Origin of the sequence: Empedobacter sp. R750, assembly GCF_030324345.1 — a bacterium.
Classification (GTDB): Bacteria; Bacteroidota; Bacteroidia; order Flavobacteriales; family Weeksellaceae; genus Empedobacter; species Empedobacter falsenii_C.
Genome location: NZ_JACAGF010000015.1, coordinates 1 through 57,671, shown reverse-complemented (window position 1 = coordinate 57,671; position 57,671 = coordinate 1). Strand labels below are relative to the sequence as shown.

Annotated in this window: 41 protein-coding genes and 3 tRNA genes (1 of these 44 running past the window's edge); 12 read left to right on the top strand and 32 right to left on the bottom strand. The window is 30.7% G+C overall.

Translation table 11 applies throughout. From position 1 onward, the window contains the following. Positions 1 to 1,230: the 3' portion of an RtcB family protein gene (locus HXZ74_RS13920; protein ID WP_280062936.1), read on the top strand. Its footprint begins 216 nt before the window's first position; only the last 1,230 of its 1,446 coding nucleotides appear in the window; its start codon lies beyond the left edge, outside the window; the stop codon is at positions 1,228 to 1,230. A gap of 43 nt (positions 1,231 to 1,273) precedes the next feature. Here HXZ74_RS13920 and HXZ74_RS13915 read toward each other — a convergent pair whose 3' ends face one another. Both HXZ74_RS13915 and HXZ74_RS13910 read right to left on the bottom strand, forming a co-directional pair. After that, positions 1,274 to 2,071, bottom strand: a complete 798-nt coding sequence (locus HXZ74_RS13915) for a coproporphyrinogen III oxidase (protein ID WP_286475899.1) — start codon at positions 2,069 to 2,071, stop codon at positions 1,274 to 1,276. A 76-nt stretch (positions 2,072 to 2,147) separates the two neighbouring features. Further along, on the bottom strand, positions 2,148 to 2,579 hold the full coding sequence (locus tag HXZ74_RS13910; protein WP_038334655.1) for a hypothetical protein: 432 nt from the start codon (positions 2,577 to 2,579) through the stop codon (positions 2,148 to 2,150). Between the two features lie 290 nt (positions 2,580 to 2,869). Between HXZ74_RS13910 and HXZ74_RS13905 the strand changes: the two genes are divergently transcribed. Next, positions 2,870 to 3,823, top strand: coding sequence for an isopenicillin N synthase family dioxygenase (locus HXZ74_RS13905; RefSeq protein WP_280048979.1), 954 nt, complete (start codon positions 2,870 to 2,872; stop codon positions 3,821 to 3,823). Between the two features lie 61 nt (positions 3,824 to 3,884). Here the strand turns inward: HXZ74_RS13905 and HXZ74_RS13900 are convergent, their stop codons facing one another. The 3 genes from HXZ74_RS13900 to HXZ74_RS13890 all read right to left on the bottom strand — a co-directional run bounded on the left by HXZ74_RS13900 (position 3,885) and on the right by HXZ74_RS13890 (position 6,790). Beyond that, entirely contained in the window at positions 3,885 to 4,400 is a 516-nt protein-coding gene (locus tag HXZ74_RS13900; RefSeq protein ID WP_286475897.1) for a hypothetical protein, read from the bottom strand. Positions 4,401 to 4,448: 48 nt separating this feature from the next. Continuing rightward, positions 4,449 to 5,021 (bottom strand): hypothetical protein, encoded by a 573-nt coding sequence (locus HXZ74_RS13895; RefSeq protein ID WP_280062933.1) that lies wholly within the window; start codon positions 5,019 to 5,021, stop codon positions 4,449 to 4,451. Between the two features lie 464 nt (positions 5,022 to 5,485). After that, a complete protein-coding gene (locus HXZ74_RS13890; RefSeq protein WP_286475895.1) occupies positions 5,486 to 6,790 on the bottom strand; it encodes a M28 family metallopeptidase in 1,305 nt (434 codons plus the stop codon). A 192-nt stretch (positions 6,791 to 6,982) separates the two neighbouring features. On the opposite strand from HXZ74_RS13890, the gene HXZ74_RS13885 reads away from it, so the two are divergent. From HXZ74_RS13885 to HXZ74_RS13870, 4 genes are all read left to right on the top strand, one after another. Beyond that, positions 6,983 to 8,161, top strand: a complete 1,179-nt coding sequence (locus tag HXZ74_RS13885) for a thiolase family protein (protein ID WP_115001279.1) — start codon at positions 6,983 to 6,985, stop codon at positions 8,159 to 8,161. A gap of 157 nt (positions 8,162 to 8,318) precedes the next feature. Then, the gene (locus HXZ74_RS13880) at positions 8,319 to 9,272 is read left to right on the top strand and encodes an acetyl-CoA carboxylase carboxyltransferase subunit alpha (RefSeq protein ID WP_038334644.1); all 954 of its coding nucleotides are present in this window, start codon (positions 8,319 to 8,321) and stop codon (positions 9,270 to 9,272) included. A gap of 99 nt (positions 9,273 to 9,371) precedes the next feature. Further along, positions 9,372 to 10,961: a replicative DNA helicase gene (gene dnaB, locus HXZ74_RS13875; RefSeq protein ID WP_286475893.1), complete on the top strand. Its 1,590-nt coding sequence runs from the start codon at positions 9,372 to 9,374 to the stop codon at positions 10,959 to 10,961. 414 nt (positions 10,962 to 11,375) lie between these two features. After that, on the top strand, positions 11,376 to 12,749 hold the full coding sequence (locus HXZ74_RS13870) for an NAD-dependent succinate-semialdehyde dehydrogenase (protein ID WP_280062925.1): 1,374 nt from the start codon (positions 11,376 to 11,378) through the stop codon (positions 12,747 to 12,749). A 58-nt stretch (positions 12,750 to 12,807) separates the two neighbouring features. Here HXZ74_RS13870 and HXZ74_RS13865 read toward each other — a convergent pair whose 3' ends face one another. Beyond that, complete coding sequence (locus HXZ74_RS13865) at positions 12,808 to 13,206, bottom strand: group III truncated hemoglobin (protein WP_286475891.1); 399 nt, start codon at positions 13,204 to 13,206, stop codon at positions 12,808 to 12,810. 94 nt (positions 13,207 to 13,300) lie between these two features. Here HXZ74_RS13865 and rbfA point away from each other — a divergent pair, with 94 nt between their 5' ends. Beyond that, complete coding sequence (gene rbfA / locus HXZ74_RS13860; RefSeq protein ID WP_038334637.1) at positions 13,301 to 13,660, top strand: 30S ribosome-binding factor RbfA; 360 nt, start codon at positions 13,301 to 13,303, stop codon at positions 13,658 to 13,660. Beyond that, the gene (locus HXZ74_RS13855) at positions 13,660 to 14,844 is read left to right on the top strand and encodes an ABC transporter permease (protein WP_125349036.1); all 1,185 of its coding nucleotides are present in this window, start codon (positions 13,660 to 13,662) and stop codon (positions 14,842 to 14,844) included. Before rbfA ends, HXZ74_RS13855 begins: the two co-directional genes overlap by 1 nt. A 54-nt stretch (positions 14,845 to 14,898) precedes the next feature. Here HXZ74_RS13855 and HXZ74_RS13850 read toward each other — a convergent pair whose 3' ends face one another. The 9 genes from HXZ74_RS13850 to guaA form a co-directional block, all read right to left on the bottom strand. Then, complete coding sequence (locus HXZ74_RS13850) at positions 14,899 to 16,725, bottom strand: BamA/TamA family outer membrane protein (protein ID WP_280062923.1); 1,827 nt, start codon at positions 16,723 to 16,725, stop codon at positions 14,899 to 14,901. An 8-nt stretch (positions 16,726 to 16,733) separates the two neighbouring features. Next, on the bottom strand, positions 16,734 to 17,291 hold the full coding sequence (locus tag HXZ74_RS13845) for a C40 family peptidase (protein ID WP_280062921.1): 558 nt from the start codon (positions 17,289 to 17,291) through the stop codon (positions 16,734 to 16,736). A gap of 44 nt (positions 17,292 to 17,335) precedes the next feature. Then, on the bottom strand, positions 17,336 to 17,878 hold the full coding sequence (locus HXZ74_RS13840) for an RNA polymerase sigma factor (RefSeq protein ID WP_286475889.1): 543 nt from the start codon (positions 17,876 to 17,878) through the stop codon (positions 17,336 to 17,338). Positions 17,879 to 17,959: 81 nt separating this feature from the next. Beyond that, positions 17,960 to 18,030, bottom strand: a tRNA-Gln gene (locus HXZ74_RS13835). A 40-nt stretch (positions 18,031 to 18,070) separates the two neighbouring features. Then, positions 18,071 to 18,141, bottom strand: a tRNA-Gln gene (locus tag HXZ74_RS13830). Between the two features lie 92 nt (positions 18,142 to 18,233). Further along, a tRNA-Gln gene (locus HXZ74_RS13825) sits at positions 18,234 to 18,304 on the bottom strand. Between the two features lie 145 nt (positions 18,305 to 18,449). Further along, the gene (locus HXZ74_RS13820; RefSeq protein WP_280062918.1) at positions 18,450 to 19,622 is read right to left on the bottom strand and encodes a hypothetical protein; all 1,173 of its coding nucleotides are present in this window, start codon (positions 19,620 to 19,622) and stop codon (positions 18,450 to 18,452) included. A 74-nt stretch (positions 19,623 to 19,696) separates the two neighbouring features. Then, positions 19,697 to 20,266 carry a xanthine phosphoribosyltransferase gene (gene xpt / locus HXZ74_RS13815; protein WP_286475886.1) on the bottom strand — a complete coding sequence of 190 codons (570 nt, stop codon included), beginning with the start codon at positions 20,264 to 20,266 and terminating at the stop codon, positions 19,697 to 19,699. Between the two features lie 73 nt (positions 20,267 to 20,339). Further along, entirely contained in the window at positions 20,340 to 21,872 is a 1,533-nt protein-coding gene (gene guaA / locus HXZ74_RS13810) for a glutamine-hydrolyzing GMP synthase (protein ID WP_286475884.1), read from the bottom strand. 169 nt (positions 21,873 to 22,041) lie between these two features. On the opposite strand from guaA, the gene HXZ74_RS13805 reads away from it, so the two are divergent. Beyond that, the gene (locus tag HXZ74_RS13805) at positions 22,042 to 22,797 is read left to right on the top strand and encodes a glycerophosphodiester phosphodiesterase (RefSeq protein ID WP_286475882.1); all 756 of its coding nucleotides are present in this window, start codon (positions 22,042 to 22,044) and stop codon (positions 22,795 to 22,797) included. 33 nt (positions 22,798 to 22,830) lie between these two features. After that, positions 22,831 to 23,313, top strand: coding sequence for an N-acetyltransferase (locus HXZ74_RS13800; protein WP_286475880.1), 483 nt, complete (start codon positions 22,831 to 22,833; stop codon positions 23,311 to 23,313). A gap of 44 nt (positions 23,314 to 23,357) precedes the next feature. On the opposite strand, the gene mtgA is transcribed toward HXZ74_RS13800, so the two are convergent. Both mtgA and HXZ74_RS13790 read right to left on the bottom strand, forming a co-directional pair. Beyond that, the gene (mtgA, locus tag HXZ74_RS13795) at positions 23,358 to 24,029 is read right to left on the bottom strand and encodes a monofunctional biosynthetic peptidoglycan transglycosylase (protein ID WP_115001288.1); all 672 of its coding nucleotides are present in this window, start codon (positions 24,027 to 24,029) and stop codon (positions 23,358 to 23,360) included. A 62-nt stretch (positions 24,030 to 24,091) separates the two neighbouring features. Then, positions 24,092 to 26,404: an outer membrane beta-barrel family protein gene (locus tag HXZ74_RS13790; RefSeq protein ID WP_286475878.1), complete on the bottom strand. Its 2,313-nt coding sequence runs from the start codon at positions 26,402 to 26,404 to the stop codon at positions 24,092 to 24,094. Between the two features lie 229 nt (positions 26,405 to 26,633). Between HXZ74_RS13790 and HXZ74_RS13785 the strand changes: the two genes are divergently transcribed. Further along, on the top strand, positions 26,634 to 28,097 hold the full coding sequence (locus tag HXZ74_RS13785) for a helix-turn-helix domain-containing protein (RefSeq protein WP_286475877.1): 1,464 nt from the start codon (positions 26,634 to 26,636) through the stop codon (positions 28,095 to 28,097). 670 nt (positions 28,098 to 28,767) lie between these two features. Here HXZ74_RS13785 and HXZ74_RS13780 read toward each other — a convergent pair. From HXZ74_RS13780 to HXZ74_RS13735, 10 genes are all read right to left on the bottom strand, one after another. Next, positions 28,768 to 29,706: a hypothetical protein gene (locus HXZ74_RS13780; RefSeq protein WP_115001292.1), complete on the bottom strand. Its 939-nt coding sequence runs from the start codon at positions 29,704 to 29,706 to the stop codon at positions 28,768 to 28,770. Beyond that, positions 29,696 to 33,013 carry a hypothetical protein gene (locus HXZ74_RS13775; RefSeq protein ID WP_286475875.1) on the bottom strand — a complete coding sequence of 1,106 codons (3,318 nt, stop codon included), beginning with the start codon at positions 33,011 to 33,013 and terminating at the stop codon, positions 29,696 to 29,698. The genes HXZ74_RS13780 and HXZ74_RS13775 overlap by 11 nt, the downstream gene beginning before the upstream one ends. Continuing rightward, positions 33,010 to 33,645: a chromosome partition protein MukE gene (locus HXZ74_RS13770; RefSeq protein WP_286475873.1), complete on the bottom strand. Its 636-nt coding sequence runs from the start codon at positions 33,643 to 33,645 to the stop codon at positions 33,010 to 33,012. The genes HXZ74_RS13775 and HXZ74_RS13770 overlap by 4 nt, the downstream gene beginning before the upstream one ends. Positions 33,646 to 33,649: 4 nt before the next feature. Next, positions 33,650 to 34,987 (bottom strand): V-type ATP synthase subunit I domain-containing protein, encoded by a 1,338-nt coding sequence (locus tag HXZ74_RS13765; RefSeq protein WP_286475871.1) that lies wholly within the window; start codon positions 34,985 to 34,987, stop codon positions 33,650 to 33,652. A gap of 2 nt (positions 34,988 to 34,989) precedes the next feature. Continuing rightward, complete coding sequence (locus HXZ74_RS13760) at positions 34,990 to 36,015, bottom strand: hypothetical protein (protein WP_286475869.1); 1,026 nt, start codon at positions 36,013 to 36,015, stop codon at positions 34,990 to 34,992. Positions 36,016 to 36,017: 2 nt separating this feature from the next. Next, a complete protein-coding gene (locus HXZ74_RS13755) occupies positions 36,018 to 36,239 on the bottom strand; it encodes a KTSC domain-containing protein (RefSeq protein ID WP_286475867.1) in 222 nt (73 codons plus the stop codon). Continuing rightward, on the bottom strand, positions 36,236 to 38,017 hold the full coding sequence (locus HXZ74_RS13750) for an ATP-binding protein (protein WP_286475865.1): 1,782 nt from the start codon (positions 38,015 to 38,017) through the stop codon (positions 36,236 to 36,238). Before HXZ74_RS13750 ends, HXZ74_RS13755 begins: the two co-directional genes overlap by 4 nt. After that, positions 38,004 to 39,236 carry an SIR2 family protein gene (locus HXZ74_RS13745; protein ID WP_286475863.1) on the bottom strand — a complete coding sequence of 411 codons (1,233 nt, stop codon included), beginning with the start codon at positions 39,234 to 39,236 and terminating at the stop codon, positions 38,004 to 38,006. Before HXZ74_RS13745 ends, HXZ74_RS13750 begins: the two co-directional genes overlap by 14 nt. Positions 39,237 to 40,008: 772 nt before the next feature. After that, positions 40,009 to 42,888 (bottom strand): type I restriction endonuclease subunit R, encoded by a 2,880-nt coding sequence (locus HXZ74_RS13740; RefSeq protein WP_286475861.1) that lies wholly within the window; start codon positions 42,886 to 42,888, stop codon positions 40,009 to 40,011. Between the two features lie 84 nt (positions 42,889 to 42,972). After that, on the bottom strand, positions 42,973 to 43,896 hold the full coding sequence (locus HXZ74_RS13735; RefSeq protein WP_180906027.1) for a tyrosine-type recombinase/integrase: 924 nt from the start codon (positions 43,894 to 43,896) through the stop codon (positions 42,973 to 42,975). A gap of 85 nt (positions 43,897 to 43,981) precedes the next feature. Here HXZ74_RS13735 and HXZ74_RS13730 point away from each other — a divergent pair, with 85 nt between their 5' ends. Further along, on the top strand, positions 43,982 to 45,148 hold the full coding sequence (locus HXZ74_RS13730) for a restriction endonuclease subunit S (RefSeq protein ID WP_280046159.1): 1,167 nt from the start codon (positions 43,982 to 43,984) through the stop codon (positions 45,146 to 45,148). Positions 45,149 to 45,151: 3 nt separating this feature from the next. Here the strand turns inward: HXZ74_RS13730 and HXZ74_RS13725 are convergent, their stop codons facing one another. From HXZ74_RS13725 to HXZ74_RS13705, 5 genes are all read right to left on the bottom strand, one after another. Further along, positions 45,152 to 46,336 carry a restriction endonuclease subunit S gene (locus HXZ74_RS13725; RefSeq protein WP_280046160.1) on the bottom strand — a complete coding sequence of 395 codons (1,185 nt, stop codon included), beginning with the start codon at positions 46,334 to 46,336 and terminating at the stop codon, positions 45,152 to 45,154. 46 nt (positions 46,337 to 46,382) lie between these two features. After that, positions 46,383 to 47,942: a type I restriction-modification system subunit M gene (locus tag HXZ74_RS13720; protein WP_180906029.1), complete on the bottom strand. Its 1,560-nt coding sequence runs from the start codon at positions 47,940 to 47,942 to the stop codon at positions 46,383 to 46,385. Between the two features lie 343 nt (positions 47,943 to 48,285). Beyond that, a complete protein-coding gene (locus HXZ74_RS13715) occupies positions 48,286 to 48,978 on the bottom strand; it encodes an IS1 family transposase (protein ID WP_286475859.1) in 693 nt (230 codons plus the stop codon). 202 nt (positions 48,979 to 49,180) lie between these two features. Beyond that, on the bottom strand, positions 49,181 to 49,627 hold the full coding sequence (locus HXZ74_RS13710; protein WP_286475857.1) for a hypothetical protein: 447 nt from the start codon (positions 49,625 to 49,627) through the stop codon (positions 49,181 to 49,183). Beyond that, positions 49,614 to 57,446, bottom strand: a complete 7,833-nt coding sequence (locus tag HXZ74_RS13705) for a toxin TcdB middle/N-terminal domain-containing protein (RefSeq protein WP_286475855.1) — start codon at positions 57,444 to 57,446, stop codon at positions 49,614 to 49,616. The genes HXZ74_RS13710 and HXZ74_RS13705 overlap by 14 nt, the downstream gene beginning before the upstream one ends. Positions 57,447 to 57,671 lie beyond the last annotated feature (225 nt).

The following is a 57,671-nucleotide window of genomic DNA, read 5'->3' as shown; positions in this document are numbered from 1 at the left end:
ATCGATGGAATTCATTTACCAAATCAAGATGAAAACTTGATTGAATTGAATGAAAATCCAACCGATTTCAAAATTTATGGTGCGGAAAAAATTGAGGACGGCGCTTTAGAACAAATGAAAGTCGCCATGAAACTTCCTGTTACCGTTGCTGGCGCAATTATGCCTGATGCGCATCAAGGTTATGGATTACCAATTGGCGGAGTTTTAGCAACCAAAAATGCGATTATTCCTTATGGTGTCGGCGTTGATATTGGATGTAGAATGGCTTTATCGATTTATGATTTACCTGCTTCTCATTATTTTGAACATCACGATTCATTAAAAGAAACTTTGATCAAAAATACAAAATTTGGTGCAGGACATGGTTTTCATGGTCAATACAAAGCTGAACATCAGATTTTAGATGATGCAAAATTCGAGACGAATTCATTTATTCAAAATTTAAAAGATAAAGCGTGGTCGCAATTGGGTTCTTCTGGTGGAGGAAATCATTTTGTAGAATTTGGTTTGATTGATTTCAAGGAAGATGATGAAAAACTGAACATCAAAAAAGGTTCATATTTGGCTTTGCTAACGCACTCTGGATCGAGAGGTTTTGGCGCTACAATCGCTGGACATTATACAAAAATTGCAAAAGAAATTTGTAAACTTCCGTACAAAGCACAGAATTTGGCTTATTTAGATTTAGATTCAGCCGAAGGTCAAGAATATTGGATTGCGATGAATTTGGCGGGTGAATATGCTTCAGCTTGTCACGAAATTATTCATCAAAAAATTGCAAAATCAATTGGTGCTGAAGTTTTAGCGAAAGTAGAAAATCATCATAATTTTGCTTGGAAAGAAATTTACAATGGCGAAGAAGTCATTGTTCATCGAAAAGGTGCAACGCCAGCTTCTAAAGATATAATGGGAATTATTCCAGGTTCTATGACTGCGCCAGGATTTTTGGTTCGAGGAAAAGGTGAAGAAAATTCGATTCATTCTGCTTCGCATGGAGCTGGTCGACAAATGAGCCGAACACAAGCGATTAAATCATTATCTCAAAATAAGATAAACGATTATTTGAATGATTTTGGAATTACATTAATTGGTGGTGGAAAGGATGAAGCGCCAATGGCATATAAAGATATTCACGAAGTAATGGCTGCGCAACAAGATTTAGTAGATGTTGTGGCTACTTTTACGCCTAAAATGGTCAGAATGGCCGATGACGGATCGAGAGAAGATTAAAAAAATGCCTGAACAATTGTTCAGGCATTTTATATATTATAGATTAAATCCAATCTTTTGGATGTTTCAAAACATCGACTAATTTATATTCTTCCGAACCTTCTTCTGGCTGATGATTGTAGTGCCATTGCACATGTTTCGGCAAACTCATCAAAATAGATTCTATTCGTCCATTGGTTTTCAAACCAAACAAAGTTCCTCTATCATGAATTAAATTAAATTCCACATAACGACCTCTTCTAATTTCTTGCCATTCCTTTTGTTCAGCAGAAAATTCATCATTTTTGTGTTTTTCAACAATCGGAATGTAGGCTTCTAAAAATGAATTTCCTACTTCTGTTACAAAATCATACCATTGTTCAACTGTTTTTTCTGGAGTTGGTTTCAAATAATCAAAGAACAAACCTCCTATTCCACGAGCTTCTCCACGATGAGTATTCCAAAAATATTTATCACATTCTTCTTTATACTTCGGGTAAAAAGCCGCATCATGCGCGTCACAACTTTTTTTACAGATCATATGCCAATAATTCGCATGAGTCGTCGGAATATGTGGACTTGTTGGATGAATAACCAAACTCAATCCACAAGCAAAAAATTTACCCGATGAAACATTTAACGCTTTTTGCATTGTCTCAGGTAATTCACCATAAACTTTCGAAATATTAACACCAGCTTTCTCAAAAACAGCTCCGTCAGTTAAAACACAAGAAAGACCTCCGCCTCCTTCTTCGCGTTCCCAATTATCTCGTAAAAATTTTGCTTTACCATCAACTTCTTCAAGTTTGGCAATAATTTTATTTTGTAAGTCTTGTATATATTGAAAAAATTGATCTTTCATCATAAATATTTTTGCAAATATAGAATGAAATCTCCTTGTGGTAAAATTAGCCTTAAGATTAATAAAACTTCAAACCTTAATTTATAATTTTAAATGGTATATCAAAAATTAATCTTGCAGCTTCTCCTTTTTCAGTAACAGCAGGAATTATTTTTTTGTTGTCTTTTTTCAATTTTACAACATAATTCACAAAAGCCTCTTCAATAAGTAATTTCTCTGAATCATTTCCAATTACTTCTAAATCTTGAAACTCACCTTCTTTATTTATCTGAAATTTAACTTTTGCATTTACATTTATTTCATTAATTGTCAAACCATTATTTTTTAACACCTGTTCAACTTCAAGCAATAGCTGTTTATTAAAATCCTTACTAAAACAGTCTGCTAACTTCTTTACACCTTTCTTTTCAAATTTTTCACAACCAGGATAAATCATCATCCTAGCCTTCCCTTTTTCTTGAGCAAAGACAATTGAACTAAATAATAAAAAAGTAAATAGTAATTTCATTCATTTTAATTTTTTGTAATATAACAAAACCCATATCCATTATCAGAATTATAAGTAATATATATTAAAATACAATTTTAAATAGTAAATGCTTATATTTATCAAAATCAATAGAACCTTCAAAATAAACTTAATATCATTAAAAATAAATATTTTAGCCAATTAAAATCATTTAAACGATTTAATTTTAAATCAAACCAATAGCAATCCAAAAAAGTTATTAACAATATTATTCACAAAAGAAATCTTTCTATACCTTTGCAGAAGAAATTTTATAAAACAAAATATAAATGTCACAAAACGGAATTCCATCGGTTAATTTAGCAGACTTTTTATCTGATGATCCTGCAAGAAAACAAAAATTTGTCAACGAAATTGGTCAAGCATACGAAGAAATCGGATTCGTTGCTTTGAAAGGACATTTTTTATCTGACGAATTAGTTGAAAATTTATATAAAAGCGTTCGCGAATTCTACGCTTTACCTACAGAAACAAAACAAAGTTATGTAGTAGAAGGAATTGGTGGTCAACGCGGTTATACAGCTTTCGGAAACGAACATGCTAAAGGTAGAACTGTTGGTGACTTGAAAGAATTTTGGCATTTTGGACAGTATTTATCTGAAGAAGATAAAGCGAAATACAACTATCCAGAAAATGTTGATGTAAACGAAGTTCCAGGTTTTAACACTTATGGTGAAGAAACATACAAACAATTAGAAAAAACTGGAGTTTACGTTTTACGTGCTTTGGCTTTATTCTTAGGTTTAGACGAGTTTTACTTTGATGATAAAGTGAAAAACGGAAACTCTATTTTGAGAGCAATTCACTATCCTCCTATCACGGAAGAACCTAAAGATGCAGTTCGTGCAGGTGCTCACGGAGATATTAACTTGATTACATTGTTAATGGGAGCGCAAGGTCGTGGATTACAAGTGCAACGTCATGATGGAACTTGGGTTGATGCAATTGCTGCTGACGACGAATTGGTGATTAATGTTGGTGACATGTTATCTCGTCACACAAACAACAGATTAAAATCAACAATTCACCAAGTGGTTAATCCAGAGAAAGAATTATGGGGAACATCTCGTTTTTCTATTCCATTCTTTATGCATCCAATTTCTGAAATGGATTTATCTGTTTTAGAAGATTGTGTAACAGAAGAAAATCCAAAACAATTTGAAGATATTACAGCTGGAGATTTCTTGACTCAGCGTTTAAGAGAAATTGGTTTAATTAAATAAGCCATATTTAATCTATTATTTCATAAAAAAAGAGAGTTGATTTCGTCAACTCTCTTTTCGTTTACATGCCTCTTACGTACATGTTGTAGTTAAAAATATCCAAACACAACAAGGTGTATTTATAATCGTTTTTATTGATATCCACTTCCAAAACTGGATCCGAATTATAAAATCTAATCTTTAGATTATCATTCTTATCCAATAATAGATAAATGGAAGAAATCGTTGGACGAATATCATTCATCCAATTTTTCAAAGATTCTTTTGAATCTTTAATCAACTCAAATTTTTGAAAATATTCTTGAAAAAAATTCTCCAAACGTTGCACTTGTGTCAAACGATCCAATTCACGATATAAGTCAATAAAAACACATAATTTTTCGCGCTTTGGACAAACACACGGATACGGGTGTTCGCCATTATAAAACCATCTCTGCCACTTTTTACAAGACGTCTCTTCTATCGCTTTCTCAAATTCATCTTCATACTTTAAAAGCCACCAATTCATACGGCAAATTCGTAAATTACCTTTTGATAATTGCAAAAGCTCGTCTATATAAGCGCTAACGTTTAACATCAATTAAAAATTTGAGTCTTGCTAATTTACAATTTTTCTGATTGAATTTTAATGTTTTAAGAATAATTTTTCAAATTTTAGAATCTTAAATTGCTCATCAAATAAAATGTCATAAAAGAACATTTTTTCCTTCATCGTTTTATTTTTCATTTGCACATTTCGAACTGGAATTAAGACGTTAAATTGAAATTTTCTATCTTTTTCGAAGTGATTAACAGCCGCATAATAAATCAAATTGTACCACGAATCAATTGGTGCATAAATTCCATAAAAGTCAGGATATAGCGCATCTGCTTCATCTTTGTAAACATTGGTAATCGAATAATTATCAATCTCAAATTTCGAAACACATCTATAGGTTGTTAACTTAGAACAAATTGAAGTGTCTTGTACATATTTCGCCGAATCTAATTTCAGTCCAAATTCGTCCATTTTATAATCTTCAAACTTATTAATTGTAGGATCTACCACAATTTTTTTGTTCGGAAATTCTAAACTTTGTTTTTGGATATCTTGTAAAATAGTATCGTATATTTTAGTTCGAATTTGATTTGGGTTAACATTTTGCGCATCAACAAATAACACAATATGTAAGGAAAAAACCAATAAAAAAAGTCTCATTTTGGCGTTTTTGGTTTAAAATTTGTTTAAATTTATGAAGTCTTTACGATTCAAAATCAAATTTAGTTGAAAAGATTTCAAATCTTATGATTTCATCATCTTTTCGTAAATAAATAGTTAAAAAGGTGTTAAAGTACGTTTTCACGTAATTACATATTAACTATTATTGTTTATTTTTAATGAGTTAATATAAAGATTAATATCCGACAACAAACGCTTGTTATAAATGTTTTCTATACCTATTATAAATAAAATCTTTTACAATTTCTCCAAATAAGACATAAAAGTTAGACATTTGCAGTGTCAAATAATTTATTCATAGATAGTAAGACAAAGAGTAACAACGAGTATAACGAAATTGATTTATGAAGTTTGGAATTACTCGCACTCTTTTTACTTTTTAGAGTTTTTTATAGTAGTTTAGGTTGGTTAGTAATCCGTTCACTTTGAACGGATTATTTTTTTTATAGCTTATTTATAAAATCTTTCAACAAATTATATACTTTTTCAGTGTAACTCAAATCCAAACTTTCAGCTGTATCATTGGGGTCATGATAAAAACCTTTTCCTCCTAATGTATAAATAAAAAACGATGGAACACCTTTCAAATAAAACGGACAATGATCGGAATTACACGATTCTCCTCGAGTTTTAACTTCTTTTAGATAATTATTTGTTTGATTTAATTCAACTAATTTTTCAAATTGATTTTTAAAAACTTTACCATTCACAACTTGAATTCCTTGATCGCCTGCTCCCATAATATCTAGATTTACAAGAAATTTGATTTGATTTAATGGAAAAAGAGGATGATTGACATAATAATCTGCACCTAAAATTCCCGCTTCTTCACCAGCAAAAGCCATAAAAACCGTTCTGTAATTAGGTTGATGTTTCGAATAATACTTCATCAGCGTCATCATCATCGCTGTTCCGCTCGCATTATCACTCGCTCCAGGAAAAATAGTTTGTCCAACTTTACCTAAATGATCATAATGAGCCGAAATCACGATTACGCTATCATTATTCTTTCCGTCAATGTAACCAATTATATTATTTGCCTCGAATGAATTATTTAATTCTGAATCAATAGAATAATCGTTTATTTTTAAATTTTTAGAATAAAATTTATCTGAAATAATAAATTCTGAAATCGAAGATTGTCGTTGACTAAGACTCGACGTTAATTTATCGGAAGTAAATCTAAAAATCGCCCGATTTTGATTCTCATCTTTCTCATAAATATTCGCCCATTGTTTGTAATATTTCTGAATAGAATCTATAGAAGTCGTTAAAGGCGGCAAAATAATATGTTTACCTTTTTGAGATTCATCATCTTTCACAATAAAATTTCTCGTTTTATCTTTCGATTGAAAAGATTCGATATAGGCTTTTGTGTCAAAAATATAAAAAGGTAAATTCGTTTTTGAAATTGATTTAGAACTTGGTTTTACAATAAAATCAATTCCATATTTCAATTCTTTTCCATTAATTTTCAGTTTTGCATCTTTGATAATATTAATTGGAAAAGTAAACGTTTGATTATAGTGATTAGAAAAAGATTTCAATCCATTTTTTTGAAATTCGTTTTGTAAATAAATTCCAGCATTTGTCATTCCATTTTCTGCATAACCTCTACCAGCAAACGAATTTGACGTAAGCGAATCTAAAATTGTTTTAAAATATTTTTGATCAAAGGTTTGCGCATTTCCGATTGCAATTGCAAAACATGAAATCAAACCAAATAACATCATTTTTATCTTCAGCATTTTAATCATTTTATCATCCAAAAAATATTCTATTCTAAGATAATTATCATTTTAACAAAAAAAATCAATTATCTGTATTAAGTCAATAACAAATTTAAAAAATCTTTAAAAAGTAAATCAAATTAATACTACTATAAATTTTATATCTTGCATTATTAAGTTATCATAATAAAAACAACAAATCACAATTAAATGAAAGAAGTCGTAATCGTTTCAGCTGTTCGTACAGCAATGGGATCTTTTTTGGGAAGTTTATCTAACGTTCCAGCTACAGATTTAGGCGCAACAGCTATTAAAGGAGCTTTAGATAAAATCAACTTAGATGGATCTTTGGTTGATGAAGTATATATGGGAAATGTATTGCAAGCTGGTGAAGGACAAGCGCCTGCTAAGCAAGCAATGATAAAAGCAGGTTTACCAAATACAATTCCTGCAACAACGGTAAACAAAGTTTGTGCTTCTGGTATGAAAGCTGTAATGTTTGCTACGCAAGCGATTCGTTTGGGTGATGCAGATGTTGTAGTTGCTGGAGGAATGGAAAACATGTCGATGGTTCCTTTTTATTCGCCAAATGCAAGAACTGGAAATAAATACGGAAATACAGTTTTGTTAGATGGAATTGTGAACGATGGTTTACAAGACTACTACAGCAAAGAAATGATGGGACTTTTTGGAGATACTTGTGCAACTGAATTCAATATTTCTCGTGAAGAGCAAGATGAATTCGCAATTAATTCTTACAAAAAATCTGCTGCTGCTTGGGCTGCTGGAAAATTTGACAACGAAGTTGTTCCTGTAGAAATTCCTCAACGCAAAGGAGAACCTGTTATTTTTAAAGAAGACGAAGAATATAAAAATGTAAACTTTGATAAAGTTCCAGGTTTACGTGCAGTTTTCTCTAAAGACGGGACTGTAACTGCTGCAAATGCTTCTACAATCAATGATGGAGCTTCTGCTTTGGTATTAATGTCTTTAGACAAAGCAAACGAATTAGGATTAAAACCTCTTGCAAAAGTTATTGCTTATGCTGATGCTTCTCAAGAACCTTCAAAATTTACAACTGCACCAGCTAAAGCGGTTGAAAAATTATTAAAAAAAGCAAATATGACTGCTGCTGATGTTGATTTCTGGGAATTTAACGAAGCGTTTTCAGTTGTTGGAATTGCAAATACTAAATTATTAAATCTTGATGCTTCTAAAGTTAATGTAAATGGAGGAGCGGTTTCTATCGGTCATCCACTTGGAAATTCTGGATCACGAATTTTGGTTACATTATTAAATGTTTTAGAGCAAAACGGAGGAAAAATTGGAGGTGCAGCTATCTGTAATGGTGGCGGTGGAGCATCTGCAATGATTATCGAAAAAATTTAATTTTAGATCAAATACACGATGAAAGCGTCTAATCTGTAGACGCTTTTTTATCTTTTGAAATTAAAATACTTGTAAAAAATCTGAAAAACATTCGACATTTATTATAATTGGCTTAAAAACCTTTTCTATATTTGTTGGATTGAACAAACACTTTTGTATGGAATATTTAGAATTTGAACAACCTATCAAAGATTTAGAAGAACAGTTACAAAGCTGTCAAATCGTCGGCGAAGGAAGCGGTGTTAACATCAAACAGGCTTGCGTTGAAATTGAAATTGCAATTGAAAATAAAAAGAAGGAAATCTATGGTAATTTAACGCCATGGCAACGTGTACAATTGTCTCGTCACCCTTCTCGCCCTTATACTTTAGACTACGCTTACGCGATAACAGATAACACGTTTATCGAGATTCACGGAGATAGAACTTTTGCTGACGACAAAGCAATGGTTGGTGGTATGGGAAAAATCAATGGTCAAACTTTTATGATTATTGGTCAACAAAAAGGGAAAAATACCAAAGAAAGACAATATCGTCGTTTCGGGATGTCTAATCCAGATGGTTACCGCAAAGCTTTACGATTGATGAAGTTAGCAGAAAAGTTTAATATTCCTGTCTTGACTTTAGTCGACACTCCTGGTGCATATCCTGGTTTAGAAGCTGAAGAAAGAGGTCAAGGTGAAGCTATCGCTAAAAACATCTACGAAATGTTGAAACTTACAGTTCCTATCATTACAATTGTAATTGGTGAAGGAGCTTCAGGTGGAGCATTAGGAATTGGAGTTGGAAACAAAGTTTTCATGTTAGAAAACACTTGGTATTCTGTAATTTCACCAGAAAACTGTTCTACAATTTTATGGAGAAGTTGGGATTACAAAGAGCAAGCTGCTTCGCAAATGAAATTAACTGGTCCTGATATGTTAGAATTAGGATTAATTGAAGATATCATTCAAGAACCGCTTGGTGGAGCACACTACAAACCAGAAGTTGCATACACAAACTTGAAAAATAAAGTTTTAGACACTTACAACGAATTGAAAAAACTTTCTCCAAAAGAATTACAACAACAACGTCAAGAACGTTACATCAAATTCGGAGAATTTTCAGGATAAAATATTATTTTACAATAATACTTATTGTAGAATATACGATTTTAAAACGAGATATAAAATTAGTTATATCTCGTTTTTTTATTTAATTTTGGAACTCTTATGGAACAAGCAAATTATAATCCCGAAATACCAGCTAACAAGCACAATGTCATTGGTTTAGAGAAAGGTAAACTTCCTCCACAAGCTGTTGATTTAGAGCAAGCTGTACTTGGCGCGATGATGATTGATAAAAAAGGGTTGGACGAAGTCATTGACATTCTTACGCCGCAAGTTTTTTATCGTCCAGAGCATCAGGCGATTTATGCTGTCATTCAAAAATTATTTAACGATTCAGAACCAATTGATTTATTAACGGTTTCGAATGAGTTGAAAAGTGAGGGCAAATTAGATCGTGTTGGAGGTGATTATTATTTGATTCAATTAACGCAAAAAGTTTCTTCTTCTGCGCACGTGGAATATTATGCTCGTGTTATTCAAGAAAAATATATTCTTCGTCGTTTAATTGAAATTTCGAATCAAGTCATTGAAAAATCATACGATGATACTGCCGATGTATTTGATTTATTGGATTATTCTGAATCGAAATTATTCGAAATTACAGAAGGTGGAATCAAACGTAGTTATTCGGAAGCAAGAGATTTGGTAACAGAAGCTATTGATAAAATTAAAGCCCAATCTACAAAAGAAGGAATGTCTGGTTTATCTTCTGGATTTACAGAAATTGACAAAATTACTTCGGGTTGGCAAGAATCGGATTTGATTATTTTAGCCGCTCGTCCTGGTATGGGTAAAACTGCTTTTATCCTTTCGATGGCGAAAAATATGACGGTTGACAAAAATATTCCGGTTGCTGTTTTTTCATTAGAAATGTCTTCTGTTCAGTTGATTACGCGTATGATTTCGGGTGAAACTGGAATTTCGGGTGAAAAATTGCGTAAAGCAAAATTAGCCGATCACGAATGGAAACAATTATACACAAAAGTAAAAGGTCTTGAAAATGCGCCGCTTTACATTGACGATACGCCCGCCCTTTCGATTTTCGATTTAAGAGCAAAAGCACGTCGTTTGGTTTCTCAACATGGTGTAAAAATGATTTTGATTGACTACTTGCAGTTGATGACTGCTGGTGGAAAAGCAAATGGAAACCGTGAGCAAGAGATTTCGATGATTTCGCGTTCCTTAAAAGCAATCGCAAAAGAGTTAAGTATTCCTGTTATTGCACTTTCGCAGTTATCTCGTTCGGTAGAAACTCGTGGAGGAAGTAAACGTCCTTTACTTTCGGATTTACGTGAATCTGGAGCGATTGAGCAAGATGCCGATATCGTTTCGTTTATTTATCGTCCCGAATATTATAAATTGGAATATTGGGATGATGAAAGTGAACCTTGTGCTGGACAAGCAGAGTTTATCATTGCGAAACACCGTAATGGTGCGTTAGAAAATGTACGTTTAAGATTCATTAATGAGCAAGCTAAATTTACCGATTTGGAAACTGATAATTTAGGTCTAATTGAAAGTTCTATGAATAAATCAATTGGACATGATAATTCTACAAATCCTTTAGACAATTTAAATTTCAATTCTACAAGTCCTTTAGAAGCCTTTGGTCTTGAAGAATTAAGAGATGATAACTCAAGTCAAGAATATAATAGTCTTATGAATGACGATGATGATAACTTGCCATTTTAAAAGAAAATTTCAGTTAATAAATATTATGTCAAGCTGAATTCATTTCAGCTACTCATCATTATGTTTTTTTTATAATCAATAATTTAAAAGATACCTCGACAAGCTCGGTATGACAAATCGTTTTTGTTTTAAATTTATTTTATTAATTATAATATGTGCTTCTGAAAAGGGTTCAGAATGGTGTCTGCTTCAATTAATTGTTTTATCAAATTTGTCAAGTAATCTAAAACCTTAAACATTTCGAAAAGAAAAATTTCTGAATTCAGCAAACAATCATCTAGCTTAAATTAATATAAAAACTAAACAATCAACTACATTTGGTTTTATTCAACAAACTATCAGTTTTATTTATCCTAAAAGTTTTGTTAGGAACGAGAATTGCTACAACTTTGTATACATTAAATAAAGAGTGAAATGGCAAGTTCAATCAGAACATTAAATCCTGCTACAGGTAAAATAGAAAAAGAATTTCAAGCCTACACAAGCGAAGAAATCAATCAATATATAGACGACGCAAACGAATTATATCAAACATGGCGATTCGAATCTTTCGAAGAAAGAAAAGCTGTAATGAAACGTGTCGCAAACGAAATGCGCAAGCAAAAAACTCGATTAGCTGCTTTGATTACAACAGAAATGGGAAAACCATTGTATGAAAGTGAAATCGAGATTGATTATAGTGCAAATATCATCGAATATTACGCTGATAATGCAGAAGAATTCTTAGCAAATGTTCCTTTACAAACAGAAAAAGGTGATGCTTATGTGGTTTCAGAACCAATTGGTGTCTTGTTAGGTGTTATGCCTTGGAATTTCCCTTTTTCTCAAATTGCGCGTTTTGCTGGTCCTCACATTATGGCTGGTAACACAGTTGTTTTGAAAACGGCTTCTAATATTCCGCAATGTGGAATCGCTTTCGAAGAAATGTTTACAGCTGCTGGCGCTCCAAAAGGTTTGTACAAAAACTTGTTGATGTCAGGAAAAGACACAGATGCAATTATCAATAACCCAAAAATTGTTGGTGTTTCTTTAACTGGTTCCGAAGCTGCTGGTGCAGTGGTTGCAAGTATCGCTGGTAAAAATGTAAAACCTTCTGTTTTAGAACTTGGTGGTTCTGATCCAATGATTGTTTTGAATGATGCGGATATCGAAAAAGTAATGAACGGAACAATTAATGGTCGTTTACGTAATGCTGGACAAGCCTGTACTTCTTCGAAACGTATTATTGTACAAGATGGTATTTACGACGAATATTTGAAAAAAATTACGGACTATGTAAACGGAATGAAAGTTGGTGATCCTACACAAGCAGATACCAATATGGGACCTGTAAGTTCGGAAAGTGCATTAGAAAAATTAGTTGAGCAAATTAATGATTCAGCAGATAAAGGAGCAACAATTGTTTCAGGAGGAAAACGTATTAATCGTGATGGTTTCTTTTTACAACCAACAATTTTGACAGATTTAAAACCTGGAATGAAGGCTTATGACGAAGAAGTTTTTGGACCTGTGGTTTGTATTTGGAAAGTGAAAGATGTAGAAGAAGCAATCAAAATTGCGAATGATACGCCTTACGGATTAGGTGCTTCTATTTATACAGAAGATGTTCCAAATGCGGAAAAAATCGCTCGCAGAATAGATTCGGGAATGGTTTACGTAAACAAACAAGTTTCTTCAAGCCCAGATTTACCTTTCGGAGGTGTAAAACATTCGGGTTACGGACGCGAACTTTCTAAAGCTGGAATTATGGAATTTATCAATAAAAAATTAATCATGATTGCGAAATAATTTTTCAATCATATCTAAAATCATACAAAAAATGCAACTTCATAAAAGTTGCATTTTTTTATTGAATAAATCCTTGTTTTTGTTCCATTTGGTCAATTTTGAAAAGAATTAAATCACGCATAATTTTTGCTCGATTTTTTGCTTCATTAGCTATTTCTCCTTCAAATTTTTCGTCAATTATTCCGTACCACAATTCAATCCAACGCTCGAAATGGTGTGGTTTTAATTTCTCTTTCTGACTCAAAACCAAATGTGTTCGCATTGGCCAACCCTCAAAAGTTGCTTTTCCTAACAAAACAGTTTCCCAAAACTGAATCATATGCGGCAAATGTTCGTCCCAATTTACCTTTGCAACTTCCGAAAAAAAGTAACCAATTACGTCATCTTCTTGCACTTTATCGTAAAACGTATTTACCAATAAAGCAACATCTTCTGAAGTTTCAATATCTTTTTTCATTAAAACAAATTTACAAAGAACTTAATTCAATTCATCAATGTTTTTAATCACGAAAAAATGCAGTAATTTTACGGTCTTATAAAAATGAATAGAATTGGATAGCAATAGACAACAAAAAGTAAGTAAATTATTTCAAGAAGAATTAGCAGAAGCTTTTAGAAAATGGGCTGTAAAGGAATTCCCTGGAAATTTGATTAGTGTTACAGAAGTAAAAGTAACACCAGATTTAAGCGTTTCTAAAATCTATGTAAGTATTTTTCCAAGTACTCAAAAAGACGAAATTTTCAAAGAAATTAGAGTTAATACACCATTATTTAGAGGAATTTTATCAAAAAGCGCTTCTAAACAAATGCGTATTACACCAGAATTAATTTTCATTTTAGATAATTCATTAGACGAAATGGATAAAATCGACAAAGCGCTAAGAGGAGAAGGAAATAATCCAATCTTATAATGAGAAACATTTCACTTTACATTGCGAAACGCTACATTTTTTCGAAAACGAATACAAACGCTGTAAACATTATTACATCGATTGCTGTTGGTGCTATTTTGGTTGCTACAGCGGCTTTGTTCATTATTTTATCCGTTTTTTCGGGATTAGAAAAAATGAATTTAAAGTATTATAGCAATGTAAATCCTGAAATTAAAATTTCTCCTTCGAAAGGAAAAGTATTAGATAGTTTAACATTTGTTGTGGATCAATTGAAGCAACAAAAAGATGTCAAAGCTTTTTCTAAAATCATCGAAGAAAAAGTCTACATCGATTACAAAGGAAAGCAAGATATTGCCTATTTGAAAGGTGTTGACGAAAATTTTACCAAAGTTACGCGTTTAGATACGGTGATTTATGGTGGACAATATTTAGATTTTAATCGCGATGATAATTTTATTGTTTCGAATGGAATTGCAGAGCGTTTGCAACTTTATATCGATCCGATAACGCCAGCAGATTTGATGATGCCAAAAGCTGGAACAGGTTTAATAAAACAAGAAAGTGATGCTTTTACACGCAAAGATGCGTACAGCGTTGGCGTGTTTATTTTGAACGAACAATACGACAAACACGTCTTTACGACTTTAGGTTTGGCGCAAGAATTATTGTTGTTAAATGAAAATCAATGTTATTCAATTGAGGTAAAAACAACTGGAAAAAAATCGTTTAACGAAGTGAAAATTCAACTTCAAAAAGCATTAGGTTCTCATTATAAAATCGAAACTAGACAAGATTTAGATTCAGCTTTCTTGAAAGTAATGAATATGGAAAATTTAATCAGTTATTTGATTTTCACGTTAGTCATTATCATTGCATGTTTCAATTTGGCAGGAACAATTATTATCTTGATTTTGGATAAAAAGAAAGAAATTCAGACGATGTATAGTTTTGGATTATCACGAAAAAACATTCGTAATATTTTCTTCCAAACTGGTTTTATTATCACCTTTATTGCGATGACAACAGGTTTATTAATCGCCTCTGTTATTGGATTATTACAAATAGATTTTGGTTTGGTTATGGCTTCGCCAACTGTTCCGTTTCCATTTATCTTTTCTGTCGAAAACTTTGTTGCAGTTATTGTAACTGTTTTAGGTTTGGGAAGCTTGGTTTCGTGGATTGTTTCCAGACAAGTGAAATAAAAAATATTAAGACATAAAAAAAGCTTGAAGAAATCTTCAAGCTTTTTTTATATCTTAATCCCACCTATTCCAACGAATATAATTTGGTTTTGAGAAGTCGAAATCCATCATTTGGTAATCTCTATTATCGATCAAATTTGTCTTGATTAGATTATCGCCTTGTCCAGGAATTGAAGGATAGTACGACAATGAAAACCTGATATTATTAAACACAAAATAATCATTTGTCAACATCACACCCAAACTAAAACGCGAATAAATTGGATTATTATTCAGTATAAATTTTTTGTTATCTCCAATTGCCGCAACCATCGCATTGAAAAATGGCGAAATACGAAATCCTAAAAACTCGTAAGGCGTATAAGATTGCAATTGATACTCGAACATTAATTTCTGTTGACCTGTTAACCCTCTATCCGATTTGAAACCTTCCATTCCCAAATAATCATGTTCATGAAGCGAAAGTTGATCCGCAGGAGAATCTAAACGATCATGTCCCAAAAGATAATTAGTTTTCATGAAATTTCTAAACTTCCATTTTCCCCAACTTATCAATTTTGCCATATATTGTAATTCTACAGACAGCGTTTTTTGTTCAAATTTTCCTTTATTAAAAAATCCTCCAAATTCAACTCCAAATCCCCAAAAACCAGTATTCAGAAAACCTCCAGTAGATGCTTTTCCACCGAGATAATAACGATCAGTTTGACGAATATTTTGAATACCTCCTATAATTCCCAATGATTTTCCTATCGCAATATCTTCTTCAATATCATAATTGAAAATATATTTTGTTTTGATATATCGTTTCGAAGAAATTCCTATCCCTACTAAATAATTCGTTTGGTCAGAAAAAAAGTTCACAGGATCGTTTTCTGGAGTTGGTGTTTCGGTATAAGATCGATCATAAAATCTCCCTGAGACAATAAAATTGGTAATATTTTCTGAATGACCATCATCAATTCTAAACGCTCTTGCCAACCAATAATCTTGGTAATTATATTTGAAATGATTATCAACCAAAATAGGTTTTTCGAAGTCTAATGAATCTTTAAAATACACTTGTCCAACCGAAACTCCACCCGCATAATGCGCTAATGGCGAATAAAAAGGTCGTACAAAACTGATTGATTTTGTATAATGATTGTCTTCATTTTTGAAATAACGTACATTCCCAATAATTCGAGTTTGAGCAATATTTGGAACCGTATAATTGAATTGATACAACGAATTTCCTGTTTTGTAATTGTGACGATAACGATTATCAAACACATGTCCCAAACCTAAAAAATTTCGCTCACGAATGCGAATCCCAGCTTTCGAGCTCGAAACCGAACCTGTGATAAACATACTCCACGAATCAATTGAATTGACATACAAATCAACCGAATCATTTCCCACAGCTTCTTCCTTAATCTCTACTCGACGAATAGAACGATTGGTACGAATCAAACGCTCGGATTCCGCTGCCTTAACAGAATCATATCTATCTCCAGGCTTTAACAACATATTTTGGCGCAACACAAATTTTTTGGATTTTCCATGCAATGTATTTCCAGCTCTTTCAATCCATCTTGTCGGTTTTTTTGTCGTATCCTGCAAAGAATATCCAAACGGATCTTGTGTTTTGTAGTAAATATTTCGAATGATTTTACCTTGATATTTTCCATCATCCACATCATTATTGGGCTGAATAGGAAAACTCGTTGGTTTTTTCTTAAATAATAATTTTTGATAAAATTTTCTAAACTTAGAATGATTTTTATTCTCAATTCTAACAGTATCAATTTTTACACTATCTTCTTGAGCATTAACAACTATGGATAAACTAAAAAATAGTAATCCTAGAAAAGTTAATAATATAGTTCTTTTTTTAAGCACACGTCAAGTTATAAAAGTCTAACCGCTTTTACAAATCTAGTTTTCCAATAATTTTCGTCAAGGGAAGAAATGATAACACCTTTTGAAGTAGATGAATGCACAAAACTGATTGAACCATCATGATTAATACTTTCTACAATACCTACATGAGAAATTGAATTCCCCGAAGTATTAAAAAATATCAAATCTCCAATCTTTACATTTTCAATCGTAATTTCTTTTCCATATTCTGCCTGATCGCTCGAACGACGAGGTAATTCTAAATTCATTTCTTTAAAACTTATATATACCAATCCCGAACAATCGAAGCCTGTTTTCGTAATTCCACCATATTTATAAGGTGTTCCTAAGTAAGATTTTGCCGTTTTTAGAATTCTATTTACATCACGAGGCGCACTATCATCAGCATTTTTAGAACGAAAAACCTCTGTAGATTCTGTTTTTTTGGAAGAAGTGTACACTTTTTTAGAACCAGTTTTTTTATACGAAGTTACTTTGCTGCTTCCACAAGACGTCAAGAATAAACTTGCGATAAGAATTGTTGTAAGGTATATTTGCTTCTTCATTTTCGGTTCGGTTTTCTTCAACAAATTTTCAACGAATAAATTTACTAAATATTATCTTGCATCACCTCTGTTAACAATTGTTTGGCTCTTAAAAGTCGAACTTTAACATTTGGCAAGGTCAAATTGAGTTCATCAGCAATCTCTTTGTATGTTTTATCTTCGATATAACGCAATTCGATAATTTTTTGATAAGGTTCTCTCAATTTTGCAATAGCTTTTATCAGCGTGTCATTATCTTGTTTTAAAATCAAATGTTCTTCTGGCGAGGGATGATCTTCTAAAATTTCTAAAAATTTTGTTTCATCATCAAGAGAAATATTCAGTTTTGGAGATTTTCTGATATGATCAATCATCGTGTTATGCGCGATAGAAATCACCCAAGTCGTAAAGTCAAAATCTTCGTTATATAATTTTAATTTTGTAAAAACTTTCGTAAACGTTTCAATAGCGATATCTTCGGCTTCTTCCTCGTTTCTGATTTTAGAAAAAACATAATGATAAACTTTGTTCCACAAAACCTCTATCACTGCGTTCTGAGCATTTCGTTTCCCTTTTTTAGCTTCTAAAATTATGTTTTCTAATGTCATTTACTAACTCAATTATGATAAATATAACAAAATTTATAGTATAAAAAAAGCTTCAATAAAATTATTGAAGCTTAAAATCTGTAGACCCACAGGGATTCGAACCCCAACTAGCGGCACCAAAAACCGATGTGCTACCGTTACACCATGGGTCTGTCCATGATTATTATGTTAAAAATTGAAAAGAAAAAATTGTAGACCCACAGGGATTCGAACCCCAACTAGCGGCACCAAAAACCGATGTGCTACCGTTACACCATGGGTCTGACTAAATTTTATTTCAATTTTTGCAACTTTCTTCTTAACTAAGTTAGATAAAAATGCCTCAACAATTGCTTATCGAGGCATAAGACTTTTGTAGACCCACAGGGATTCGAACCCCAACTAGCGGCACCAAAAACCGATGTGCTACCGTTACACCATGGGTCTATGTCTTAATTGCTGTGCAAATATAGAAAGGTTTTTTAATTCACCAAAACTAATTTTACAAGTTTTTAGCTAAAACAGACGTTTTATATGATAAGCTATTGAAAATGAATTTTAAAAAATGATTAAATTTTTTACATTTTTTTTATCAAAGCTTCATACGGATGATTTCGTTCTTGAATTTGCGTTTCAAATCTTGTCCACAATCAAAAATCATTTGCTCATTTGATGGAAATGGAGCTGGTCTTCGACCAATCATATTTATATAATCTCGATCCAAAGAACGTCGATCTCCTTTGTAAGTTCCGTAAGAGTCTCTAAAAATATATTGACTAACTAAATTTTTAGAATCGATGGCTTGCTCTTTTTGATTATCGATCAAATAATATCTCGCTGTAATTGCAGCTTCTTTGATGCGTTGTACTTCTTCGAATCTACTTTTTACCGTAATATAACGATCTACCATCACTGGTTTTCCGTCTTTATCCTTTACCACTACTCCATTTTGCACCAATTCTTCTTTACCATCCACAATTTTTTTCTCAAAATTATGTACCTCAATTTTTTCTCTTTCAGGCGAAACATTTATCGTCTCAAAACTTAATTGAATCACATAATCATACGAGCTATTTAGTTTTCCAGTGTAAAATTCAGTCCAATTAGAATCCAATCCATATGAGTTAAAATCTAACAAATCTTTCTCTAGTAGTTTAGGAATAACAACTTCTGTGTTGTTCACCAATTGTACCAAAACTTTATACATTCCGTTTGTACGAGCGGTATTCATCAAACTACGAGTATCTTTATAATTAGAATAAACACTTTCTAAAACTTGAAACTTTTGATAGGCAGTTTGCGCATTCAATTTTCCTCCTTGATTTAAAAAAGATTTTCCTTCATCGTACAAAAATTGCGCATATTTTTCTTGAATCGTTTTATAAGCTGCTGAATAATCTTTGGTTTTGAAATTATACGTTTTTCCACTAATCGATCTTCCATCAATTCCTGCTATCGTTTTTTGTCTTTCTTGCAAACGATTAATAATTTGATACGCTTCTTGATATTTAGAAGGATTAGTCAACGTTTCGATTTGTTTTAATCTATTTTCATCTTCTTGCTGTCCTTTGTTATACGCTTCAAAAATTAATGGAACATATTTGATTCCATTTTTCTCTGATGGATTTTTGAAATAAGCTTGCGTAGATTGCTCAAAAGCTTGCTGAAAATTACCAGAAACCAATGCAGAATTCGCAGATTTGTACGAATTACAATTTGTAAGGAATAGTAAAGAGAGCGTTAAAGCAAGTAATTTTATTTTCATATTATCAAGGTAAGTTTTTTGTATTTTAAAAGTAAAAAGAAAGCCAATATAAATTGGCTTTTGGTTGATATTTTTTATTCTTCAAAAATAATTGAGTTGTCTCCTAAAGATTTTAATCTTACTAATGATTCAACTCTGATGTTTTCATTCAGTAAACGATCACGTCCTTCTTGAAATGATTTCTCAATTATAAAACCCATTCCCAAAAGGTTTGCGCCAGATTGTTTTATCAAATCTTCAACACCCAACGCTGCATTTCCGTTCGCTAAAAAATCATCAATAAAAATAACATTATCATTTTCATTCAGAAATTGACTACTTACGCAAACATCGTACGTTCGGTCTTTCGTGAATGAATATACTTGCGACGCATAAAAATCTGCCATTGTTTTAGGCTTAGCTTTTTTCACAAAAACAACAGGCAAATTCAATTCTAATCCAACCATAATCGCTGGTGCAATGCCGCTCGCTTCAATTGTAATGATTTTATTAATGTTTAAATCCGAAAATCGATGGACAAATTCCGCCGCGATTGCTTTCATCAGAACAGGATCCATTTGGTGGTTGATAAAACTATCAACTTTTAGAATTCCACCATCGAAACTTTTTCCATCCTTCAGAATTCTTTCTTTTAAAAGTTCCATTTAATATTTAGTTTTTTAAAGTTTACATAGAAAAAAAGCCAGCACATTGGCTGGCTTTGATATATTTTTTAGCTTATTCCCACTCGATAGTTGCTGGTGGTTTTGAGCTGATATCGTAGGCTACACGGTTAATTCCTTTTACCTCATTGATAATTCTGTTCGAAACTAATTCTAAGAATTCGTAAGGTAATTTTGACCAAGTTGCTGTCATAAAATCGATCGTATTTGCAGAACGAACAACCGCTGTATATTCGTATGTACGCTCGTCTCCCATTACTCCAACAGATTTTACAGGTAATAAAACCACGAAAGCTTGAGAAACCTCGTCGTATAAATTATGTGCATAAAGCTCGTCAATAAAAATTTGATCGGCTTCTTGTAAAATACGTACTTTTTCTTCGTCAACTTCACCTAAAACACGGATTCCTAAACCTGGTCCTGGGAATGGATGACGGTAAACTAACTCGCGAGGAATACCTAATTCTACTCCAACTTTACGAACTTCATCTTTGAATAATTCGCGTAATGGTTCTAATAATTGAAGTTTCATATCTTCTGGTAATCCACCAACATTGTGGTGAGATTTGATAGTTGCAGAAGGTCCTTTTACAGATTGCGATTCGATTACATCTGGATAAATAGTTCCTTGCGCTAAGAATGCTGCATCTTCAAATTTATTTGATTCTTCATCAAAAACAGCCACGAAATCTTTACCAATTGATTTACGTTTTGCTTCTGGTTCGTCGATACCTTTCAAGTTTGTTAAGAAACGTTCTGAAGCATCTACCATTTTAATGTTCATGTTGAAGTGTTTTCCGTAATTTTCCATTACTTTTTTTCCTTCATCTTTTCTCAATAAACCAGTATCAACAAAAATACATGTTAATTGATCGCCAATTGCACGATGAATCAAAACCGCAGCAACAGAAGAATCAACACCTCCAGAAAGTCCTAAAATAACTTTTTTATCACCAACTACTTCTTTTATACGAGTAATTTCTGTTTCGATAAAATCTTTTAAAACCCAATTCTTTTCAGCCTGACAAATATTGAAAACAAAGTTTTCTAACATTATTGAACCATATTCTGAATGAGTTACTTCTGGGTGAAATTGTACCGCAAAAATCTTTTTATCTTCATTTGCGATTGCCGCAATATCTATGTTTGATTTTCCTGAAATTGTAAATCCTGTTGGCGCTGTCATCACTTCGTCGAAGTGGCTCATCCAAACTGTAGATTGTTCTGGAACACCTGCAAATAAACTGTTTTGAGCTAAAACTGTTAATTCAGATTTTCCATATTCACCTTTTTCACCTTTCTTAACTTCTCCGCCTAATAAGTGCGAAATCAATTGCATTCCGTAGCAAATTCCTAAAACAGGAACGCCCATTTCGAATAATTCTTTATCTACCAAAGCGGCTTCATCTCCAAAAACTGAAGAAGGTCCTCCTGATAAAATAATTCCTTTTGGATTGTGTTTTTTGATTTCTTCGATCGAAGTGTTGTAGGGAATAATTTCTGTGTAAACTCCAAATTCTCGAATTCGGCGCGCGATTAATTGATTGTATTGCGAGCCAAAATCTAAAATAATAATTCCTTGCGTCATTGTGTTTGTCTTTGTGCAAAATTAAGTGAAATTCGGCGCAATCGCAATTTTATTCCAGTCAAAATTTACTGCTTTTCGACAGATTCTTTTATAAATTCAACTTCTTAATCTTTAGGTAACGTCAAAATCCTTTAAACAAAATAATTTTACTTCGAAAAAACAATTCATCATGAAAAAATTTATATTTACTGCCTTAACAACTTTTATGCTTACGAATATGGCAAATGCTCAAAAAATTATTGCTCATCGCGGTTATTGGGACACCGAAAATAATGCGAAAAATTCGATCAAATCATTAAAATCTGCACAAGAAATTGGTGCTTATGGTTCTGAATTTGACGTATTAATTAGCGCTGATGATGTTTTGATGGTAAATCATGATGATAATTTTCAAGGTCATGCAATAGAAATGACTAATTCTTCGATTTTGAAAACCTTGAAATTGGCTAACAACGAAAATATGCCAACTTTAGAAGAATATTTTGAACAAGGAAAAAAGAATAAGAAAGTTAAATTAATTTTCGAATTAAAACCTCACTCATCAAAAGAAAATGAAAATCGTGCAGTTAAAAAAGCAATTGAAATCATCAAAAAACATAAAGTAGAAAAACAAGTTGAAATCATTTCATTTAGTCAAAATATTTGTGATGAATTCAAGAAATTAGCACCAGAATTTCACGTTTCTTATTTAGCTGGAGATTTGTCTCCTCAAGAAGTAAAAGCGAGAAATTGGAATGGAATTGATTATCATTATAGCGTTTTTCAGAAAAATCCTACTTGGGTGAAAGAAGCGAAAGATTTGGGCTTATTGGTTAATGTTTGGACAGTTAACGACCCAAAAGTGATGCAAGAAATGATTGATATGAAAGCTGATTATATTACAACTGATAAACCTTTGATTTTAAAAGAAATTTTGACTAAATAAATTAGTATATTTAGCGGAATAAGAAATCATTTTATGCCTCAACTTAACTCATTCGAAATCTATTCATTTACAACATTAAACCAAATTCATAAAGACTATATTTTTAAAATTTGGAACAACGAATATCCTATTAATTTGGCTTTTGAGAGTTTACAGGACACCGAAAATTATTTGAATAGTTTGATTGAAGCTAAACATTTTTTTGCTGTAGATGAAAACAATCAAATGCGAGCTTGGGCAGTGATTTTCGAAAGAGATTATGAAAAATGGTTTGCAATAATTGTGGATAGCGAATTGCATCAAATTGGTTTGGGGCGTAAAATTCTTAATCGATTAAAAACATTTTCTACAGAACTAAATGGTTGGGTGATTGACCACGAAAAAGATACTAAAGCGAATGGAGAGCCTTATCGTTCTCCGTTGGCTTTTTACATGAAAAACGATTTCAATTTACTTCCTGAAACTCGTTTGGAATTAGATAAAATTTCTGCGGTTAAAATTAATTGGAGAGAGTAATAAAAACAAAAAAAGAGAAGCTTAATCAACTTCTCTTTTCTATTTTATTCTCCTAAAACCTTTTCCAAATCAGTGCTTCCTTGTATATTTCGCATTTGTCGCTCGATATGATTAGCACGTCTACTGATAAAAGACGAAGGCGGATTCACATTATATTTTCGTGGCAAAGGTAAAGCTGCTGCAATACGAGCCGCTTCATTTTTGGTTAAATCTTTAGCTGGCTTATTAAAATAATATTCGGAAGCTGCTTCAACACCAAAAACACCAATTCCCATTTCAGAAGTGTTCAAATACATTTCTAAAATACGTTGTTTGCCCCAAATTTTTTCGATCATAAACGTAAAATAAACTTCCAATCCTTTTCTCAACCAAGAACGACCTTGCCACAAAAACACATTTTTCGCGACTTGTTGAGAAATCGTAGAACCTCCACGAAGTTTTTTACCTTCTTTATTCTTTTCAATCGCTTCCTGTATTCCATCCATATCAAATCCATTGTGCACAGGAAATTTTTGATCTTCGGAACCAATTACAGCCAATTTTATATTTCGTCCCATTTCGTCATAGGAAATATAATCGCGCTTAAATTTTCCTTGTTCAAAACCTTGCTGAACTTGCGTAATCGTGAACGGCGGATTAATCCACTTTAACACAACAATGTATACAAGATGAGCTACAAAAAGATAAAGTATAACCTTACGAATAAATTTAAACATTTTATTTCTTTAAATTATGAAAGCAAAGTTATACGATTTATTGAATTTTGGAAATAAAAGTATTACCTAATTCTCCCTTCCTCTTCATTTACTTTATTCTCTTTTGAGATAGTTTTATTTAAACGACCAAAATTATATTTAACACCAACTGATAGTTCTTGATAGTCGACTAAAAATAGGTTTTTAGAACTAATTTTATCATAATTTAATGTTTCGCTAAATTTCATTTGCTTGAATAAATCATTTAAACGAATAGAAAAATCAAGGTTTTTGTATGATTTGGTCAATCCAAGGTTAACGATAACTTGAGAATTTCGATAATAAATCCCTTCTATTCGTTTGCTTAACCAATATCCATCAACCATAAAATTGAAATCTTTTCCCAATTTGAAATTATGATTAGAGTATAAATAGATATACGGAACAGATTTTTTAAGAACAGCTTTTTCATCAATTATTTTACTATAAATCATAGCTAAACTAATTTGTGTTGACCAAAATTTATATTCGAACGGAACATCCAAGCCAACAGAAAAATTCTCTTCTTTTTCGAAATTAACCGTTGTAAATGTTGAAATATTTCGTTCATCATCATAAATTAACGTATAATTCATCGGATTTTTACTTTGATAATACGTCATATTCATGTTCCATTTTTTTAATGAATAATTCGCAGAAAATGTGTCGGTGTAAGTAGGTAAAATATTAAAATTCCCGCTGTATTCAATATAAGGACTTCCGTATAAATTCCCTGAAGAAAGGGTGCTGTAATTCGGTCTATCAATCGTACGTTTGTAATAAATTGTCAACGCATCTTTATTCTCAAAAGTGTAATTAATTTCTGCATTCGGAAACCAATCGATGTATTTTTTATCAATATCCGAAAGTTGTTTTATTTCATCAAAACCGTTAGAATTGGTCGTTTCTGTTCTTAATCCAACTTTATAATTCCATTTTTCATAGTTTTTTGTGTATTGCAAATAGGCTGCAAGATTCAGTTCTTTGAAGTTGTAAAGAAATTTTTCTGATGGTTTTTGAGGAAAGAACGTTTGATTAGTTGTTTCTGATTTTGCATGCGTAAAACGTCCTCCAAATTCAATCTTTTGATCAGATTCAAACTTTTTCTCAACATCAAATTTTCCAGCAAAAACCTTAAGACGATATTTTTGATAGCGCGATTGATTGTATTCGATATCATTTTCATTTATCTTATTGTAAAAATCATATATCGTTCCTGTGTTATAAATCGTGTATTGCAAACCTGCTAAAATACTTGCGTCAATTGATTGAATATTTTTATTATAATTCACCAAAGTATTCACAAAATTTCGATGATTTTCATTATCATTTAAGGTTAAAATAGATTGATTTTCATTGTTTTCTGAATATTCTGTTTTGGTATCAATCAAACCTTTATCTTTTCTGAAATTCGAATTAATAGCAAATGAAAGATAATCTCCAGATTCATTTAATTCTTGAAAAAAGCTTGTATTTACAATAAAATGCGGACGCTTTGTTTGCGATTTTATGAAATAATTGGACTGAATATTTTTATCTTTTACTCGATAATCGAATCCATTTCCTTCCCAAGGATTTAGTTGATTATAAGATGCATTCAATTTAAATTCACTTTTGTTTTTACGAATTTGAAAAGTCGAATTGAAATAATTATTGAACTTTCTTTTGAACGATAATGTTTCCTGTAAAGAGAATTTTAAACCTTCTTTTTTACTTTTTTTAAGGTTAATTTTTACGACAGATCTTCCATTTGCTTCATATTTTGCAGATGGATTTTTGATGATTTCAATCGATTTTATATCCTCAATTGCTAAACTTGAAATGGTAGAAAAATCAACTTGTTGATCGTCCAAATACAACAAAGGATTTCCTTTTCCAATAATTGTCAATGTTTCTTGATCTGCGCCCAACATGACGCTTGGTAATTTTGAAAATAATTCTTTGGTTGTAGCAAGTTTATTAAAATTTGAATTAGCGACATCAATAGTATAATTGCCATTTTCTATTTTGAAAGTTTCCTTTTTTCCATTGATTACAACTTCATTAATTTGTACAGTTTCATCAATATTTAAGTGAAATGTTTTATTTTCGTTCAAATAAAAAGGTTCTTCATCTTGAATTTTATTGTCATAAATAACTGAAATTGAATAAGTTTTTGGTTCTAAATTTTCAAAGTTAAAATTTGAATTTTTAGTTTCAATTGTTTGAATAACATTTTGAAATTCATCGTATAAAATAACTTTTGCGTGAATTGTTTTTGATTTATTTTCTGATGAAATATTTCCTGTAATCGAATATTTTTCTTGTGCAAAAGCAAAAGAACTAATCAAAATGAGAATTAATTGTAAAAATTTCATAATATAATTGTGTTGATTATTGTTTTACTTACATTTAGAGGAAGTAAAATTTTTGTTTGAACAATTTTAATTTATATTTTTAAATGTTTTTTATCAACTTGGTGTCAAATGATAATTGTTTACAATGTTATTCAAATTAAAGAAATACAATATGTTACGTTTTATAATTTCAGAAAATAGGTTTCTTAAATTTATCACAGTTATTCTATTCATATTCAGTTCAATAAATATGTTTGGAAAAACACAAAATGATAAAGCTGAATTTTTGCGTCAAAAAAATAATGATTTGGTTGAAGAAAATCTTCGAATTATTGATTCTACGATTTCAACAGCTTATCGATTGAATGATAAAGTTGTGTTGAGTGAAGCTTATATCGAAAAAGGAAATTATTTTTTGGAGCAGCGTAATTACAATAATGCTTTGAAAAATTTTACTATTTCAAAGGAATTATCAACTGAAATAAAAGATGATTTTACATTTTATTCTTCGCTTGTTGGAATTGCTAAAACAAAGGAAAACTTACATGAAACAAAGGAATCTATAGTCTTGTACGAAACTTCTTTACCTTATTTCGAAAAGCATAAAGAGCAACCAAAATCGTTCAGCATTTATCTCTCAATTCTTGGGAAATTGTCTTATTTATATAGCAAAACAAATCATCTGAACAAAAGTGATTATTACAATAAAATTGAATTATCTGAAACGGTTGATACAGCAAATTATCAATATGCATTGAAGAATAAGGGAATTATTGATTTCTACAAAAAAGATTATAATTCAGCATTTAATACATTGAAAAAAGCGCAACAAACTTTCTGGAAGCAAAATGATATTAAATGGTATGTGATTTCGGAGCAATTTTTAGGTGAAATTTTATATCAACAAAAGCGAAATAAAGAAGCAATTCAATATTTTGAAAATGTTGTAGAATTCTCAAAACAATATAAAATTCTTGATGAAGAATTGCGACTTTCTTATGAAAGAGTGGTTGAATATAATGAGAAGTATGGAAATAATCGAGATAAATTATTATCTGTTAATAATTTATTGTCTTTTGATAGTTTATTTTATGTGGCTGATCATACTGTTTTGAAACCAAATCTTGAGAAATATGAAAATACATTCTTGAAAACTGAAAGAAATTTATTGAAAGAAAAGAATCAAAACTTTAAAAAAACTTCATTTTTTGGTTTGGTTGCAATTCTAATTTTTGGTGGAATTGTTTTTTATAAAATGAATCAAAAACATCAAAAAAAGAAGAATTATTTACAAAAATGTCTTGATGAAATAACGATACTTGAAGCAAATATCAAGGAAGAAAATCAAGTAGAAAAAACAAAATTTGAGGTTGAAATTGATGAAGATTTCGAACAAAGTTTGCAATTATTTGAAGAACAGAAGTTGTTTCTAAATCCAAAATTTTCGTTGAATGACTTGGTTCTAGAATTAAATGCTAATCGTACAATTGTGTCAAATTATATTAATCGTTCGAGATCTAAAAATTTTAATCAATATATCAACGAATTGAGAATTAATCATCTTTTGAAACGATTTGCAGATGAACCAAATCTCAAAAAATACACAATTGATGCGTTGGCAGAAGAAACAGGTTTCAATTCGAGAAAGACTTTTTCGGATGCATTCTTAGAACATACAGGTTTTCGTCCGTCAAATTATATCAAGTTTTTATAATAAACATGAAGTAAGTAAGAACATTACTCAAAACTATACACAAAAAAAAGAGATTCTAAATGATAGAATCCCTTTCAGCGGGCTGACAGGTACTTCAGTCGAACATTTGATGTCGCTTTTGACGTTTTTAAATAAACTTTAATTTTTAGATTTTCAAAAAATAATTATATAAAATATAATGAAGAAAATGATATGATTTAAAAATAAATAAAAAATGGTACTCTTTGTCTTCCAAAGGTACCATTTGTCTTAAGCGGGCTGACAGGTACTTCAGTCGAACCTTTAATGTTATTTTTGACGTTTTTAAATAAAATTTGATTTTCAGATTTTTAATCTATAAAATATAGAGAAGATAAATGATATGATTCAAGAATAAATAAAAAATGGTACTCTTTGTCTTCCAAAGGTACCATTTGTCTTAAGCGGGCTGAAAGGTACTTCTGTCGAACACTTGATGTTGTTTTTGAAGTTTTTGGATAAGTTGTAATATCAAATTTTAAAAATAATTCTATAAAATATAATGAAGAAAATGATATGATTTAAGAATAAATAAAAATGGTACACTTTGTTATCCAAAGGTACCATTTGTCTTTTCGTAGACTAAATGATACTTCTATCGAACACTTAATACCTCTTTTGACGTTTTTAGATAGAATAAAGTAAATCATATTTAATGAATCTTGCTCTCCATGTTGGATAATAATTCAATAAGATCCATCGTCTCTTCTTCAATCCATTCTTTTCTTCTTATAAGGTATTCAATTATTTTCTTTGCGTCACTTGAGTATAAGTCATAGTCCAAATTTGAAAAGTTCTTTGTGTAAACCCAATCACTTTTATGATTTGGAGATTTTACTGATTTAGAAAAATCAGTACTTGTGGGAATTAATAATTCTATATCAGGAATAATGTTTTTAACCCTTTGGAATATTCTTAAGCCATCATAATCCCAATCACAAGAGTAAAATATAGGCAAATAAATTTTTGGAAGATGATTAAGCTTCTCAATATTATTTCCTCCAGCATACCACAATTCAATATTATTTTCTCTGGCGATCCAGGGAAGTAATAAGAAATCTAGGTTTTCGCATAAAACTATACATTTAGGATTTGGGCAGTTAATGACAAATTTATACTGTTGATTTTTAGGATCTTTTTCCGGAAATTCTTTTAAACCTAATAATTTTAAAACAGCAGTTTCCAATCCCGGATTTTTATCCAAATGTTTTGCTCCTGAATCCTTGAAAAATACTGCTGAAAATTTTTTTCTTGAATATTGATCCTGTAATATCTGATTTTTCTGTTCTTTTATGAACATAAGGGACAAAATATCTCGTTCACTATAATTGGATTGATCGGTAATTACATCTTCTTCTATTAAAAAGGAAAGAAAATAGCTGTAATTAGTTTTTAGCTCTGATTCATAAATTTTTTTGAAACCAATACCTTCTTCTAAAATATCAGGTTTTCCTATCTGAGGTTGCAGGTAGTCATTATCCAAGAGATATTTAACATAAGGGTGATCTTTTATTTTATTCTTTGTAAAACCTTGCTCGTATATCTGATTTAAGGCTTTATAATGTCTCCATTTCAAGTTCTTATTCATCATTGCTTTCTAAAAAATAATTATGAATATTTTCATCAATTCCTTCTTCTGTAAATTGAGCAAACGGAACTCCATTTATCTTCAGGTTTTCATCCTCGGGCTCATTTAGCATGTAAATAAAATGATTACCTTCTTCAAATTCTCCTACTGGATTTATAGACATTGATATAATTTGGTAATCTTCATTCTTCGCAATATTGGATAGCATTTCATAGTTACTGCCTAACCCTTCTGCTTCATCTACCGGCATAAAACGTATTCCCTTATTTGGTTTGTTATTTTTAGTTTGGTCTATTAAAGAAATTCGGGCAATACACAACAATGCGATTGCTGAATAAACCTGCCCTGTACTACCACTATTTTTGTTTGTTTCATTCTGTAAGCTGAAAGTTAAATGAAAATAGCTTTTAGGATTTAATAAATCTGATATTTTTGGATCTACTTTTTTACCTCCACATTGTTTGAAACACTTCAGGATGATATCTTTGAAATCAATCTCATTATCTACTACCGCGAATAAGCCTCCCGCTCTATTGGTGCTCTCCTGTCTCATTTGTTTTTTGAATTCCCGGATCCAATGTATAGGGAAATCTTTTGAAGGCTCAAGTTTGAGAACTACTTTGTAGCCACCTGTAATTCTTTTATCTTGCTCATTAAAAAATCTCTTCAGGTTATCAATTTCATGTGAGAAAGTACTAAACGTAGCTTCAACTTTATTAAAAACATCAATTAACATCTGTACTTTACGGTCACCGATGACAGAGTTTTGTTCGATAATTTTATTAAGTTTTTCCTCAACTTCAGTAGAAAACTGTTCTTTGGTTATTATAGGAGTATTAAATACCCCGGGAAGTAATGCTTTAGCTATTTTTCTCCAATCTTCTTCTCCCTCGTATCTGTATTTATCGCTTCCTTCAAAATAATTATTTATAATTGAGCTAATATCCATCCTATATTTATCATTAAGTTTATTATAGGACTGCCCTAAACTTTCTATTTTTTCCTCTGTATAATGAATTTTATTGTCGGGTATCTGGAAATTATTTATTTCAAAATCTAATAATACTTTTTTTAAACGATGTCTATTATCTCTGAATTTGTTTTTAATCTCTTTTCTTTCGGTTCTTAAATGAACCTTTAAACTAGATTTTGTTCCTGTAACATTGGCTAGGGATGAAGAAGATATGTCATTCTTTAAATCCAAAACTATATCATCAGCTATTGTACCTTCAAGGTTGAATATCTTAGCATACCTGCTTTTGTTGTTTATTGTCTCTGTAAGATCTTGTTCTATTTCTTTTATCTTTTTTGACTTTGATAAAAGATAGCTATCAATATCATTTATGCTTTTGAGTACCTTCGTTTTTACTTCAATTTCCTCAACTTTTTTATTGGATTCTTTCCACTCTTTTTCTGATAAATGGTAGTTTTTTATAATTTCTTCTTTGTCTTTATAGTGTGACAGTATTTCTTGAAATTTTTGTTCACTAATATTAAACTCTTCAATAATCTTAAACCATTCAATTTGATTATGTTTTGAGTATAATTCCAGATTTTCAGATAACCCTGATATACTATTTAATTTTTCTGAAAATTGAATTTCAGAATTTAAAAATTCAATTTGCTTTTGAGCGGAAGCATATTTTTTGGTAAAATAGTTCTTTTTATGCTCAGGATTATCTTCTTGTAAAACCTGTTTATCCGTAAACGGAATGTATTCTAATATTCCGCCTACATCCAACCAAAAACCATTTTTATCATTACTTTCATCGTCATTTTCTTTTTGAATTTTATCAAAAAATATATCAGGAAACGGAAGATATTTTAATTTAGTATTTTCAGGATGGGTAACTACTAAATGTTGTAATTTAATTAAAACGCTTTCTTCATACTTATCAAACGCTTTTTTTCTGTTTATTGCCCAATTTGCTAAAGACTTTTCATCATTGACATTTGAGAATTTTAACAAAGCTTCATTTTGTTTCAATTCATTTTTTAATTCATCAATTCGTTCATTGATGTTGTTTACTTTGTCTGATTCTTGGATAAATTTTTCGAACTTGTCTTTAATGCCTAAATCCTTTACTTTTTGTAAAAATTTATGAATTTGTTTTTTGTATTCTGTATTTTGCTGTTGTTGAGAATAATGTGTTTTTATTCTTTCGATTGAATTATCAAACTCAGGTAATAGCCCTTCAATAAAATCTATCTCTTTTTTTACACCCTTTATATGAAAGTATTTTTGTTCTATAATTTTATTTCCCTTTCTTAATTCCTTCTCTTTAGAAACGACTTCTTTCGCTTCTCTAATAGCTATTATTTCAACATTAATGTCCGATTGCTGTTTTTCTAAATCAAATTGTTTTAATATAAGATTCTCTACAATTACCTTTGAAAGCTGTTTTCTGTTTTCTTCAAGTAATATAATGTTTGTTTTTCTTTTTACCATTTCCGACATATAGCCTGCTTCAAGATATTTTTGCAGGCTTGCCAATTTGTCTTCTTCAAGTTGAATCAGATTAAAAATGGCTTCTTTTTTCTCGGTTAATTGATTTATTTGTTTTTGATAATCAAGGCTGTCGTTAATAGTGCTTTTTATACTTTCAACTCCTTTATCATAGCTGGTTTTAATTTCCTTTTCTCTGTCCTGTCCAAAAAGAAAATTTTGCAGACTTTCGTTATCAAATTTGAATCCTTTACCTCTTGAAAAAGACCGTATTATTAAGGCAAACGTTTTTAGTTTCTCGGGATTGTCTGCTAGGTCAAATGGAATAATTTCGTTATCAAATAAGAATTTATGATAATTTGATGTTTGTAAAACTTCAAGATTAAGATTTTTATTTCTTAAATGTACCTTTAAATCTTCTATCGGTAAAATTTTTTGTTCTTTTAGAAATTCTTGATGGTAAAAAGGTTTAGAGATTGAAGTAGGATTTCCCATATCATATCCCTGATGAACAATGAAAGAACGAGTAGTATTTGTTGAGCTTTCCAGATACATCCCCAATATCAAATGTTCATCTTTATCGACCGCAATATTTAAGAAAGCATATCCTTTTCCTCCTAAACCTCTGGATTTATCATTCAGAACCATACCAGAAGGTTTTCTTTTTTCTTCAATTGATTCAGTAGCTGCTTCAAAATAATATGACCCAACAAATATAAGCTGAAGTAAATCCGCAATCATACTCTTTCCTGTTCCACTATCTCCAGTAAAATCAGTGCGGAAACGATTGAAGATATAATCGTTGTTATAATGATGTATCAGGCCTATAGTAGATAAGGAATGTATGTATGGATAGCTTTTCATTGTTGATTTCTTTTTGCTGCAATTTCTTGAATGTTCATAATCTCATTCACGTAAAGCATTCTCAATCGTTCAAAAGACGGCAAAATGACAAATTGGTTATCAGTTTTAAAATATACCCAACCCAATTTTTTGAATTCACTAAAAGCATTTCTGATACTTTTTTCTAGTTCTATGTCGTCGTCACCTGTATAAATTGTAGTTTTTGTTCCTGCTAATAATTTATAAAAATCAGCTTTATATTCTTCATATTCGTCTAACATCAGCTTTTTGAATATATTCAAAGAGCTTTCTTCAGAATTAAAATCTATATTATAAACTTTGCAGACAAAAAGCCCAATTAGAATGCACTCTTCAGAAAGAAAATAACGTTGTGAAATCGCTCCTCTGTTGTTCCCTTCAAAGGACAAATAATAGAAGGTATTTAAATCTTCTCCACCTCTGTCCAAAATAACACCAAATAAGTCTTTATAATAATCATATAGGCTTGAGAAATATTTACGAACAAATAAAAAATAAGCCTCTTGGTCAGGGTGATGATATTGGATATGAACACCAGATTTTAATTCAAAATCTAACTTACCGAAAATCTCTTTGGTTTCTTCTTTTAATAAGAATTCATAATACTTCTCCATAACTTTATTTTACTTCAATATTCAAATCCCATATTCCCTGATCTGGATATTTCTCATTCGTTTGTAATTCTTTTTTTATAGATACTTTATAGTTTCTTAATTTAGAATATTTCCTAAAAAGACCTGATGCGACTTTAATTGCTATAGTTTTACTAAAAAATTGTTCCTCTTCTAGTATTTGGAAATAGTAGGGAGTAAAATTTATATTTCCATTGTCCCTGAGTTCTTTTTCCAATTTCATTAACCAAAGTCTTATTTTGTTCCGAATTAAAAAAGCATTGCTTGCCTTTTCCAATTGAATTTTTTGCTTCTCTTTGTTTTCTTTTAGTTGAACTACAGAAACAGGACTATGGTCTTTAAACCTATCGCTTTCTACAATAATAAATTTTGTTTCTGATTTATGTAATTCAGGAATCTCAATTATGGAAGGAAAGTATACTTTATTTTTAGAAGAATCTTTGGATACATATGAATTCTTTAATAGGTATTGAAGAAATTGTTCTGTATTGCGATCAAAATTACGTTGATTGATACTTGAAATAAACTGTCTAAGTTTCGGTCTGATTTTTTCGATTCGTTGGTTGATGATACTTAAATCATTATTTATTTCCTCTATAAAACTTCGTACAGATTCTTTTTGACTAATTAAATCCAGAGAATATTCATCAAAAGATAATTCAATAATGATACTTTTAATTTCTTCGGCATCAAAAAAAACATCTTTTAACTCATCAGAATGCTTTCTGACAGCCTCCAAGTTAGTATCTACTTTCCTGACAGTTTCAATAAATATTTCATCATCAGATTTCGTAGAAGCTCTGAACTCTTGGACAGCTTTTTCAACAAGCTTTAATAATGTTTCAACTTGTCTCTTTATATATGGTTTTTGATTTTGAAAGTGATGATTATACCAATATTCAAAATCATTATTGGCAATACTTGCTTTTAAAAGACTGATTAGATCCGATAAAATTTTCTCAATAATAGAGGGATTAAATTCAGGCTCTATTTTATTGCGAATACTTTCACAGAATTCTATTCCATATTGAGTGATATGATACAAATTTGTTTCTTCATTTCGGAACAAAAAATATTCCTGTAAGCCCCGATTGATAATTCTGAATCTCTCGTGTTGTGTATTTTCATAAGACTTACCCAAATCACTTGCAACTTGTTCTATGGCACTTTTAACAGCATTTTCTGTGAAACTATTAGACAAATATTTTCCAGATTTCCACTGATCATATAAGTAAATAATAACCAAGCCTGATTTCTTTTCAGGAATCAAGGGTTCATAATATTTATCTTTTTTTAGTTCGTGGTAAAAATAGAATTCAGTCATTGTTACATCTGATTTATGTCTTTTTCTATTAATTTATATCTATCCTTTATTTCTTCTCCTGAATAATAATCCAGTAAATCCTTTTTAGTAAGCGTTCCGTCTTCTAAAAATTTTCTAAGATATTGTTGGTTAAATTCCATCAGAAGAAAGGATTTCTCTAATTGTTTTAGAATAGCTTTGTTATTCTCAATGTTATTTTGAACTAAGTTTTTTATTGTTGTGATTTCGTTAATATCTTTAATGATACGATTTACAAGCATTGCAAGTAAGTCTTTATCCAATTCAACTTCTTTAGCGTTTAAAGCAATATCTCTTGCAAGCATATAGGCAATTGCCAAATTGGAGTAATCTCCCTTTTGGGAATTGATGATTGCAACAAAACCAATTCCTTGAATATAACCTACATTTTCAAAATTTTTGAGAATGGAATTATCTACCAATGAAATATCAAAAACAATTAAGCTTACTTTCCCTTCACGGTTTGCCTGAGCTTCTATTAATTGGCTCCAAGCAGTATCGGTCTTTCGTGTAAACAAATCCTTTGTTTCAATATCCCCTAAACGGACACTCTTGTCGAATTTACATTCGATAGCGATTCTGAGATCCGGGTTACCATCTATTTCACAAATGATATCGCCTGTTTTATTTTTAGGAATACTTCCTGCCGCATTTCCGGTTAAAAAAGCTCGATCTTTCAATCTTTTTTCTTGAAAATAACCGTTTAAAAACTCAGCTATTTCATCTTCTGCCAATACTCCTTTGATCGTAGATTTATAAAAGAGTTCTTTTTTCATATCAAAGATCATTTTTAGACTTTCCAGTTCTGTTCCCAGTTCATTACTGGTTTTGGAAAGAAATGCAGAGATACGGTCTTCCATAAACGCCAATACCCCGATGTAAATAGCTCGGAGTAATTTTTCATCTCTTTCTGAAGCAGGAAGATTGTCAAAATAGTTGAAAACTATTTGATTTTCGATTTCAAATTCTTTTATTTCAACTCTTCTTAATTGCTGATTTAAATTTAGCATTATTATTCCATTCTTTCGTAAGGATAAACGTTTTTAAAGCTCCTATTCAAATATGAACCGTGAGAAGGTGCTTCTAACAAATTTTGATATTCGTGTGCAGGAACACCTTTATAAACATAAAGGCTTCCGTTCAGAAATCTAACATAAACTTCTTGATTTTGTTCATCATAACCAATACTACCAATGTTTGACGAACTAACTGGGGTCATTTCTGGTAAACTCATATTTTATAATTTTTATTACGCCAAGATTTTAATAATTGTTTGTATTCTTTTTGTGCATCATCAATTTTTTCTAACCATTTTTCTGATGCTTTAGGATCTGAGCTTTTAGGAGCGTTTGCAATCTTAAAGAATTTCACGCGTGAAGGTATCTTTACTGCTTCTCCAGATATTAAGGCTTCTCCAGTTCTCAAACTTGGTAACAAATCTACCATACTTTGTAATTCATCTTGAACTGCAGAACGAATATGTCCTCTATCCTTAGAATTATTCATACGCAAAGCAATCATAGTTCCACATTGACTTAGTACAGTTTCATCTAATTCTGATGGTCTTTGTGTTACAAGAAATAATCCTACACCATACTTTCGTCCTTCTTTTGCAATCATTTGAACTGTTCGTGAAGATATTGAATGTTCTCCTGATTTCAAATAGCTATGAGCCTCTTCTAAAACAATAAGTAGAGGTTGATTTTTACCTCCCACTTTTGTATTGACGCCCCAAAATAATCCATCATAAATAATTTTCAAAAGTGTTCCAGATATTGAAGACATTATTTCGCTTGGAATTCCTGATAAATCTAAAATTGTTATTGGTAATTCATTTCCTAACCATTTCAAAAACATTGAATCTAAATCTTCCTCGGTTTTACCGTCTTTATCAGGAGTTAATTTGCCTGGTGAAAATAAAAAGCTATAACTACTGTCGTTTAGTTTATTTCTCATACTATCCAAAAAACTTAATAAACCTTTGGCTTTCTGATTTAAAAATGGTGCACTGTTTCCTAAACCAGCAATTGGATATTCATTTGATTTAAGCGTTTCAATATTACCTTCAGAAATTTTATCAGAAACTGTTATTCTATCGGCTTGAAATGTTTTTCTTTCAAAATCATCTAACTCAAACCAAAGTCTTTTTATGCTAAAAGGAATTGGGGAATCGGCAGTAATAGATTCCTTAGCAACTTCTATTTTATTATCTTCTGCACTTTTAATTTTAGCTTCTACAACTTTCTCTCTAATGTATTCTCTATTTTGATCTGTCAAGTTCCCTGAAAATATTTTCATCAGTTCATTAAATTGCAATGCCCAAAAAGGAATTTGCAGTTTATCATCATCATTTACCGAATTTACCTCTATCACTTTTGAGTATTTAGAAAGAGCGTCATTGTACTCTCCGTGAGGGTCAATTACCAAAATTCTTGAACTTGGAAAATCTCTGCTTGCAATGGATTGAAGCAATACCGAAACAGAATTAGATTTACCACTACCTGTGGAACCTACAATAGCACAATGTCGTGAAATAAGTTTATCCAAATCAATCTTGGCATCTAAGCTTTCTGATACACTAATATTTCCTACAGTGATTGAATTGGCTTCTTCATATCCACCATAGATAACATCAAGGTCATTGATTGTTACTAAATGAACTTTATCTCCTGTTGTCGGATATTGTGTTACACCTCTTTCAAATTTCTTTCCGACTTGCTCACCAGCTAAAACTATATTTATCCATCTTGTATTTTTCAAAACATCATAATCTTTAGCTACAGCCTCTCTTAAACTTTCAGGAATTGCAGCTGAACCTATTTGTGTTACAATCCCATAAAGGTTGGCATAACCAAGTGGAATTCTTACGAATGAACCTATTTGTCCTACGTGGTAAACAACACCATCTATAATAGGCATATTGGATTTAATATTATCAAACAATTTAACAGAAATACTATTCCCGCTAATACTATCTATTTCGCCTATCTCTGTTATTTTATTTTTTGACATTTTCTCCAAGCTTTTTGATTTCGTTATCACTTACCATAGAGTTTAGAAACGCAACAAGTTTACCGAAATCAGATAATATAAATTCTCCTTTACCTGTCCATTCATCATCTACCTTTTTATCGATAGTGAAATACATCTCCGTTTCATCATCTGCATTTGGAATATTTTTAAAACCCCATTCTCCATAGTTACAACCAATAACTGCACTACGTGAAGCATAAACAGAAACTTTAGGATTATCCAACCCTATCTTTGAGACATTGGATTTTTCATCAATTTTATCATACTTGTCAAATATTAAACCTATAACGTGTGATGTTGTATTTGTTTTTAATGCAGAAATAATACGCGAATTGATATGTTCATCTCCCCAAGAATAACCACACGTAATTAGTATAGCATCATCTTGTTTTAAAAAGTTTGATAATCTGTCTATCAAACTTTCATACGGTTGTTTTTTTGATTCTTTATATTTTAAAGTGGAAGGATAAATTAAAATGTCATCGTCATCAGGACTTACTCTTATTATCTTTTCTGTATCTTTATCATAATGCCAACCTAAAGAACCATGTATTTTCCAAAGTTTTGTCTGCTTTGATAAAAATGAAAAATCTTCAACTGATTCAGGATTAAAAAAAGCTCGAAGACTACCACAAAACCCATCATAATAAGGAATTTCTTTGTGCTCTAAGCCAAGTTCAAAAAGAAAATCATAATTAGTAGTGAAAATTTCAATAGGAAACTTCCTTTCGGCTTGACCAATCCAATTTGCAAAATCTGTTTGAACCAATTCACTAACTATATCTTTTGTTACTATTTTATCTTGTGTGTTTTTATGAACGCTTACTTTTTCCCTTACCCCTTTCTTAATTTCTTTTATTAAATCTGCAAAATCATCTTTGTTAAGAGAATTTAGTGTTCCTTTTCCTATAAATAATACTTTCTGCTCCAGATTTGATAATATTGTTTCTACGTTGAAACTTTTCTCTCCCAATTCATCCTTTATCTCATCTAAAGCGATCTTATATTTTTCTTGCAACTTTCCAATTTCTTCCACAATTTCGGATGTCATTTTTCCAATAGCAGGAACTGTAAGGGAATTTTCATTTTTTGTTGCTAATGAACTTCCTGCACCAAAAAGGAAGCCTATTTTCTTTTTATCAGAAATTAATATTTGCTGAATACCCCTTATATATTCTGATGGATCGTGATAAATCATAATTGTTTTAATATCTTATTTAGGTCAATAATGTTTAATTGACAACTTTGTTAACAAATCGCAATTATCACAAATATAACCAAATAAAAGCTCTCTCAGTTACGGAAAACCGTAATTGAAAAGAATAAAAAGTATGTATTATGTGATTAATTAGGTTTGAACTAAAAATTAGGTAAGTTATCCTAACTGAGATTAAGAAACATTTGCGAACCTATAAAATAAAAAGTTCTGAAAAATATAAGCACCTACTTATATTTTTTTAAAAATCTCTTATAAAGAAAAATGATATTTTTAAGAAAATAAATACTAAATAATATCAAAAATGGTACACTTTTTCTTCCAAAGGTACCATTTGTCGTTGCGGGCTGAAAGGTACTTCTGTCGAACATTTGATGTCATTTTTGACGTTTTTAAATAAACTTTGATTTTCAGATTTTCAAAAAATAATTCTATAAAACATAATGAAGAAAATGATATGATTTAAGAATAAATAAAAAATGGTACTCTTTGTCTTCCAAAGGTACCATTTGTCTTTGCGGGCTGAAAGGTACTTCAGTCGAAAATTTGATGTCGTTTTTGACGTTTTTAAATAAACTTTGATTTTCAGATTTTCAAAAAAAATATTCTATAAAATATAATGAAGAAAATGATATGATTCAAGAATAAATAAAAAATGGTACTCTTTGTATTTCAAAGGTACCATTTGTCATTGTGAGCTATAAAGATACCTCCGTCGGATTCTTAATTTTGTTATTGGGTAATTGTAAAAAGATCAATCCCCCGCAATGCCACTCACAAAAGTATCGATAAAGTCTTTTATTTTATTTAAAATACGATCACCCGTTTCTTTAAATTTCAAAATACTTGGCTTACCATCTTTTCGAAGACTTAAAAGCTCATCACGTAGTGGCTCTCGTTCGGTAAAGAGATAGTTTTCAATTAGTTTTTCAGTTTTTTCGAAATATAAATTTTCATCATTCACCAATTCTTGCATAGCCTTTTCTTGTTCGATATTCCAGAATTTTTCAAATTCTTCTGGAATACTATCTGAATCTTCAATGTGAGGTAAACTTTCCTGAATAAACTTTTCAATCAATTCTCTTTTACTCCTCAAAGAAACTTCAGTATTCAACAAATTAAAAATATCTTTTTCAATACTTTCCTTGTCTTTTGCACCGTGTTTCGAACTAAATTTTATAAGCAATTGCAAGATATAGGTAACATTAATCGTATCACGACGTATCAATTCCAACTCGAAATCAATATCATTAAGAATCGAAGTTTTTTGAACGTTCGTTTTTAGATTGATTGAATCTTTTAAATCTTGATATTTACTACTATATCCGTTGAAAAGGTCTTGATTTAAAGCTAAATCATCCCAAGTAAATTCGGAATAATGCCCTATCTTTTTCAATAAGCGCATTAAATCTCTAAATGACTTAATAAACTCTAATTGTTCTTCTTCGCTGTACAATTTATCTACGGAATTCACTTTTGGCGCAATGCTCATAAGCTTGCCAACAGCCATGTTAAATTGTTCGACATACTTCTCATATGGTTCCACAATAATTTCGGCAACGGCTTCTTTATTACTGAATAATGCAATGGCTTCGTCCGTCTTATCTTTCAAGTTTCGGAAACAAACAATATTTCCTTGCGTTTTATTTTTATCCAAAATGCGATTGGTACGGCTAAAAGCTTGAATCAAACCATGAAATTGCAAATTTTTATCAACATACAACGTGTTCAAATTTTTACTATCATAACCCGTCAAAAACATATTGGCAACCAATAAAATATCGGCTTCTGGTTTGGGATGTTTTGACTTTTTTGCAACTGCATTGTAATAATTATAAAAACCTTCGGTGTCTTTTATGCTCTGTTTCTCTCCAAATATTTCATTGAAATCTTCCACATATTTTTCCAACAATTCCCTACGATGCGGAATAACAAGTGTTCCGTATTCTGCTTGTGGTTCTGCAGCAACATTGAGTTGTACGGCAACACGCTCTTCAATTTCTTCCTCATTCTGAGCGTAACTAAAAATCGTAGTCACTTTCAAATTATGTTCGGCATTTAGCTTTTTACGCTTGAAAATTTCATAGTATTGAATAACCGAATCAATATCCTGCACACACATCATCGCACAAAAATTTCTACTTTGCGTCTTCTGATCGTGATATTGAATAATGTAATCAACAATAGCTTCTTTGCGTTCGGGAGCTTCGTAAACTTCGGTTTCGTTGATTTGCTCTACTTTCAAATCGACAATATGCTCTTTCTGTTTGAAAGTTTGAACATATTCCACTGAAAACTTCAATACATTTTCGTCTCGAATGGCATCTGTAATCACATATTTGTGCAAGCATTTTCCAAATAAACTTGCTGTGGTTTTCATGCCATCGGAATTCTTTTCAAGAATAGGCGTTCCCGTAAATCCAAACAACTGAATATTTCTAAAATAACCAACGATATTTTTATGTGTATCACCAAATTGCGAACGATGGCATTCATCAAAAATAAAAACCATTCTTTCATCCTGTATCGGCTTCATTTTCGAAATGTTTCTACCCGAAATTGCATTATTTAATTTCTGAATCGTTGTAACAATAATGCGAACATTGGGGTCTTTGAATTTTTGAATAAGATCATCCGTATTCGTCGCAGAACTTACTGAGCCTTTGCTAAATGTGTCGTATTCACGATTGGTTTGATAATCCAAATCTTTTCTATCCACCACAAAAACCACTTTTTTAATGGCTGGAATGTTAGACAAAATCTGACTGGCCTTAAAACTGGTCAGCGTTTTTCCACTTCCTGTTGTATGCCAGATATAACCGTTCTTTTCGATATTATAACCGTTCAGAATTTCGTTTTCTTTTACCTTTTTAATGATACTTTCAACCGCATAATATTGGTACGGACGAAGCACCATTAAGGCTTTCGCAGTTTCATTAAGAACAATATACTTGCAAATCATTTTACTGACATGGCATGGCTCCAAAAAAGCATCGGTAAATTCTGTAGTAAGATTATTTAACTGATTATTCTGCTCATCTGTCCAATGAAAAGTCTGCAAAAATTCTTGCGGATGAGAACCAAAGTTGCTGAAATATTTGGTATTCACACCATTACTTATGATGAACAATTGTACAAAATGAAACAAGCCTTTTCCCGCACCAAAACTATGTTTTTGATAACGGTTAATTTGGTTGAACGCTTCTTTTATTTCCAAACCACGTCGTTTCAATTCAATTTGTACCAAAGGTAAACCATTTATTAAGATGGTAACATCGTATCTATTTTCGTATTTTCCATCTTGTGTAATTTGATTGGTAACTTGATATTCATTTTGACACCAATGCTCAATATTTAGAAATTCAAAATACAAATTATCACCATTATCGCGGATAATATGATGTTTCTTTTCTCGTAATGTTTTTGCTTTTTCAAAAACAGAACCTTTAGTAAGGATATTCAAAACCTTTTCAAATTCACTGCCCGAAAATTGGATATGATTATGTTTCTCTAACTGTGATTTCAAATTTGACTCTAAAGCTTTTTCATCTTTAATGCTCACATATTTATATCCCAATTTTTGTAATTGTGAGACAAATTGTTCTTCTAATATTTGCTCGGATTGTTTGCTCAAAATAATTATGAATTAAGAGTTTATTTGGTTCTTTTAGTATATAGACAAATCTAATAAATAATCTCCTAATTCATAATCTAAAATTTATTTAAGTGCTTTGGACATTTGCTCAATTGCTTTTTTCTTTTGCTCTAAATTCGGATGAACATAAAGATTCAAAGTCGTACTGATGTTGGAGTGTCCAAGCAGCACACTTACTGTTTTATAATCGCAATTACTTTCAATGCAACGTGTAGCAAAACTATGTCGCAATCCGTGAAATTTCATTTCGGGAATCTCTAAATAACTCATCAGGTTTTTATAAAAACTTCGGTAAGTTCTAGGCTCTGTAGGTTTAGCATCGTTTGTTAGAACGAAAAAAGAAGGATTGACTATCTTTTTAATAGGTTTGATTAGCCTAATTAAATCTTTGTTCATAGGAATTTCACGGATGGAATTTTTTGTTTTAGGTGTGTCCAAAAGCAATTCTGTTTTTCGAACACCATCTTCAATCACATAAATTCGCTGTATGGTTCTATTCACATTAATAATCCCATTGTCTGTATCAATATCGTCCCAAGTAAGGGCACAAACTTCCCCAATGCGCATTCCTGAGCATAAACACATCAAAACGCCCAAATTTCGAAAAGTGAAATGCTCTTGAATGTGGTTCATGATTTTTTTCTGATGCGTTCTCGAAAGCACTTCCACGTGTTGGTTTTCACGTACTGTCGGATATTGAATTTCAAAAGCATCGTAAGCAATCCATTTGTTCTTTGCACCAAATTTCAGCACCATTTTAAAAACAATCAGAATGTCTTTAATCGTTTTCTGACTAAGCCCTGCTTCTAATTTTTTTAAAACAAAATTTTGTACATCCGCTTCTTCTACTTCATAATTTTCACCAAAAATTGGCAACAAATGATTTTCTAATAACAATACATACGCTGAATAGGTTGATTTCTTTACATAGTTCTTTTTGTCTGTTTTCCAAAGGGCCACAATTTCCTTAAAGTTTTTTTTGTCCATCTTTTATAATTTAATTAACAAAGGAAAACATTTAGAGATTGAAGATTGTTAATCTTTCAGATTTGAGATACAAAATGTTCCAAATTTGAGATTTCCTGAGTTTGAGGGAGAGTGGGAAACTAAGAAGTTGGGAGAGATTGCTACGTTTTCAAAGGGAAAGGGAATTTCTAAAAGTGATATAGAGGAAAATGGAATTATTGAATGTATAAGATATGGTGAACTCTATACGCATTACAGAGAAGTAATCAACGAGATAAAATCCAAGACTAATGTAAATCCATCAACTTTAGTCTTAAGTGAAAAGAATGACGTCATAATTCCTGCTTCTGGCGAAACAACAATCGATATTGCGACAGCTTCCTGTGTCTTGAAATCGGGCATTGCACTAGGTGGTGATTTGAATATTATTAAGACTAATAATAATGGAATCTTTTTGTCTTATTATCTAAACAGTAAAAAGAAAATGGAAATAGCTAATCTGGCGCAAGGTATTTCCGTAGTACATTTATATTCAAGTCAATTATCTTCACTTTCTTTGGCAATACCTAAACTTAATGAACAGAATAAGATTTCTTCTTTTTTGGCTTTATTGGACAAGAGAATCCAAACCCAAAGCAAAATAATAGAACAATTAGAAACCTTAATTAAAAGTGTTAGCCAAAAAATATTTACTCAAAAAATTAGGTTTAAAGAGTTATCTGATGAATGGAAATTAGTAAGCTTAGGAGAGGTCGGAGAAATAATTACGGGAAAAACACCTAGTACTAAAGATTTAGATTTATGGAGTGGAAATATTCAATTTGTAACACCAACAGACATAAAGGAAAATAAATATCAGCATTCAACAGAGCGAACAATTAAAAAAACTGATAAACTTAAAATTCTTCCGCCAAAAAGTATAATGTTTACTTGTATAGCATCAATAGGAAAAATGAGTTTATCTCTATATCCATCGGTAACAAATCAACAAATCAACAGTATCATTCCTCACTCGTATTTTAGCAATGAGTTTATATTTTATGCAGTAAAAAACATTGCTGAGATTATAAAATCTACACAAAGTACATCTACTATGCCTATTATTAATAAGACTGAATTTTCAAAATTCAAAATTTCTATTCCTTCATTGAAAGAACAAAATCACATAGCATTTTTTCTATCGAAAATCGATCAAAAAATAGAAACCGAAAAATTAGTTTTACAACAACTTGAAAAACAAAAGAATTATCTTTTACAGCAAATGTTTATATAAAATCTATACAAACATTTGCTGTAATAAAAACTTTTTCTGTTCCTTTAATTTTTGTAATAATTGATTCTCAACTTCAATTTTTGAATCAATCGAGGAAAGGAAATTAGCTATTTTGGTTTGTTCATCAAAAGAGGGTAACATAATTTCTAAATTTGAAAATATTGAAATCCAATGTCTTCCATGTCCACCTGTTTCATATGCAATCATTTGAATTGCTTCAAATAGAAATTTAATATTATTCTTATTTTTAGCTTTTAAAATTTTCATTGCAGATGATTTAGCTTTGAAAGGAAAATTAACAAATTGACTTGCAGTTGTAAAATCATCGAAAATAATAACTGGTAATTTCTCTTTTTCAAAAATTCCTTTTATTTCATTTGTATATCCTAAAACAAAAGTCTTTCCAGCTGTTACTACGGGGGTTTCAAAACTATTATCATATTCTGTACTTGTAACTAAATAATTTGTAGGTTGTTCATAATCTAAAACATCGCCCAATAAAATTTCTTCCCAATATGAAAAATCATTTCCATTATTATCTTTAAATCTAAACTCTTGTGAAAATATCTTTTTAGCAAACGTAGCTTTCGATGCAAGTAACTCCTTAATTATTTTGTTTTGGGTTGAGATTCTTTCGTCAATAAGATCAATAAAAGAAACTATTTTTTGTTGTTCTTGAACTTCCGGGAAATTAATTTTAATTCCTTTAATAATACCAGCACTTAAATTTTCTTGGCCTCCTTGATTACTTAAATCTCTTATCTCATCATATCTTTTTGTGAGATTTTGAAAAGCAAAAAGGGGATTGAGAACGTCATTATTTGTTGTTATTGCCCCACAAGCTTGATTTGTTGTCGCTTCAATATTTAATATTGCAACTTTACCTCTCGTTTTTCCTTGACCATACATGGCTATCAGTAAAGTACCTTTTGGAAATAGTTTTGCTGATGAATTAGTAAGCCCTTCTTCTGTTATATATTCGTCTACTTTCTCGATAAAGTTGAAATCAATTAAACTCGTAGAAACCCAAGGAATGTTGCCATTCCAGTAGGAAGAGGTAGATCTATTTGGAGTTCCACCTGAGGAAACAATTGCTACTTCCCCCAATTTCCTCGTTTTCCATTCGTCAGTAAACCCCGGAAATCTCAAATTTGGAACATTATCTACTTTTAATTTTTTATTTGTCATCTCGATAATTTAATTTTCGTTAGTAAAAACATTAAGGATAAAAAAATTAAAAAACAAGTCCTAATTCTTTGAAATACACATCAATTTCTTGATCCAACTCCGCTCGTTTAGCTTCCAAAGATTTGATTTCTTGCATTACTGCGTGAATATCAATTTCCTCTTCCTCTTCAAAAGTATCCACATAACGAGGAATATTAAGATTATAATCATTCTCGGCTACTTCTTGCAAAGTAGCTAAATGACTGTATTTCTCAATAGAAGTTCGGTTGCGATAGGTTTCTACAATTTTATCAATATGCTCATCACGAAGCATATTTTGGTTTTTCACTTTTTCAAAATCTTTGCTCGCATCAATAAACAAAATGTGATCTGGATCCTCCTTACACTTTTTGAAAACCAGAATACAAGTCGGAATACTCGTTCCGTAAAAAATATTGGCAGGCAAACCAATAACGGTATCCAAATAATTTTTCTGTTCGATCAGATATTTTCGAATATGCAATTCAGCCGCACCACGAAACAAAACGCCATGTGGCAATACAATCGCCATCGTTCCATTTTCTGCCAAATGATAAATCATGTGTTGTACAAATGCAAAATCAGCTTTACTTGCAGGAGCTAATTTTCCATATTGGCTAAAACGATCATCATTTAAAAATAAAGGATTCGCACTCCAATTTGCCGAGAATGGAGGATTTGCTACAATAGCCTCAAAAGGCATATCGTTTAAATGTTGAGGATTTTCAAGAGTGTCTTCCTGTTTAATATCAAATTTAAGATAATGAACTCCGTGCAAAATCATATTCATTCGAGCAAGATTGTAAGTTGTGCGATTCATTTCTTGTCCGAAGAAATTATTGACATCTTTCACTTCTTTGGCTACACGCAACAACAAAGACCCTGAACCACAAGTAGGATCATAAACCGATTTTAGACGATTTTTACCTGTAGTCACAATTTTTGCAAGTATCTTGGAAACCTCTTGTGGTGTATAAAATTCACCTGCTTTTTTTCCTGCACCACTCGCAAACTGACCAATCAAATATTCGTACGCATCACCTAAGACATCTAATTCTGTATCGTTTAGTTTAAAATCAATTTCATCTAAATGAACCAAAACTTTTACGATGATTTCATTTCTTGCCTCGGCAGTTTTACCCAATTTGGTACTGTTGAGATCCATATCTTCAAACAAGTTATCAAAGTCTTCTTCACTTTGAGTACCCATAGTACTTAATTGGATATTTGTCAAGATTTTTTGTAAATCTTCAAGAATAAATGTATCTGTATCACTATTTCCTCGTCGTGCAATTTCACTAAAAAGTTCAGAAGGTTTTAGAAAATAACCTAAAGTTTCTAAAGCTTCTTCTCTTACTGCATCGATGTATGCTTGACCTTCAGATGTATTTTCATTAATATCTATGAACTTAATTTTGTCTTCTTCTAAAATAGAATTGGCATAAATCTCCATTTTTTCTGCCAAATATTTGTAAAAAATAAATCCCAAAATATAATCTCGGAATTCATCAGCATTCATTTTACCACGTAGCGTATTCGCAATATTCCAAAGCTGTTGCTCTAATATTTTCTTTTGTTCTTCTGACATTTTAAATGAAATTTATGATTGAGGATTTATAGTCTCAAAAAGTAACCGCTAAAATAAGAAACAATAAAAGAAATTAAAAATATTTAAAATAAAGAAAAAATATAATAAAAATGAAGAAAAGCAAATAATAAGTAATAAAAAATGGTACTCTTTGTCTTCCAAAGGTACCATTTGTCTTTTCGCGGGCTGACAGGTACCTCTGTCGAACACTTGATGTTATTTTTAACCTTTTTAGATAAACTGTAATTTTAGGTTTTTTAAAGAATAATTTACAAGATTTATTTGAAGAAATATATTAATTGGTATTTCCTGTCTTTGTTAAGCATTCATTGTTTAACAAATCCTAACTCCAAAAATAAATAGTTAGAATTGCAGATAAGACATTCATATTTTTGGAATAACAAATTTTTTTTCGGTTTAATCGTTTCAAGTGAGTTCTTAAACTGAGATGATTTCTTTCAATATGATTGGTGGAACGAAAACGGGTTGAATGAAATTCCGAAGGAATTACGGAGCCGTATGTATTGAGTTTATCAGTATAAATAATTTTTGGTTTGGTTTTTATAATAGGAGTAAGTAATTTTTTCAAAATTTCTATTGTTCGATAACCAATATGAAAAGCATGAATTTTTCGGGTTTGAAGTGAAAATGTATAGGTAATCCAAATTGGTTTTAGACGTTTTTTGTGAAAAGTTCGAAGTTCATCTACTTGAAATTCTTTGTCTTGTTCGGTTATTTTAGGTGGAATTATTTTTGAAGCGATTTCTAAAATTCGTTTAAGTAGTGTGGTAGTCGAGATTTTTAAGTAACGAGCTGTACTTCTTATGCCCAAACCTTCTTTTGTCAGCTGAACAATATTGTAATTTATTGTTGTGAGATAAGCGTTGTAACTATATATTCCTACTCTTGTTTTTTGACAATTTTTACATTTATAACGTTGGTTTCCATTGCTCGTTTTACCATATTTTATTAATTTATCAGAACAATTGGAACATATTTTTGTTTGATAATCAATGATAAAAGTTGATTTTGTCATATATTGTTAATGATAAATTGTGTTAAAATAGTCTACCAACACATCTGATACACAAAGGTGTCAAATGAATTGATTTTCGCTGTTTTAAGAGTATAAAAATACTCAATAGTAGAGATTAGTCCACTATTGAGTAAAGTTATTTTATAGTTAAAATATTGTTTATATGCTTTTTACGAGTTACCAACACATCTGATACACTACCCTACCTAACAATTAATGCGTCAAATGTATAATCGTTTTCCGAAATATATTGTAGTTGAATGTTAATATTACTTTCTAATATAAAGTTCAATCCATAAAAAGTTTCGGAAGCACCAAACATTCCTTCAATTTCTACTATTTTTTTTCCTACTCGTAATTTCCAATAATCGCTATTTGTAACATTAATTGCCTCATTTGGTATTTGAGATTCATCAATAATATTGTAACCTATAGTAAATAGTTCAGTATTTGGAAAAAATTTAAAAACTTTCTGATTAGAAAACAGAATAAAAGTAATTCCGTCCGATTCTTCATATATATTTTTTTGTTGAAAATCTTCTTCTACGAAATCATCTAAAAATAATCTCCAAATCATTGAAAATGATTCACCTCTTAAATAGTTTAAAAGATATTTTATTTCTTCTGAAGTAATTTTATTTTTTTCCATTATAATTTATAAATGTGTCAAACTTTCCTGTGCTTCTTATAACTCTCACTCCTTGTTTTGTTTTTGGGTTATAATAATCAATTACTTGGACTCCTTGTTGAGTAATGTTAGTTTCATCGATTCGATTTTTTGAACTCATAACATCTTTAATTATTTTATTTACATTATTTTGAGTTGGTTTATCATACATACTGTAAGGTAAATCTCCTCTACCAATTTTTTTATTTAATGCTTGAATTCCTCTTTTTGTACTTCCTGTTCTTATTTCGCTAGAAGATAATATAAGACTTTCAATTGTCGGACTAGTAAATTTAGTAAATGATTTTCCCGCGACCTTTTTTGTAGCATAGAGTATAGCCACATTACCAGCTACATATCCAATTCCTTCTGGAGTCTGTAAATCTTCTAAAACTTTTCCTGAAGCAATATACTTCCCTTGGCTATCTGCTTGAGCAACTATACCAGTTGCTAATTTATGAATTTCTTGTTGATCTCCAGTAGTTATTGTCCAAGACATTTTAGCACTTTCCACAACTCCATTTAAAGCATCCTTGCCAGAATTATATACTCCATTAAAAAATTGTGTAATTGTTTCACCCGCTTTAGCTAAATCTTTTATACTAGCATTTGAACCACGTATTGTAGGAGATTTTACCTGTTTTCCATTTGGATCTATGTACACTATCGGATTTTGATAAGTATAACTATATACACTTAAATTTTGTGGATTGAATACACCTCCATTGTGTTGACCTTCTACATAATGTTCTGTTTCTTGTACAGGATTCCAAAGTGCAATAGGATCAACAGACAGCCAATTACTAATTCTTGGGTTGTAATAGCGTGCTCCATAATAATACAATCCAGTTTCGGTATCCAACTCTTTTCCATTAAATTTATATGGACTATCTAATGAACCACTTAGTTTTTGTTCTGCCATCGTTTCTCCGAATGGTAAATTTAAGAAAAATTGATAAGCATTTCCAAAACCATCACTAATATAAGATGAAGAACCTAAATGATCTGGATGGAAATAGTATATTGATGATGCAATAGATGAATCTCCTGGATTACCAGGCGCAGCCAATGCTTCTTGGTTAAGCTCTCCGATACCTACTTCATTCGCTACAATTTGTACATCATTGTATTGCAACTCTTTCAATTCTGTTTCCTCTATTCCACCAAACTGAAGCGTGTTAAATATACTTGCGTTACCAGCCACTTTGCTTATGATACGCTTAGATCCTTCGTAATAATGTTTAGTAAACTGACCTGAAGAATTGATACTAATGTATGCACTTGGATAGGTTGTGTAATTATTAAGTGTAATACCTCCGTCAACAGGTAAACCATTTTCATACAGTTGTTTGTAAGATGTTTCTGCTTTTAGAATTCTTTCACCAGAAGCATCATATATGTAATGATAAAGTGATTGGTTATCTCTTACTGTTGAACGCAGTCGGTTGCTTTCATCCCAAAAATATGACCAATCTGCATCAGTGTTAACATGTTTTAGAATGTTTCCATTTGTATCATAACTAAAAGTTTCACTTTCTCCTTTATTATTACCTTTTGAGATACTATTTATCTGGTGAGGTTTTCCTATTTTATAGGTATAATCATTTGTATAATTATTTTCTTCAACTGTTAATCCATTTTTTGAATGTGTTTGTTTCTTTTGTGTGATATTATGCAAATTATCATAGCTCATCGTCAAATTATACTGAGCATTAGAATCACCTATTTCTAATCTTCCATTGTAACCTAACCAACTTCCTGTAGAAGTTATAAGTCGATTTAAATTATCGTACGAATAATTAAATGAATATGAACCACCAGCTTTATTGGATAGAATAGCAGCTGAATTTTCTAAGCTGGTAATATTCCCCACTTTATCATACGAGTAAGTGTTATTCAACATTATTTCATTATTTGCTTGCTTTACTTGCATATTTTGGAGTAATAACAAACTTGGATCAAACGCATAAGTACTTATTGTGTTGTTTCCATATTGAATAGCTGTTCTTTGTTCGTAAAGATTATATGAGATTCGTTTCACATATTCAGTCACTATATTTGAAAGTTTTCCTTCAATATGATTAAGATTACCACCCAAATCATAATCATATGTAACTTCTTCTTTATCTGGATAAGTAAGTTTTTGTAGACGATTCCAACTATCGTATTCATATTGAGTTACAAATTTTCTGGTAGGTAAATTATTTGCAACTATTGTACGGGTTGTCTTGGTTAATTCACCTAAAGCTCCGTATTCAAATTCTTGAACTCCAGTAGCATCAGTTTGTTTGATAAGTTTTCCTTTTCCATTTGGAACTGTTGTTGTTTCGCTTCCATATTGATAACTTACATTATTTAAGTTTTTCGTAATAGACATTCCATTGATAAGTGGAGGATATGTGATTGCTATTAGGCGATTTAATTGATCATATTTATAATTTATAAAATTATTGTTTTTTAATAGATTAGGAGTTTGCATTTTTATTAGGTTCCCCACAGCATCATACCAAAATTCACTTGTACCTGCATCTGGATGCTCTAATTTAACTCTTCTTCCTAATTGATCATAAGTACTTTGAATAATATTTTGATTGTTATCTATTGTTTGTAATAGTTGTCCAATTGCATCATACTTATATTTTGTCCAAATTGCAGTAGAAGCTCCTAATACATTTTTAATTGATGTAATATTTCCATCTAAATTAACAAATTGTTCTTTCGTGATAATATTTGTATCATTTTGTTTAGTTGTTATCGTTGATTTTATCTGTTTACGATTAAAAGCATCATTACCTAAAGTAAAAATTGAGTTAGTATTATTTCCTTTAGGATCTGTAACTTGAGTAACTCTATCTAATTCATCATAAGTTGTCTTAGTTGAATACAAGGTTGTTACACTTGATATCTTTGAATTTATAGCACAAGATTTTTCTTCAGAAGAAGGATGAAATTGTTCTATTTCACGACCATATTGATCATATATAATCTTACCAGAAATTGACATACTTTCATTAGACACTAAATTATACAAGTCTCTTAAATCAATATCTTTTTTAGCTTGAACAACTCGTCCTAAACCATCGCTGAAAGTATAGGTTTCTATATCGTTTGTAGGATTTTCTATATCAAAATGTTTCGTTATAGAAAACGGTGTAAAATCATTCAAACTTACACAACTCAATCCTTTACCGCTATATTGATTATAATTTGGAAAATATTCAAACTTTATTGTATAAGGTTTATTTGATTTTATCTCATTAGGAGATTGAACTAATTCTAATCGTCTAAATTTATCATAAGTGTAATTTATTAATTGAGAATTAATGTCTTTAGAAACCAAAATTTGACCAAATTTATAATCGTATGTAGATTCAGAAGTGTATAATCCATCAAATATTTTTATTAAATATGTATTTAAAATAGAATCATATGTATACGTAATTTTTTTCTTTTGACCATTCAAATTTACAGGAGAAGTAATTGATGCCAAATTTCCATATTGATCATACGTCATCTCAGAAATCGCGTTAGAATCGTTTCCTTCACTATCTGTATAATTTAATTTTATTGTTCTAATTTCTCCTGTTATATCATTAATATTTTCGGTATTCCTACTTCTTAAAATTTTTGAAGTATTAGCATCTTTTACTATTATTGATTTTGGAATTGAAATAATATTTTTATTAATTAAAGTTGAAATATCATGATAAGTAATTTCTGATATATAGTCGTCATCTGTATAAGCAACGTCTCCTTTATTCTCTACTTTTATTATTCTAGCATACTTATCATAAGTAAATAATTGTTTTGTCTGAATAGGTGATGATGTTAATTCATATAAAAAATTATTTTCTTCTTTCAATAATACAACGGCTGTACTTCGACCTTCATTACCTTGTTGATCAAAAGTTAAAGGAAGTGTTGTTGATAGATTTACAAAATTATTCTCGATTTTTCTTAATTCATAAACATTAGAATTTTTTTGAAAAATTTTATTTGTTGGGATTGAGGTATAATTTGGATCGCTTGTATTAGTATAACCTCCTTTAATCACATAACTTTCTTTCAAAAGTCCTTTTAAATAATAATTCTGATTATAAAATCTTGAAATTGAAGTTCGGTAAGCTTTAGAATCTACTTCACTATAATTTGAAATATTAGAATTAGGTAAAAGATCAATTGACTTTATTGTTTCAAAACCATAGAACTCACGTTCTCTTCTATCATAATAACCTTTCTCATATTTATAAAATTTCTGATAAATAGGTGAAGGTGTTTCAATATAAGATTTATCAAAAACAGTAACTCTACTTAATACTCTTTTAGTAATAGGCATTTCATAAGTATTCCCTTCAACAGTAAAATCAATTGTAAAACTTCCTTTTAGAGGTGTATTTACCGCTTTAAGAAGATTTGTTCTACCTATAGCAGAAGGATATACAGTTATTTGATTATTGTTTGATTCTAAAAAGTCTGGATAACCATCTCCATTGAAATCACTAATTGATTTTAATGTTTTGTTAGTCGATTGACCTGCATTTCCAGTAACTGACACACAAACAGGTTTAATTGTTACAAATATTAATGGTATAATGATACAAACTGTACCACTGGCATTAACAGAAGAATTAACAGTTGAGGAGTTATTACTTAAATTTAATTTTACATCTGTATTTTGTCTCCAATTGATTAATTCTCCAAATTTATTTCCATTATTTAATTTAACATTTAAGCCTTTATCTGTAGAATACACTAAATCAGGTAGACCATCTCCATTCATATCAATTAAATCTACTTTTGATCCAGCAGAAGTTTTAGATAATGATACACCAGCTTCTATGCTTCCTCCCCATAGACTTACACCTAAACCAGCACCTATTGATTCATTCTCTGTCTGATTTAAAATTAAGCCTGGCCAAGTTGTTGTTAAAAAATTTAAATTATCTCCGATATTTAATTTTACTTGTCCATTTGAATAAACTTTATCTGGTAAACCATCACCATTAATATCAATCCAAATTTCTTTTTCATCACCATTTCCTTTAGAAAAAGAGCCATTTATACCAATACCAGAGCCATTACCTCCATTCTTCGTATGAAAACTTACACTGTTTTTACCAGTTCCTTTTGTATCTCCTGTTGTATTGCCACTTGTTAGTCGCTGACTTCCCCCACCAGAAATTCCTTTATTACTTGAATCCACGTAATTAAGATTTCCTAATGGATTGTTAATTGGATCTTGAAGTCCTCCAATTGGTTTTGTCAATTGACTCTTACTATTTGTAATAATATCTGGATATTGATCTCCATTTATGTCAAAATAATCTGATAAAGAGGTATTTTTACCTTCACTTCCTGATTTACCAAAACCAAAAGCCCCAAGCGCCCATGACTTACCTTCTCCTTTGTTAATCTTATCAATAGCATAAGCCCCAGTTTTCATTTCTCCTTGGTAGAAAATTTCTTCAGTGGAGTCATTATTTTCTTCATTTTGATTAGGATTAGAGAATGTCCAGTTTACATTCATTTTAGTATCAGATAAAAATATATCATCTTTAAAACCAATCCATTTCTCATCAAAATAATTAGAAGAATTTAATTCTCGCTTAGGCGTTAATGCTACTAAAACCTGATTATATCTTGGATCATCTTTAATATTGTTATAAAATGCTTCCATTTCTTCAATGGATGAAAAACCATTTTCAGGAATAGTAGGTATTATATCTTCTTCTTTTATATCTGAGTTAAATTCTTGACTATAATTAATAGAATTATCAATTAATCTTATTCCATTAGAATCAATAGGAGTATGTGTACTTGCTTTCTCTGGATTATACAAAAATTGTCCCCAATTTAGATGCATAGGTCCAAAGTTAGAAGTTTCTGAATAATAACTTTTTGCATTAAAAGTTTGAACAATATCGCCAACAGCATTATCATTCAAAGCTAAAATGCCAGTAACAATATTACATTGTAAATAATTTTTTAATAATCTTACAAGACTATTACTCTCAGAATTTAATGGATATATTCCAACTTCAAATCTAATTTTATTAAAATTATTAATATTATTAACATCTCCATTAAATAGCCCCATTTGTCTTTTATCCATAAATACTGAACCATTCTCAATTGTTATTAATCTTTTTCCTAATAAGTTACCATCTAGATTTTTAACAACAAACATAAATTTTCCTTTTTCGTTGGTTAAATTTAGGTTTGTTAAGAAATTTGTGAAATCTAAATAAAAGGTTCCAGACTGTTTAAGTTTAATAAAATTACTTGCATCAAAAGCTTTATGATAAATACTGTAATCCGCAATTGGAAATAAAGATATAAGTTTTGAAGATTCAGAATCTGTATACGTTAACTTAGGTTTCCAATCTACTAATTTCCAATTTACATTAGAATCTGAAAAAACTTTAAAGTAAAAAGATGTTATTCTTGAATTATTAACCGAAATATTACTTAAATTATTAGGAGCTGACAATGCAGATGTACTTCCATAAAGTACTTTTTTTGTGAATAATATATTATCAGATAAAATATCTCCTTCGGTGTTTCTTTCAACCTTATGTATCTCAAAAGTCACATCGTCCGTTAATACAGGTATATTTATTGATGGCCATGAAATATTGACATTAGTAGTATTCTGAACATATGTCTCTTTTTTACTTGATAAAATAAATGCTTCTTTAAATGAAGAATTTTCAGGAAACGAAATCCCATTAGCATCTTTTGTAATTAACGTCTCATTATTTATAGGAATTTCAGCTATTTTTGGATCCCAATCAACTAATTTTAGTTCATCTTCTTTATCACCATGTAATCTAAAATAAATTATATTTCTCTCTACAAAAGGACTTTTATGTTGAAAAACTAGTCCTGTACATCCTAAAGGTAAATTACTAAAATCGGTAGAGTTAGATAAAATTAAATTCAAATCTAATTCTTTATCTAAAGAATTTAGTTCTTTATAGAAAATACGACAGTTTTGTGAGGTCAAAGGGTTAATAACTTCAATTGTAGCTAAAACTTTAGAATTAGGAGTTTTAGGAGTAAATGATAACTTTCCTTTGATAGATAATCCTTTTTCTAAAGGATTGTCTATTAAAGGATATCCCCAAACTTTAACTAAATCATAGACAACTCCATCTTTTATAGGTTGAGTTATTTCTGGAGGCAATGTCATTCCTGTTTTAGCAAAAATTAGTAAGTTAGGAGTTCCTAAACTAGAAGGAGTGAATGTAGGTATTCCATTTTCTAATCTATTAAAATAAACGACTCCATTATTGACTACATCTACTAGCATATCACCATTAGCATCTGTCATATATACATTTGTTGTACTTTTTGATTTTGTCCAATTTATACCTGCTGTTCCTCCAGGAAAATTAAATTGAAAACCTATTGGAGTTGTATTTTCATCCTTTGATAAATAAATATTCCCTATGTTATTAATAGGTTTATAATCACTAAAGGTATGTGAATAAGTTGTATTATCTGAAGAAACAATATGTGTATTAGAATTTAAACTTGCTCGATTGATACTATGTTTTCTATAGTACATCTGACCATTCCTTCTGTATAATTTATCTTGTAAGCCATCTCCATCAATATCAACTAATGCAACAAAAGCGTGACTTTTACCTCCTCCTAAATCAAAAGAAGCTCCTATAGTTGTTTTTCTATTTACAGGATTCTTTCCAATACCAATTCCTAAATAACCACCAGCATTCCAACTTGAAGAAATACTACTTCCTAAAGCAGTTCCTTCGGCAGAAAAACCAACTTTATTCAATATAAAATTATTGTTAGGAAAAGTAGTTAAATTATCTGTATTTACTTCTGGATCTGAAAAATATCTACTTGTTGGATTAGAAGGTATTGGTATAACACCAATTACATCTTTTCCTAATGAAATATCATCATAATAATCAAATCTATGGTTGGATATGCAAACAAAAATAGGAGTATTAGTTAAGCTACATTTTTATAACTAATTTTTTGTTGATTAAATTCTTCA

What these genes read in the sequence shown, in the direction of transcription:
- HXZ74_RS13915 (WP_286475899.1), bottom strand. Translation starts at nt 2,071, where the DNA reads ATGAAAGATCAATTTTTTCAATATATACAAGACTTACAAAATAAAATT.
- HXZ74_RS13910 (WP_038334655.1), bottom strand. Translation starts at nt 2,579, where the DNA reads ATGAAATTACTATTTACTTTTTTATTATTTAGTTCAATTGTCTTTGCT.
- HXZ74_RS13905 (WP_280048979.1), top strand. Translation starts at nt 2,870, where the DNA reads ATGTCACAAAACGGAATTCCATCGGTTAATTTAGCAGACTTTTTATCT.
- HXZ74_RS13900 (WP_286475897.1), bottom strand. Translation starts at nt 4,400, where the DNA reads ATGTTAAACGTTAGCGCTTATATAGACGAGCTTTTGCAATTATCAAAA.
- HXZ74_RS13895 (WP_280062933.1), bottom strand. Translation starts at nt 5,021, where the DNA reads ATGAGACTTTTTTTATTGGTTTTTTCCTTACATATTGTGTTATTTGTT.
- HXZ74_RS13890 (WP_286475895.1), bottom strand. Translation starts at nt 6,790, where the DNA reads ATGCTGAAGATAAAAATGATGTTATTTGGTTTGATTTCATGTTTTGCA.
- HXZ74_RS13885 (WP_115001279.1), top strand. Translation starts at nt 6,983, where the DNA reads ATGAAAGAAGTCGTAATCGTTTCAGCTGTTCGTACAGCAATGGGATCT.
- HXZ74_RS13880 (WP_038334644.1), top strand. Translation starts at nt 8,319, where the DNA reads ATGGAATATTTAGAATTTGAACAACCTATCAAAGATTTAGAAGAACAG.
- dnaB (WP_286475893.1), top strand. Translation starts at nt 9,372, where the DNA reads ATGGAACAAGCAAATTATAATCCCGAAATACCAGCTAACAAGCACAAT.
- HXZ74_RS13870 (WP_280062925.1), top strand. Translation starts at nt 11,376, where the DNA reads ATGGCAAGTTCAATCAGAACATTAAATCCTGCTACAGGTAAAATAGAA.
- HXZ74_RS13865 (WP_286475891.1), bottom strand. Translation starts at nt 13,206, where the DNA reads ATGAAAAAAGATATTGAAACTTCAGAAGATGTTGCTTTATTGGTAAAT.
- HXZ74_RS13855 (WP_125349036.1), top strand. Translation starts at nt 13,660, where the DNA reads ATGAGAAACATTTCACTTTACATTGCGAAACGCTACATTTTTTCGAAA.
- HXZ74_RS13845 (WP_280062921.1), bottom strand. Translation starts at nt 17,291, where the DNA reads ATGAAGAAGCAAATATACCTTACAACAATTCTTATCGCAAGTTTATTC.
- HXZ74_RS13840 (WP_286475889.1), bottom strand. Translation starts at nt 17,878, where the DNA reads ATGACATTAGAAAACATAATTTTAGAAGCTAAAAAAGGGAAACGAAAT.
- HXZ74_RS13820 (WP_280062918.1), bottom strand. Translation starts at nt 19,622, where the DNA reads ATGAAAATAAAATTACTTGCTTTAACGCTCTCTTTACTATTCCTTACA.
- xpt (WP_286475886.1), bottom strand. Translation starts at nt 20,266, where the DNA reads ATGGAACTTTTAAAAGAAAGAATTCTGAAGGATGGAAAAAGTTTCGAT.
- guaA (WP_286475884.1), bottom strand. Translation starts at nt 21,872, where the DNA reads ATGACGCAAGGAATTATTATTTTAGATTTTGGCTCGCAATACAATCAA.
- HXZ74_RS13805 (WP_286475882.1), top strand. Translation starts at nt 22,042, where the DNA reads ATGAAAAAATTTATATTTACTGCCTTAACAACTTTTATGCTTACGAAT.
- HXZ74_RS13800 (WP_286475880.1), top strand. Translation starts at nt 22,831, where the DNA reads ATGCCTCAACTTAACTCATTCGAAATCTATTCATTTACAACATTAAAC.
- mtgA (WP_115001288.1), bottom strand. Translation starts at nt 24,029, where the DNA reads ATGTTTAAATTTATTCGTAAGGTTATACTTTATCTTTTTGTAGCTCAT.
- HXZ74_RS13790 (WP_286475878.1), bottom strand. Translation starts at nt 26,404, where the DNA reads ATGAAATTTTTACAATTAATTCTCATTTTGATTAGTTCTTTTGCTTTT.
- HXZ74_RS13785 (WP_286475877.1), top strand. Translation starts at nt 26,634, where the DNA reads ATGTTTGGAAAAACACAAAATGATAAAGCTGAATTTTTGCGTCAAAAA.
- HXZ74_RS13780 (WP_115001292.1), bottom strand. Translation starts at nt 29,706, where the DNA reads ATGATGAATAAGAACTTGAAATGGAGACATTATAAAGCCTTAAATCAG.
- HXZ74_RS13775 (WP_286475875.1), bottom strand. Translation starts at nt 33,013, where the DNA reads ATGAAAAGCTATCCATACATACATTCCTTATCTACTATAGGCCTGATA.
- HXZ74_RS13770 (WP_286475873.1), bottom strand. Translation starts at nt 33,645, where the DNA reads ATGGAGAAGTATTATGAATTCTTATTAAAAGAAGAAACCAAAGAGATT.
- HXZ74_RS13765 (WP_286475871.1), bottom strand. Translation starts at nt 34,987, where the DNA reads ATGACTGAATTCTATTTTTACCACGAACTAAAAAAAGATAAATATTAT.
- HXZ74_RS13760 (WP_286475869.1), bottom strand. Translation starts at nt 36,015, where the DNA reads ATGCTAAATTTAAATCAGCAATTAAGAAGAGTTGAAATAAAAGAATTT.
- HXZ74_RS13755 (WP_286475867.1), bottom strand. Translation starts at nt 36,239, where the DNA reads ATGAGTTTACCAGAAATGACCCCAGTTAGTTCGTCAAACATTGGTAGT.
- HXZ74_RS13750 (WP_286475865.1), bottom strand. Translation starts at nt 38,017, where the DNA reads ATGTCAAAAAATAAAATAACAGAGATAGGCGAAATAGATAGTATTAGC.
- HXZ74_RS13745 (WP_286475863.1), bottom strand. Translation starts at nt 39,236, where the DNA reads ATGATTTATCACGATCCATCAGAATATATAAGGGGTATTCAGCAAATA.
- HXZ74_RS13735 (WP_180906027.1), bottom strand. Translation starts at nt 43,896, where the DNA reads ATGGACAAAAAAAACTTTAAGGAAATTGTGGCCCTTTGGAAAACAGAC.
- HXZ74_RS13725 (WP_280046160.1), bottom strand. Translation starts at nt 46,336, where the DNA reads ATGACAAATAAAAAATTAAAAGTAGATAATGTTCCAAATTTGAGATTT.
- HXZ74_RS13720 (WP_180906029.1), bottom strand. Translation starts at nt 47,942, where the DNA reads ATGTCAGAAGAACAAAAGAAAATATTAGAGCAACAGCTTTGGAATATT.
- HXZ74_RS13715 (WP_286475859.1), bottom strand. Translation starts at nt 48,978, where the DNA reads ATGACAAAATCAACTTTTATCATTGATTATCAAACAAAAATATGTTCC.
- HXZ74_RS13710 (WP_286475857.1), bottom strand. Translation starts at nt 49,627, where the DNA reads ATGGAAAAAAATAAAATTACTTCAGAAGAAATAAAATATCTTTTAAAC.